Annotated in this window: 34 protein-coding genes and 3 tRNA genes (1 of these 37 cut by a window edge); 24 read left to right on the top strand and 13 right to left on the bottom strand. The window is 60.1% G+C overall.

Annotation, left to right across the window (positions count from 1 at the left end):
• Nucleotides 1-47: 47 nt before the first annotated feature.
• Entirely contained in the window at nt 48-1,565 is a 1,518-nt protein-coding gene (locus DWX58_RS07695) for an aromatic amino acid ammonia-lyase (protein WP_118642554.1), read from the bottom strand.
• A 368-nt stretch (nt 1,566-1,933) separates the two neighbouring features.
• On the opposite strand from DWX58_RS07695, the gene DWX58_RS07690 reads away from it, so the two are divergent.
• Nucleotides 1,934-3,454: an aromatic amino acid ammonia-lyase gene (locus tag DWX58_RS07690; protein WP_118642552.1), complete on the top strand. Its 1,521-nt coding sequence runs from the start codon at nt 1,934-1,936 to the stop codon at nt 3,452-3,454.
• Between the two features lie 29 nt (nt 3,455-3,483).
• Here DWX58_RS07690 and DWX58_RS07685 read toward each other — a convergent pair whose 3' ends face one another.
• Nucleotides 3,484-4,080, bottom strand: a complete 597-nt coding sequence (locus tag DWX58_RS07685) for a nucleotidyltransferase family protein (RefSeq protein WP_118642550.1) — start codon at nt 4,078-4,080, stop codon at nt 3,484-3,486.
• A gap of 35 nt (nt 4,081-4,115) precedes the next feature.
• On the bottom strand, nt 4,116-4,505 hold the full coding sequence (locus DWX58_RS07680; protein ID WP_118642548.1) for a LysR family transcriptional regulator: 390 nt from the start codon (nt 4,503-4,505) through the stop codon (nt 4,116-4,118).
• 255 nt (nt 4,506-4,760) lie between these two features.
• On the opposite strand from DWX58_RS07680, the gene leuS reads away from it, so the two are divergent.
• The 5 genes from leuS to DWX58_RS07655 all read left to right on the top strand — a co-directional run bounded on the left by leuS (nt 4,761) and on the right by DWX58_RS07655 (nt 9,059).
• Nucleotides 4,761-7,190: a leucine--tRNA ligase gene (gene leuS, locus DWX58_RS07675; protein WP_118642546.1), complete on the top strand. Its 2,430-nt coding sequence runs from the start codon at nt 4,761-4,763 to the stop codon at nt 7,188-7,190.
• A 136-nt stretch (nt 7,191-7,326) separates the two neighbouring features.
• Complete coding sequence (rpsU, locus tag DWX58_RS07670) at nt 7,327-7,509, top strand: 30S ribosomal protein S21 (protein WP_023348912.1); 183 nt, start codon at nt 7,327-7,329, stop codon at nt 7,507-7,509.
• A gap of 145 nt (nt 7,510-7,654) precedes the next feature.
• A tRNA-Ala gene (locus tag DWX58_RS07665) sits at nt 7,655-7,730 on the top strand.
• Between the two features lie 71 nt (nt 7,731-7,801).
• Nucleotides 7,802-8,845 carry a low specificity L-threonine aldolase gene (locus tag DWX58_RS07660; protein ID WP_118642544.1) on the top strand — a complete coding sequence of 348 codons (1,044 nt, stop codon included), beginning with the start codon at nt 7,802-7,804 and terminating at the stop codon, nt 8,843-8,845.
• Between the two features lie 138 nt (nt 8,846-8,983).
• A tRNA-Ala gene (locus DWX58_RS07655) sits at nt 8,984-9,059 on the top strand.
• Nucleotides 9,060-9,183: 124 nt separating this feature from the next.
• Here DWX58_RS07655 and DWX58_RS07650 read toward each other — a convergent pair.
• The gene (locus tag DWX58_RS07650) at nt 9,184-10,554 is read right to left on the bottom strand and encodes a D-alanyl-D-alanine carboxypeptidase family protein (RefSeq protein ID WP_158579234.1); all 1,371 of its coding nucleotides are present in this window, start codon (nt 10,552-10,554) and stop codon (nt 9,184-9,186) included.
• 118 nt (nt 10,555-10,672) lie between these two features.
• Between DWX58_RS07650 and DWX58_RS07645 the strand changes: the two genes are divergently transcribed.
• The 9 genes from DWX58_RS07645 to DWX58_RS07605 all read left to right on the top strand — a co-directional run bounded on the left by DWX58_RS07645 (nt 10,673) and on the right by DWX58_RS07605 (nt 21,100).
• Nucleotides 10,673-11,098 carry a ComEA family DNA-binding protein gene (locus DWX58_RS07645; RefSeq protein WP_118642540.1) on the top strand — a complete coding sequence of 142 codons (426 nt, stop codon included), beginning with the start codon at nt 10,673-10,675 and terminating at the stop codon, nt 11,096-11,098.
• Between the two features lie 10 nt (nt 11,099-11,108).
• Nucleotides 11,109-11,810, top strand: a complete 702-nt coding sequence (locus DWX58_RS07640; protein WP_118642538.1) for a response regulator transcription factor — start codon at nt 11,109-11,111, stop codon at nt 11,808-11,810.
• 32 nt (nt 11,811-11,842) lie between these two features.
• Complete coding sequence (locus DWX58_RS07635) at nt 11,843-13,336, top strand: HAMP domain-containing sensor histidine kinase (RefSeq protein ID WP_243093314.1); 1,494 nt, start codon at nt 11,843-11,845, stop codon at nt 13,334-13,336.
• Entirely contained in the window at nt 13,333-13,839 is a 507-nt protein-coding gene (locus tag DWX58_RS07630; RefSeq protein WP_118642535.1) for a GerMN domain-containing protein, read from the top strand. Before DWX58_RS07635 ends, DWX58_RS07630 begins: the two co-directional genes overlap by 4 nt.
• Before the next feature lie 58 nt (nt 13,840-13,897).
• Nucleotides 13,898-15,181 (top strand): O-acetylhomoserine aminocarboxypropyltransferase/cysteine synthase family protein, encoded by a 1,284-nt coding sequence (locus DWX58_RS07625; protein ID WP_118642533.1) that lies wholly within the window; start codon nt 13,898-13,900, stop codon nt 15,179-15,181.
• Nucleotides 15,182-15,232: 51 nt separating this feature from the next.
• Nucleotides 15,233-15,613: a DUF3783 domain-containing protein gene (locus tag DWX58_RS07620; protein WP_118642531.1), complete on the top strand. Its 381-nt coding sequence runs from the start codon at nt 15,233-15,235 to the stop codon at nt 15,611-15,613.
• 99 nt (nt 15,614-15,712) lie between these two features.
• Nucleotides 15,713-15,799: transfer RNA gene (locus DWX58_RS07615), tRNA-Leu, on the top strand.
• Between the two features lie 449 nt (nt 15,800-16,248).
• The gene (locus tag DWX58_RS07610; protein ID WP_158579233.1) at nt 16,249-19,344 is read left to right on the top strand and encodes an S-layer homology domain-containing protein; all 3,096 of its coding nucleotides are present in this window, start codon (nt 16,249-16,251) and stop codon (nt 19,342-19,344) included.
• Nucleotides 19,345-19,486: 142 nt separating this feature from the next.
• Nucleotides 19,487-21,100 carry a sigma-70 family RNA polymerase sigma factor gene (locus tag DWX58_RS07605; protein ID WP_118642527.1) on the top strand — a complete coding sequence of 538 codons (1,614 nt, stop codon included), beginning with the start codon at nt 19,487-19,489 and terminating at the stop codon, nt 21,098-21,100.
• 75 nt (nt 21,101-21,175) lie between these two features.
• Here the strand turns inward: DWX58_RS07605 and DWX58_RS07600 are convergent, their stop codons facing one another.
• Nucleotides 21,176-23,056 carry a cation-translocating P-type ATPase gene (locus DWX58_RS07600; RefSeq protein ID WP_118642525.1) on the bottom strand — a complete coding sequence of 627 codons (1,881 nt, stop codon included), beginning with the start codon at nt 23,054-23,056 and terminating at the stop codon, nt 21,176-21,178.
• Nucleotides 23,057-23,178: 122 nt separating this feature from the next.
• Entirely contained in the window at nt 23,179-23,454 is a 276-nt protein-coding gene (locus DWX58_RS07595; RefSeq protein WP_118642523.1) for a metal-sensing transcriptional repressor, read from the bottom strand.
• Nucleotides 23,455-23,639: 185 nt separating this feature from the next.
• On the opposite strand from DWX58_RS07595, the gene DWX58_RS07590 reads away from it, so the two are divergent.
• The 3 genes from DWX58_RS07590 to DWX58_RS15375 all read left to right on the top strand — a co-directional run bounded on the left by DWX58_RS07590 (nt 23,640) and on the right by DWX58_RS15375 (nt 26,251).
• Nucleotides 23,640-23,852, top strand: coding sequence for a FeoA family protein (locus DWX58_RS07590; RefSeq protein WP_118642521.1), 213 nt, complete (start codon nt 23,640-23,642; stop codon nt 23,850-23,852).
• 126 nt (nt 23,853-23,978) lie between these two features.
• Nucleotides 23,979-26,021, top strand: a complete 2,043-nt coding sequence (locus DWX58_RS07585; protein WP_118642519.1) for a ferrous iron transporter B — start codon at nt 23,979-23,981, stop codon at nt 26,019-26,021.
• 29 nt (nt 26,022-26,050) lie between these two features.
• Nucleotides 26,051-26,251: a FeoB-associated Cys-rich membrane protein gene (locus DWX58_RS15375; RefSeq protein WP_199648726.1), complete on the top strand. Its 201-nt coding sequence runs from the start codon at nt 26,051-26,053 to the stop codon at nt 26,249-26,251.
• Between the two features lie 253 nt (nt 26,252-26,504).
• Here the strand turns inward: DWX58_RS15375 and ftsH are convergent, their stop codons facing one another.
• Nucleotides 26,505-28,697 (bottom strand): ATP-dependent zinc metalloprotease FtsH, encoded by a 2,193-nt coding sequence (ftsH, locus tag DWX58_RS07575; RefSeq protein ID WP_243093311.1) that lies wholly within the window; start codon nt 28,695-28,697, stop codon nt 26,505-26,507.
• 220 nt (nt 28,698-28,917) lie between these two features.
• On the opposite strand from ftsH, the gene rlmB reads away from it, so the two are divergent.
• A complete protein-coding gene (gene rlmB, locus DWX58_RS07570; protein WP_118642515.1) occupies nt 28,918-29,706 on the top strand; it encodes a 23S rRNA (guanosine(2251)-2'-O)-methyltransferase RlmB in 789 nt (262 codons plus the stop codon).
• Nucleotides 29,707-29,743: 37 nt separating this feature from the next.
• Nucleotides 29,744-32,011, top strand: a complete 2,268-nt coding sequence (locus DWX58_RS07565) for a hypothetical protein (RefSeq protein WP_243093309.1) — start codon at nt 29,744-29,746, stop codon at nt 32,009-32,011.
• A 42-nt stretch (nt 32,012-32,053) separates the two neighbouring features.
• Here the strand turns inward: DWX58_RS07565 and DWX58_RS07560 are convergent, their stop codons facing one another.
• The gene (locus tag DWX58_RS07560) at nt 32,054-32,338 is read right to left on the bottom strand and encodes a DUF1294 domain-containing protein (RefSeq protein WP_199648724.1); all 285 of its coding nucleotides are present in this window, start codon (nt 32,336-32,338) and stop codon (nt 32,054-32,056) included.
• Nucleotides 32,339-32,348: 10 nt separating this feature from the next.
• Nucleotides 32,349-33,338, bottom strand: coding sequence for an NAD(P)-dependent oxidoreductase (locus DWX58_RS07555; protein WP_158579232.1), 990 nt, complete (start codon nt 33,336-33,338; stop codon nt 32,349-32,351).
• A 246-nt stretch (nt 33,339-33,584) separates the two neighbouring features.
• Between DWX58_RS07555 and DWX58_RS07550 the strand changes: the two genes are divergently transcribed.
• Both DWX58_RS07550 and clpB read left to right on the top strand, forming a co-directional pair.
• Complete coding sequence (locus tag DWX58_RS07550; RefSeq protein ID WP_118642511.1) at nt 33,585-34,016, top strand: Hsp20/alpha crystallin family protein; 432 nt, start codon at nt 33,585-33,587, stop codon at nt 34,014-34,016.
• Nucleotides 34,017-34,189: 173 nt separating this feature from the next.
• Nucleotides 34,190-36,820: an ATP-dependent chaperone ClpB gene (gene clpB, locus DWX58_RS07545; protein WP_118642509.1), complete on the top strand. Its 2,631-nt coding sequence runs from the start codon at nt 34,190-34,192 to the stop codon at nt 36,818-36,820.
• Nucleotides 36,821-36,908: 88 nt separating this feature from the next.
• On the opposite strand, the gene DWX58_RS07540 is transcribed toward clpB, so the two are convergent.
• From DWX58_RS07540 to DWX58_RS07530, 3 genes are all read right to left on the bottom strand, one after another.
• Nucleotides 36,909-37,778 (bottom strand): C39 family peptidase, encoded by an 870-nt coding sequence (locus tag DWX58_RS07540; RefSeq protein WP_118642507.1) that lies wholly within the window; start codon nt 37,776-37,778, stop codon nt 36,909-36,911.
• 122 nt (nt 37,779-37,900) lie between these two features.
• The gene (locus tag DWX58_RS07535; protein ID WP_118642614.1) at nt 37,901-39,286 is read right to left on the bottom strand and encodes a TrpB-like pyridoxal phosphate-dependent enzyme; all 1,386 of its coding nucleotides are present in this window, start codon (nt 39,284-39,286) and stop codon (nt 37,901-37,903) included.
• A gap of 385 nt (nt 39,287-39,671) precedes the next feature.
• The gene (locus DWX58_RS07530; protein WP_118642505.1) at nt 39,672-40,556 is read right to left on the bottom strand and encodes an EamA family transporter; all 885 of its coding nucleotides are present in this window, start codon (nt 40,554-40,556) and stop codon (nt 39,672-39,674) included.
• A 268-nt stretch (nt 40,557-40,824) separates the two neighbouring features.
• Here DWX58_RS07530 and sfsA point away from each other — a divergent pair, with 268 nt between their 5' ends.
• Together sfsA and DWX58_RS07520 are read left to right on the top strand one after the other, a co-directional pair.
• A complete protein-coding gene (gene sfsA, locus DWX58_RS07525) occupies nt 40,825-41,517 on the top strand; it encodes a DNA/RNA nuclease SfsA (protein WP_118642503.1) in 693 nt (230 codons plus the stop codon).
• A gap of 82 nt (nt 41,518-41,599) precedes the next feature.
• Nucleotides 41,600-41,995, top strand: coding sequence for a helix-turn-helix transcriptional regulator (locus DWX58_RS07520; protein ID WP_118642501.1), 396 nt, complete (start codon nt 41,600-41,602; stop codon nt 41,993-41,995).
• Nucleotides 41,996-42,269: 274 nt separating this feature from the next.
• Here the strand turns inward: DWX58_RS07520 and DWX58_RS07515 are convergent, their stop codons facing one another.
• Nucleotides 42,270-42,859, bottom strand: partial view of a hypothetical protein gene (locus tag DWX58_RS07515; protein WP_118642499.1) — the 3' portion only. Its footprint extends 37 nt past the window's final position; 590 of the gene's 627 nt are visible here — the last part of the coding sequence; its start codon lies off the right edge, out of view — the gene reads right to left on this strand; its stop codon occupies nt 42,270-42,272.

Below are 42,859 nucleotides of genomic sequence, written 5' to 3'. Positions count from 1 at the left end.
GTGCCTTTGGCACAGCCGCTTCTTTTTTATTGGTTCAAAAATGAAATTCAGCGGTCCGCTTCTTCCAGGGCCTTGAGCAGCTCGCCGCTGCGGATGCACTGGTAGGCGGCCTCGATGTCCAGACTCAGATTGCGGTCCTTGTCCAGATAGGGGATGACCTGGCGGAACTTGGCCTTCACCGGACCGGTGACCTTACCCAGAGCGATGTCACCCCGCATATCGGTGGCCTGGGCGGCGTGCATGGCTTCCATGCCCAGCATGTACCGGAGGTTGTCCACGATCTGGAGGGTACGCATAGCAGCCAGAGGCAGGCCGGAGGCGTGGTCCTCGATGCCGCCGGCAATGGGCACCATATCCAGGGTGGTCACGTTGGCCAGCCAGCGGTTCTCTGCGTGGAGGGAGGCAAAGGTCTTCTGCATGGTGGAGTAGGCGATGGTCTTCACCTCGTGGGGAGTGAGGAAGCGGGGCAGGCCAGTGAACACTGGGGCCACGATCTTGATGAGGCGGTTGGTGATGGCCTGGGACATGTGGCACAGGGCGGCGGCCAGCATATCCACACCCAGGGCTAGGGTGGTGGTCTCAAAGTTGGGGCTCACCGAGGTGTTGTTCTCCTCCACAAGGATGCAGGGGTTATCGTCGGTGCGGTTGATCTGCAGCTCCAGATACTGCTTCACGAACTCCAGCGCATCCACCACCGAGCCGTTGATGGCGGCGCCGCAGCGGTAGCACAGGGGGTCCTGCAGGGCGCGCTTGGGATCGGGCTGCTCCAGGTAGCTGCCCTGGAGGTAGCGGCGGCAGTCAGCGGCGCAGCGCATCTGACCGGGCAGGCCGCGCTTTGCGTTGACCGCCTCACCCAGGGGCTGCAGTCCGCCGTTGAGGCCCTCCAGCCCCATGCAGTAGATGACGTTGGACAGCTTGATGATCTCCTCGGTCTCCTTCACCAGCATGACCACCAGAGACTCGCCCTGGGCATTGGAGGAGGCGATGGACAGGCCGTCCTTGGGGCCCAGAATGGCGGGCTCTATACCCTCGGCCCGCAGAGCCTCGATGGAGGGGACGATCTTGCCGTGGTACTCCACTTCGCCCTCACCGATGATAGTCTGGCCGATGAGGGGCAGGGTGCTCACGTCACCCTCGCCCACGGCGCCCCGGCGGAGGACACGGGGATGGATGCCCCGGTTCAAAAACTCCTGGTACATCTCCAGAATGTTCAGGGAGATACCGGTGCAGCCGCACAGGGCGGTGTTCAGGCGGATGCACAGCATGGCCCGGACCTCCTCTACGCTGCAGTAAGGGGCGATGCCAAGAGAGTGGCTGTTAATAAGGTTGCGGTTGTACTGCTCGAAGAAGTCCTGGCTGAACTCCCGGTCTTTGTTCCAGCCCACGCCGTGGTTCAGGCCGTAAACGGGCTGGCCGGTGGCAGCCAGATCAAAGAGCACCTGACGGGCAGCCTTCACCCGGGGAATGACATCGGGATCAATCTGGACCTTGCGGCCGCGATAGACCACGTCATTGAGATCTTCCAAAGTCAAATTCGAGCCGTTGAGAATCAGCGTATCACTCATGTAAATTCCTCCATCGTTTCCGCGTTAGCAGATTGAATGCCGGGTACTTATGGACGCACCCAGCATAGTTTAATTCATTATACAACAAAAGCGTCGAAAAGTCACCTGATTTTTCACGATTTCAGGAAAAACCAGCACCAAAGGATTTGGAAGGGCCAAAGGGAGAAAAAAGGAAGGAACCGAAGAGAAACAGGGGGGAGAAGGAGAAAAAACGATGATTTTTGAAAAATCAAAGAAAAAGACTGGATGTTTCCACAAAAAAGGATTAGTATAAAGGCAATAGCGTGGGCGGAGTGTTCGGCATTCGTGGCCCACGTACACAGGACTGCGGAAGGAATTTCTCAGGCAGTTTGAAGGAGGAGAACGGAATGGTTATCACACTGGGTGCTCCGTTGAATCTGGAGCAGTTTATTCAGATTGCCCGTTTTGGGGCAGAGGTGGCATTTTCCCCCGATTATTGCAGCCGAGTCAGCCGTGCCCGTGAGCTCATTGAAAAGGCCATCAGCGAGGACCGGGTGATGTACGGCGTCACCACCGGCTTTGGCTCTCTGAGCACGCGGGTTATCAACAAGGAGGAGGCTCAGCAGCTGCAGCGGAACATTGTCCTTTCCCACTCCATCTCCGTGGGCGAGCCCTATACCAAAGAGCAGGCCCGGGCCACCATGCTCATGGTGCTCCAGAATGTGGGCCAGGGACACAGCGGTGTGCGCCTGGAGGTGCTGGAGCTGCTGCGGGAGATGCTTAACCGGGACGTGACCCCCTGGATGCCCCGGGAGGGCTCGGTGGGTTACCTGTCTCCCGAGGCTCACATGGCCCTGGTGCTCATCGGCGAGGGACAGGCCTACTATCAGGGCGAGCTGATGCCCGGCAAGGCCGCCCTGGAGAAGGCGGGCCTGGAACCCATACCTCTGGCCGCCAAGGAGGGCCTGGCCCTGGTCTCCGGCACCACCTCGGTGACGGCTCTGGCCAGTCTGGCCCTGTACGACATGATCAACGCGGCCAAGGCCGCTGACGTCATTGGCTCCGTTTCCCTGGAGGTGCTGAAGGGCGTCATGCGGGCCTTTGACCCCCGGGTCATGTCGGTGCGGCCCCACAAGGAGCAGGACGGCAGCGCGGACAACGTGCGCCGGATTCTGGCCGGTTCGGAGGTGCTGAAGCACTACGAGGGCACCCGCCTTCAGGACGCCCTGTCCCTGCGGTGCATCCCCCAGCTCCACGGCGCCTCCAAGAAGGCCTTCTACGACGCCAAGGGCACCATTGAGATCGAGATGAACTCCTGTTGCGACAACCCCATTATCTGGGACATGGGGGACGATGCGGACGTGATTTCCGCCTGCAACTGTGACTCCTCCTATGTGGGCCTGGCCATGGACAGCGCCTCCATTGCCTGCACCATGCTGGCCAAGATGTCCGAGCGGCGCAACAACCGCATCATCGACGAGGCCTTCTCCGGTTACCCCGCCTTCCTCATCAGCAACCCCGGCCTCAACTCCGGCCTGATGATTCCCCAGTATGGCCAGGCGGGCCTCCTCAACGACATGCGGATTTTGTCCACTCCAGCGGTCATCGACAACACTCCCACCTGCTGCAACCAGGAGGACTATGTGGCCATGGGCTATAATGCCTCCAAGAAGGCCATTCAGGTGGTGGAGAAGCTGGAGTACATCCTGGCCATCGAGCTGCTTTCCGGCTTCCAGGCCCAGCAGTTCCTGGACGAGAAGCTCTCCCGCAGCCCGGCCACGGCCAAGCTGCTCCGGGAGATTGGGGAGCACGTGCCTGTCATGAAGGAGGACATGTTCCTCCATCCCCACATCGAGTACCTGCGCGATCTCATCCACTCCGGCGAGCTTGTGAAGCTGGTGGAGGGCGTGGTGGGTCCTCTGAACTAAAAAACAATAAAAGAAGAAGGACGTGCCCCTCAGGGGGCACGTCCTTCTTTTTTGAATAGGTAATGTTCGATGTGGTTGAGCTCCTCCGGGGTGTCGGTGTCCCACAGCTCAGCCTCCTCCTCCGCCTCCACGAAACGGAAGGTGGGGTTGAGATGGCGCACCGCGGCAATGCCGCCCTGTTCCCCGGTGAGCGAGGCCAGATTGGGGTAATAGCGACTGGGGAAGAGGACCGGGCTGCAGGGCCGCCCCTGAAAGGACAGACGGACCACTGCCTCCGGCTGGGAACGAAAGGTCTCCAGCAGCCGCTCCATACTCCGGCGGGAGCACAGGGGCTGATCCCCCATGACAAACATACAGCCGTCTGTCCTCGCCATGGCGCCGATTCCCAGCCGGATGCTGTCGCTCTGGGGCCCCCCCTCGTAGCAGAGACAGGGAGTGTCCGCCTCCCGGCAAAGCTGCACCACCTCCGGGGAGCTGGCCACCACCACAAGGGAGGAGAGCTGTTCCCGGGGCAGACTGCCCAGCACCCGGGACAGCACCGGCCGCCCGGCCAGGGGATAAATCAGTTTGTTGCCGCCGAACCGGACGCCCCGTCCGGCCGCCAGCACCACACAGCCAAGTTTCATAAATGACCTCCTGATGGGGGAAGGGTGCCGTGCCCTCAGGCCTGATGGGGCAGATCCTCCCGGGCCGACTGGGATTCCTGCGGAGGGGCAAAATCCCCCATGTACTGCCGATACAGGTCGTGGGCGGCCTGATCGCAGGCGGTTCGATAGGCCTCGTAGCGTTTCAGCAGCTCCTGCCCCTCCGGGGTGAGGGTGCTCCCGCCGCCGCCCCGGCCGCCGATGGTGCGCTGGGTCAGAGGCATGTGGAGGGCCTCCTCCACATGCTTGACCATGTGGAAGGCTTTGGTATAAGCCATGCCCATGCGCTGGGCGGAGGCTCGGAGGCTTCCCAGCTCCTGCACGCCTGAGAGAAGCTGATAGGGGCCCTCGCCGAACAGGCGCTCCCCGTCGTCGGTACAGAGGGTGACTTTCAGTTTGACTTTCATGGTCGGTCCGCTTCCTTTCGTCAGGCAGCCGCCCGGGGCGGAGCCGTTATTGGAATGGGAACATAACGATACTATCACAAAAACAGTCTGCCCGTCAAGAAAGGGAGGGGAAAGGCGAATTTTCCGGTCCGGCCCTTGCAATCGGGACTATATTCTTGTATAATATTACGGAATCGTTTTGCGAGAATGGCTGCAAACGCGGCCATGTGAGATAAGCCGAGGTTCGGCGGAACAATACGAGAAGGCGTGATAACTGTGAAGTACGATTTCACCGCGATTGAAAAGAAGTGGCAGACCCGCTGGAAGGACGAGAAGACCTTCGCCTGCAAGACCGGGGACACCAGCAAGCCCAAGTTCTACGGCCTGGTGGAGTTCCCCTATCCCTCGGGCAACGGCCTGCATGTGGGCCACGCCCGGCCCTACACCGCCATGGACGTGGTGGCCCGCAAGAAGCGGATGGACGGCTATAACGTCATGTTCCCCATTGGGTTTGATGCCTTCGGCCTGCCCACGGAGAACTTTGCCATCAAGAACCACATTCACCCCGCCAAGGTGACCCACGACAACATTGCCAACTTTACCAAGCAGCTGCACATGCTGGGCTACTCCTTCGACTGGGACCGGGTGGTCAACACCACCGACCCCAGCTACTATAAGTGGACCCAGTGGATCTTCCTGCAGCTCTATAAGCACGGCCTGGCCTATAAGACCACCATGCCCGTGAACTGGTGTACCTCCTGCAAGTGCGTGCTGGCCAACGAGGAGGTTGTGGAGGGCGTGTGCGAGCGCTGCGGCTCCCCCGTCATCCGCAAGGAGAAGAGCCAGTGGATGCTGAAGATCACCGCTTACGCCCAGCGCCTCATTGACGACCTGGACGGCCTGGACTTCATCGAGCGGGTGAAGATCCAGCAGAAGAACTGGATCGGCCGCTCCACCGGTGCCGAGGTCACCTTCAAGGCCACCACCGGGGAGGACATCGTGGTCTACACCACCCGTCCCGACACCCTCTTCGGCGCCACCTATATGGTCCTCTCTCCCGAGCATGAGTTTATCCGCAAGTGGCTGGAGACCGGCCTGCTGAAGAATGCCGACGAGGTGAAGGCTTACCAGAAGGAGGCCGCCTCCAAGTCCGACCTGGAGCGTACCGAGCTCAACAAGGAGAAGACCGGCGTCCAGCTGGACGGCGTGAAGGGCATCAACCCCGTCAACGGCAAGGAGATCCCCATCTTCATCTCCGACTACGTCCTGGCCACCTACGGCACCGGCGCCATCATGGCCGTTCCTGCCCACGATGACCGCGACTGGGAGTTTGCCAAGAAGTTCGGCTGTGAGATCATCGAGGTGGTCTCCGGCGGCGAGGACGTGCAGAAGGCTGCCTTCACCGCCAAGGACGAGACCGGCATTCTGGTCAACTCCGACTTCCTCAACGGCCTCACCGTCAAGGACGCCATTCCCGTCATCACCAAGTGGCTGGAGGAGAAGGGCATCGGCCACGCCCAGGTGAACTACAAGCTGCGCGACTGGGTGTTCTCCCGTCAGCGCTACTGGGGCGAGCCCATCCCCATGATCTACTGCGAGAAGTGCGGCTGGCAGCCCCTGCCCGAGGACCAGCTGCCCCTGCTGCTGCCCGAGGTGGATTCCTACGAGCCCACCGACGACGGCGAGTCTCCCATCTCCAAGATGACCGACTGGGTGAATACCACCTGCCCCTGCTGCGGCGGCCCCGCCAAGCGGGAGACCGACACCATGCCCCAGTGGGCCGGGTCTAGCTGGTATTTCCTGCGGTATATGGATCCCCACAACGATAAGGCTCTGGCCAGCAAAGAGGCGCTGGAGTACTGGTCTCCCGTGGACTGGTACAACGGCGGTATGGAGCACACCACCCTCCACCTACTGTATAGCCGCTTCTGGCACAAGTTCCTCTATGACATCGGCGTGGTGCCCACCAAGGAGCCCTATAAGAAGCGTACCTCCCACGGCATGATCCTGGGCGAGGGCGGCGAGAAGATGTCCAAGAGCCGCGGCAACGTGGTGAATCCCAACGACATCATCGACCAGTACGGCGCCGACACCATGCGCACCTATATCATGTTCATCGGCGACTTCGAGAAGGCCGCCGCCTGGTCTGCCAACGCGGTGAAGGGCTGTAAGCGCTTCCTGGACCGCGTGTGGAACCTGGCCACTGAGCAGGAGCATGTGGGCGACGAGTACTCCAAGGCCAACGAGGCGGCCGTCCACAAGGCCATCAAGAAGGTGTCCGAGGATATCGAGGCCATGAAGTTCAACACCGCCATCGCTGCTCTGATGGCCCTGGTCAACGACTTCTACGCCAACGGAGCCAGCCGGGGCGATATGAAGGCCCTGCTGCTGATGCTCTCTCCCTTCGCCCCCCACATGTGTGAGGAGCTGTGGGAGATGGCGGGCTACGGCGGACAGGTGTGCCTGCAGCCCTGGCCCGAGTACGACGAGAGCAAGACCATGGCCGCTTCCGTCCAGATGGCCGTCCAGGTCAGCGGCAAGGTGAAGGCCAACATCGTGGTGCCCGTGGATGCCTCTGACGAGGAGATCGTGGCTGCCGCCCTGGCCGAGCCCAAGATCCAGAAGCTGGCCGACGGCATGACCCTGGTGAAGTCCATCGTGGTCAAAGGGAAATTGGTGAGCCTCATTTTCAAGCCCCAGGCCTGAGCAAGGTTTACAGCGCGTTCACAATTCCCCCTTGACAGGGGGAGCTGTAACGAATATAATACTACTGTTAAAGCCATACAAATGGCCCTTACGTGGACGGGGGACGCCCCGCCGCGCCGGAGGGAGGGAAATATAAATGTCGGAAGTCCGTGTGAGAGAAAACGAGTCTCTGGAGAGCGCCCTGAAGCGCTTCAAGCGCAGCTGTGCCAAGTCTGGCGTGCTGGCCGAGGTTCGTAAGCGTGAGCACTACGAGAGCCCCAGCGTCAAGCGCCGCAAGAAGTCTGAGGCCGCCCGCAAGAATCGTAAGAAGTTTTACTAAGACTTAAAAAAGCACCGCAGCTCAGGCTGCGGTGCTTTTTTACAGAAACCGAAAAAAATTTAAATTTGGCATTGACAAATAAAAAGGTTTCTGGTATCATATCCCTTGCGCTGAACGAGACAAGCGGTCTGGTTCAGAACAATATGGGGGTATAGCTCAGCTGGGAGAGCGCTTGAATGGCATTCAAGAGGTCAGCGGTTCGATCCCGCTTATCTCCACCAATCGTCGCAAGTCTGAACGACTTGCGACGATTTTTTATATCGGAGATAAGAGGGAATGGAGGAAACGAGCCATGATCCGATTTTACTGCGACTATGCCGAAGGGGCCCATCCCGCAATTCTGGAGAAGCTGGCCCAGACCAACCTGGAACAGACCGAGGGCTACGGAGAGGACCATTTCTGCCAGGAGGCCCGGGCGCACATTCAGACGCTGTGTGAGGCACCTCAGGCGGACGTTCACTTCCTGGTGGGAGGAACCCAGGCCAATCTGACGGTTATTGCGGCGACCCTGCGGCCCCACGAGGGCGTAATTGCTACCGATACCGCCCACATCAGCAGCCATGAGACGGGCTCCATTGAAGCCACAGGGCACAAGGTGCTGACGGTACCCAATGAGGACGGAAAGCTTACCGCCGCGCAGGTAGAGGCGTATTGGGCGGCCCATCAGGCCGACGAGACCAAGGAGCATACCGTCAAGCCGGGTATGGTGTACATCTCCAATCCCACGGAGCTGGGAACCCTCTATACCTTGGAAGAACTGGAGGCCCTTTCTGCGGTGTGCCGCAGCCATGGCCTGCCGCTGTATCTGGACGGTGCCCGCCTGGGCTATGGCCTGGCGGCAGAGGACAATACCCTGACGCTGCCCGACCTGGCCCGCCTGTGCGACGTATTTTACATCGGAGGCACCAAGCAGGGCGCGCTGTTCGGCGAGGCTGTGGTCATTCTCCAGCCCCGTCTGAAGGAGGATTTCCGCTACCTCATCAAGCAGCGGGGCGGCATGCTGGCCAAGGGACGGCTGCTGGGAATTCAGTTTTTGACCCTGTTTGAAGACGGACTGTACCTGCGCCTGGCCCGCCACGCCGATGAGCTGGCGGATCTGCTGCGGGAGGGCCTGGAGAAGGCGGGCTGCCCGCTTCTGGTGCACAGCCGTACCAATCTGATTTTCCCCGTCCTTCCGGATAAGGCCATTGAGAAGCTGAAGGAGAAGTACAGCTTTTCTCATTACCAGCGGGTGGATGAGAACCACTGTGCGGTGCGTTTCTGCACCAGCTGGGCCACCAAGCGGGAGCATGTGGAGGCCCTTGTGGCCGATCTTCAGCGGGAAGTAAAGGAATAAGCTTCTGCTGCGGCCGGGCGGTTTGTCCGGCCGCAGCAGAAAATTTTACAAAAAAGAAATTTTTTCTTGACAAAGAGAGAATACATGCTATAATAATCTACGGTCTTGCGGTGCTGCCGCAAGGAGAACAGAATACTTGGGGGTATAGCTCAGCTGGGAGAGCGCTTGAATGGCATTCAAGAGGTCAGCGGTTCGATCCCGCTTATCTCCACCAAAAGTCCTGAAATCAATTGATTTCAGGACTTTTTCATAGCATAATGAAACTTTTGTAAAAATGAGGGGCGGAGAATCATCAGTTCTCCGCCCCTCCTGTTATTTGATTTGGGATATGTATGTCATTATCTTCGGGTGCCGCGGTAGTTGCCCCGCCGGTGGGCGCCTGTACCGGCACGGTAGCGGCGGCGCTTGCGGAAGACCAGAAGTTTCAGCAGAATAAAGGCGGCCAGCAGGAAGATAACCACCAGGACCAGCTTGACGGTGGAGGACTGGAAGAACTCAATAAACTGCTGCTTTTTGTACAGAAGCTCGGAGCGTTCCACCGAGGTGACCGCCACCAGATCCAGCTCACCGTAGGTCTCGCCCTCATAGGAGAGCTTCATGATGCCCAGTACATCCCCAGCCTTCACAGGGGCCTCCACGGTATCGGAGAAGAGGGTGATTTCGCTTTCAATGAGCTCGGTGTCCAGGTCCTTGGGCAAGGTGCGGGTGATGGAGCCCTGGGGCTTGACCAGCACCGAGTCGGCCTGGCGGGACAGGGTGACGGCAACTTCAGCCACCGGCTCATCGCCGCGGGTGATGGTCACCCGCTGGAAGTTGCTGAAGCCCCATTTCAGCAGGTTGGAGCTGGAAATCAGCTGGCCCTGCCGCAAATCGGCGTAGCCCTCCACCTGCACGGGACCGGAGCCCAGCACCACAGAGATGAGCAGGGTGTCCCCGTCCTCTGCGGCGGCCACCAGACAGCGGCCGGCCTCGTCGGTGTTGCCCGTCTTGCCGCCGATGCACTTATCATAGACGTAGCCGCTGTAGGTCCAGTTGGAGATCAGACCGTTGGTGTTGTAGTACATCCGCTCCTCGGACATGTTGGTGGCGGGAACGGTGTGAACGGCGGTGCCGATGATGGTGCGGAACAGGTCATACTGGAGGGCGGCATTCATAATGAGAGCCAGGTCATAGGCGGTGGAGTAGTGCTCCTCGCTGTGGACGCCGGAGGTATTGGTGAAGTGGGTGCCCTGACAGCCCAGCTCACCGGCCTTGCGGTTCATGTGCTCCACAAAGGCCTCAATGGTGCCGTCCACGGCCACGGCCAACACATTGGCGGCGTCCGCGGCGGAGGGGACCAGCAAGCAGTAGAGGAGCTCTTTTACCGACATCTCCTCGCCCAGCTTGAGGTTGGCAACCACGTAGCTGGCTCCGGAGGGAATGCCCTGCATCCGGGTCTCACCGGCGGTGACCATGGTGTCCGCCGTGAGCTGGCCGCTCTCAATGGCGTCCAGCACCAGCAGGGCGGTCATTACTTTGGTGGTGCTGGCGGGATAGGCCTTTTCGTAGGCCCCTTTGTCGTACAGAACCTCGCCGTAGTTGGCATCCAGCAAAACTGCATTGGTGCAGTAGAGCTCCGGTTCATCCAAAGCGGCGGCGGGAATGGGAACAAACAGGGACAGGACAAGGGGGACAAGAAGCAGCCAGGCAAAAAAACGATTTTTTTTCATAGGAAATTCTCCACATGTATGATATACTAATTGCGTATGTGCAGATAACCTGCCGGAAGGATTACTTTTTATTATAACAAAGGCAAACCGGCTGCGCAAGAGCAGAAGGGGGAGAACCATGGCTGGAATATCACGGTATGAGCAGGTGGCGCTGGGGCTGACGGCGGCCTTTGTGCTGTTCACCGGCGGATGGTTTCTGGCCCGGCAGAGTGAGGCCCAGCCCTATCAGGTGACCACGGCTCAGACGATTTCTCCGGAGCAGGAGAAGGAGGATTCCTCAGCTCTGCCGCCGGAGTCTTCGGAGGAGCGCCCGGACAGCCTTCTGGAGGGCGAGGTCATTGACATCAATACCGCCGGCCTGGAGGATTTGCAGCGCCTGCCCGGTATTGGGGAGAAGCGTGCCCAGGCCATTGCGGACTACCGGGAGGAGCACGGCCCCTTCCGGTCGGTGGACGAGCTGGATAACGTAGACGGAATTGGGGAGGGCATCCTCTCAGGCCTTCGGGACTATGTGACCGTGGGCACACAGGTGCCGGAAGAATAAGGAGCAGTACATGGCAAAAATTTTAGTAGTGGATGACGAGCAGGTGCTGGTCAAAGGCATCAAATTTAATCTGGAGCACGAGGGCTACCAGGTGGAAGTGGGCTACGACGGGGAGCAGGCGGTGGAGCTGGCCCGGGAGGGTAGCTTCGATCTCATTATCCTGGACCTGATGATGCCCAAAATCGACGGGCTGCAGGCCTGTATGCGGATTCGGGAGTTTTCCAACGTGCCCATTATCATGCTCACTGCCCGCAGCGAGGACACGGACAAGATCATCGGCTTTGAGTACGGAGCGGATGATTACATTACAAAGCCCTTCAACATCCTGGAGGTCAAGGCCCGTATTCGAGCCCTGCTGCGCCGCTCCGGAGCGACGGAGCAGAAGCAGTCGGAGAATGTGCTGACGGCGGGCCACATCAAGCTGGACACCGGAGAGCGCTCGGCCTGGAAGTCGGGCAGGAGTGTGGACCTGACGGCCAAGGAATTTGACCTGATGGAGCTTCTGATGCGCAATCCCGGGCGGGTGTTCAGCCGGGAGAACCTGCTCAATGTGGTGTGGGGCTATGAGTACATTGGGGACTACCGCACGGTGGACGTCCATGTGCGCCGCCTGCGGGAGAAGCTGGAGATGGACCCTGCCAACCCTGAGTATATCCGAACCAAATGGGGCGTGGGCTACTACCTGGCCAACCGCAGCGGGGGCCAGAACTGAGCTTGCAGGCCGGGAAAGGAGGCGCTGGAACCTTGGAAGAGGGACAGCGGAAAAAGCATAAAATCCCCTTTTTTTCCTCGCTGCAGGTGAAGTATGCCCTGAGCTACCTGGTCATTTTCGCGGTAGTGCTGGTGCTGCTGAACACCTACCCGGTCATTGCCTCCCAGGACCTGCTGTTCCGTTCCAAGCGGGACTCGCTGAAAAGCCAGGCGGCGGTGATGGCTTCGGCCCTCATGGAGCTGGAGACCCTCACCTCAGACCAGGTGGTGCGGGTAATGAACATGCTGGACAACTCCGGCCTGACCCGGATTCTGGTGACCGATCCTGCCGGCTTCATCCTCTATGACAGTCTCACGGACAGCGGAACGCAGGACCAGGAGGAGCAGGAAGAGCCGGAGCAGCAGGAGCCGGTGTACCGCTACGCCCTCTACCAGGAGATTGTGCTGGCGCTGCGGGGCAAGGATGTGTTTTGTTCCCAGTTTGTGAACAATACCTTTGTGTCCACGGTAGCCTGGCCCATTGTGTACCGGGGGATGACCATTGGAGCCATCTACATTCTGGAGCAGGACGAGGCCCAGGGCGCTCTGCTGGTGGGTCTGCAGCAGAATCTGCGGTACATTTCTCTAGTGATTGCCGCCACCACCCTGGTGCTCAGCGCCTTCTTTTCCAAGATGCTCACCGCCCGCATTGCAGCCCTGCTGCGGGCCATCCGCATTGTGGGAGAGGGAGAGTACGGCCACCGGCTGCAGCCCGTGGGCCGGGATGAGATGGCCCAGCTGGCAGAGGAATTTAACCAGCTCACCGACCGCCTCCAGACCACGGAGGAGGTGCGAAGGCGCTTTGTCTCCGACGCCAGCCACGAGCTGAAGACCCCCCTGGCCTCCATCCGGCTGCTCACCGATTCCATTTTGCAGAATGACCACATGGACCAGGAGACCGTCCGGGATTTTGTCAGCGACATCGGGGACGAGGCAGAGCGCCTGACCCGTATCACAGAACATCTGCTGGCCCTGACCCGGCTGGACAGTCTGCCGGCCAAAAAGACGGTGCCGGTGGATGTGTCCAAGGTGGCACAGCGGGCGGCTGGTCGCCTGGGACCGGTGGCGGATGCGGCGGGCGTGACCATTGAATCCAGCTTGAAGCCGGGCTGCGTGATTTTGTGCACCGAGGATGAACTCTATCAGATTTGTTTTAATCTGCTGGAGAACGCGGTAAAGTATAACTTTGTCGGGGGACATGTGTACCTCTCGGTCTATCCGGAGCGGGATCAGGTGCTGCTGGAGGTGGAGGACACGGGAATCGGCATTCCCGAGGAGGATCTGCCCAAGGTCTTCAACCGCTTCTACCGGGTGGATAAGGCCCGCTCCCGCGCTGCGGGGGGAACCGGGCTGGGACTGTCCATTGTCCGGGACACGGTGCGCCGCCACGGAGGCTGGGTCACGGCCCGGCCCAGAAATCCGGAGGGCAGCGTGTTCACCGTTGGGTTCCCGCTGTACGTCCCCGAGACAGAGGAGGAAGCAACATGAGGCGATGGCTGATGCTGCTGCTGGCGCTGGCTCTGCTGGCCGCCGGGGCGGGCTGTGCCCGGGAGTCGGGCGGCAAGTGGGAGGAGGGGGACTATCTCCTCTATTTCCCCGTGGACAGCCGCCAGGAGGTCTATGGCTCCGCGCTGGATACCCAGCCCTATGAAGGGGAGGCGGAGCCCAGTGTGGAGAGCCTGATGGAGGCTCTGCTGCAGGGTCCGACCCGGGACACGCTGATTTCCCCCTTCCCCCGAAATGTGTCCCTGATTGCGTGGGAATGGAAGGAGGACGGGGTCCTCTGCATTACCTTGTCCGAGCAGTACAGCGGTTTGGCGGATATTTCCCTGACCCTGGCCGACTACTGCATCGTCCTCACCCTCAGCCAGCTGCCGGGGGTGGAGGGAGTGGAGATTCAGTCCGCCGGCTATTCCGTCAATTACCGCAGCCACCAGCTTCTGCGCCCGGAGGAGGCGGAGCTGGTCCTGCCCCAGGCAACGGGGACTTGACAAACGGCCTCTGATTTTGTACCCTTAACTACAACCTACACAGAAAGAAGGTTTATCCATGAGCAACTATTCCATTGATACCAAGTGCGTCCAGGGCGGCTACACCCCCGGCAACGGGGAGCCCCGGCAGATCCCCATCATCCAGTCCACCACCTTCAAGTACGCCACCAGCGAGGATATGGGCAAGCTGTTTGATCTGGAAGCCAGCGGATATTTCTATACCCGCCTGCAGAACCCCACCAACGACATGGTGGCGGCCAAGATCTGTGACATGGAGGGCGGTACTGCCGCCATGCTCACCTCCTCCGGCCAGGCGGCTAATTTTTATGCCATCTTCAACATCGCCAACTGCGGTGACCATGTGGTAGCTTCCTCCACCATCTACGGCGGCACCTACAACCTCTTCCATGTCACCATGCGGAAGATGGGCATCGACTTCACCTTCGTGGAACCCGACTGCTCCGATGAGGAACTGGAGGCGGCCTTCAAGCCCAACACCAAGGCCGTGTTCGGCGAGACCATTGCCAACCCCGCCCTCACCGTGCTGGATATCGAGCGCTTTGCTAAGGCGGCCCACGACCACGGCGTGCCCCTGATCATTGACAACACCTTTGCCACCCCCGTGAACTGCCGTCCCTTCGAGTGGGGCTGCGACATTGTCACCCACTCCACCACCAAGTATATGGATGGCCACGGCGCCGGTGTGGGCGGCTGCATTGTGGACAGCGGCAAGTTTGACTGGATGGCCCACGCCGACAAGTTCCCCGGCCTTACCACTCCCGACGAGAGCTATCACGGCATCACCTATGCCGAGAAGTTCGGCCAGGGCGGCGCGTTTATCACCAAGTGTACCGCTCAGCTCATGCGGGACTTCGGTTCCATCCAGTCCCCCCAGAACGCCTTCCTGCTGAACCTGGGCCTAGAGAGCCTCCACGTGCGTATGCCCAAGCACTGTGAGAACGGTCTGGCGGTGGCCAAGTATCTGAAGAACCACCCCAAGATCTCCTTTGTCACCTATCCCGGCCTGGAGGGCGACAAATACTATGAGCTGGCCCAGAAGTATATGCCCAACGGTACCTGCGGCGTGGTTTCCTTCGGCTTCAAGGGCGGCCGGACCGCGGCGGAGACCTTCATGAAGCATCTGAAGCTGGCTGCCATCGAGACCCACGTGGCCGACGCCCGTACCTGCTGCCTGCACCCCGCCTCTGCCACCCATCGGCAGATGAACGACCAGGAGCTGGTGGCCGCCGGCATTACCCCCGATCTGGTGCGCTTCTCCTGCGGAATCGAGAACGCTGCCGATCTGATTGCTGATATCGAGCAGGCCCTGGAACAGGTGTAACAAACAACGTCGGGGCGGAGCACCTCCGCCCCGACGGAAAGGAAGAGGAAGATGAGATCAGGAACCATTTTGATGTATAATTGCTCCGGTCCGGAGTTCTCCAAGCTGCGGCAGATTTTTGCCATGCTGCGTCTGCGCATGCGCCCGGTGGAGCCGGAGCGGTACCATGTGCCCCTGGGGGAGCTGGCAGAGGGCAAGGGTGAGAACGGCGAGCCCGCCGAGGCCATCCCTGAGGCTATGCTGGTCTTCTGCGGCCTGGGACAGGCACTGTTGAACCAGGTTCTGGAGGTCATTCGGGTGGCCAAGCTACCCCCCATTCCTCTGAAGGCCGTGCTTACTGAGTCCAATCGGGAGTGGGACACGGTGCAGCTCTATGAGGAGCTGAAGAAGGAGCGGGAGGCCATCGCAGCCGGAGAGCAGGCTCAGCACTGAGCCTGCCCATGAAGAAATGTGGGAAAGATGGAAAAATCCCGTTGACAAAACTGCCTGTGGACAGTATAATAGTCTAGCGGTTTGAAAAAACCGCTGTTTGCGGCTGTGCTGGAATTGGTAGACTGGCAAGCTTGAGGTGCTTGTGTCCGGACGGGCGTACGGGTTCGACTCCCGTCAGCCGCACCAAAACAAAAGGTCATCCGAAAGGATGACCTTTTGTTTTGCTTTTTTTAACCCTGTGCGAAACGGTTTTCCCAGAGGTGGGGACGCTTGTACGGTACAAAGGCAGTACCCCGCCATGCGGGGCTCTAGCTCCTGCTGATATCCATACTATGTTAAGCAAACAAGCGCCGCGGACAATGCAAGGTCCACGGCGATTGTTTTGTTTTCGAGGGTTTACTCAGCCCATAAATGGCTTTATCGTTTTGGCATATGCGTTTGCAGCACAGAGACAGGGAGCGAAGCAGATCCGGGCACAGGCGACCGAAACGGGTTGAATGCCTAAGACCCGTGCAGAAGCAGCGACAGACCGCTGAAAAATTTTTAAAAAATTCTTCCACCATTTAAAACCGGACTGCAGCCTCATGTTACTGATTAGCAGAGGACAAAGAAAACCGGAACAAGGAGGAAGAATTATGAAACGAAACCGGTTCAAAAAAGGAGTATCTCTGGCCCTGGCCGCGGTATTGAGCGTGGGCATGCTCTGCCTGCCCGTGGGGGCCACGGAGGCAGGGGACATTCCATGTCCCGGCTGCGGCAGCCGCAGTATGACAGAGGAGATTAAAAAGCCCACCTGCACCCAGTCCGGCGGGTGTTTCTGGACCTGTCAGGACTGCGGAATGCGCTGCCTGATGGCAGGGACTCCCTACTGGAATTCCCTCAATCAGCCGGCCCTGGGCCACAACTATGTGGACGGCATCTGCACCCGCTGTGGGGAGGAGGATCCCAATGGACAGCAGCCGGGTCAGGTTCCCGACCAGGGCGGCACAGGGAACGGAAATGTGGATGGGGGAGAGGGAAGCGGCACACAGGTCTGCGCGCATGTGTGGCGCTATGAGACCACCACGGCCACCTGCACCCAGCAGGGGCAGTACACCCGCACCTGTTCCCTCTGCGGCAATCAGGAGGTGCTGCGCACCGACCCGGCCAAGGGACATCAGTATAAAGTGACCGAGACCATCCCCGCCACCACCCAGCAGGAGGGCAAAGAAATTTACACCTGCTCCCTCTGCGGGGACCGCTATACGAAAAAGCTGGACAAATTGCCGCCCCAGGAGACCGGCTCCGGTGATGGGGAGCAGACGGAATGTACCCAGCACCAGTGGCGCTACGAAACGGTACCGGCCACCTGCACGCAGACCGGAGAGAAGGTGCGCATCTGTACTGCCTGCGGGGAACGGGAGGTCGTCCAGACTCTGCCCAAGAGCAGCCACAGCTGGTACTATGATACTGTCCCTGCCACCTGTATCCGGGAGGGGGAGAGCAACCGCACCTGTAAGGTCTGCGGGACCAAAGAGGTGATCAAAACCCTGCCCAAAACCAGCCATCGCTGGAAGAGCGGGGCACTGTCAGCCACCTGCACCCAGGAGGGGCAGAGCTTCCGCACCTGCACCCTGTGCGGGGAGAAGGAAGTGCTGAGCACCTTCCCCAAGCTGGGGCATCAATATACCGACACCATTACCCGGCCGGCCACCGCCCAGCGGGAAGGCCTGCGCACCTACACCTGCAGCCGCTGCGGGGACAGCTACACAGAGGCCATTCCCAAGCTGGCAGGCACCCAGGAGTCCCCCATTCAGAAGGACCCCAGCGCCAAGGCCACGGCCTCGGACAACCTGGGCGACAACGCCTACACCTATTACTTCGCCAACCCCATGAAATCCTACCTCTACCAGCGGAGTGACGGTGGCTTCACCCGGGTGGAAGCTGTGGACGGTTCGGTGGTGGTGGAGGCCTATGACAAGAACTTCCAGCTGCTCACCTCCTCCACCGTTTCCATGGAACTGCCCCTGTTCGGCGGATTTTTTGCCGGCGAGAGCTATAACTTCCTGGCCTTCGGCCAGGATAACCCCACAGAATCGGACAGCAAAGAGGTCATCCGGGTGGTAAAGTACTCCAAGGACTGGGAGCGCCTGGGCCAGGCCAGCCTGAAGGGCGCCAACACCTACGAAGCCTTCGAGGCCGGCTCCCTCCGCTGTGCGGAATACAATGGGATGCTCTACGTCCATACCTGTCACACCATGTATGCCTCCTCCCGGGATGGCCTGCATCATCAGGCAAACCTCATCTTCAGCGTCCGCCAGTCGGACATGAGCATTACCGACAGCCAGTACCGGGTGAGCGCCGTCTATGAAGGGTATGTGAGCCATTCCTTCAACCAGTTTGTGCTGGTGGATCAGCAGGGACGGCTGGTGACCGTCAACCACGGCGATGCCATCCCCAGAGGCGCCATCCTGCTCCGGTATGACCTGCCGGCGGGGGAGGACAAATTTGTAAACTTCAAAGTCAGCTCCGTTGAGACCATGAAATTTGCCCCCAGCAGTACCTCCTACAACTATACCGGAGCCTGGCTGGGCGGCTTGGAGGCCTCTGGGAGCAGCTATCTTCTGGCCCTTTCCACAGTTTCCCAGAAGACTGATGTGGACCTCTATAAGGTACACAATGTGGCCCTGGCGGTGACTGGGCAGAACATTGATCACTCCTACTCCACCCAGACCGGGCTTACGGAGCTTCGCACGCTGACCAATTACACCGAGGGCGGCAGCGAGAGTGCAGGCGTGCCCCAGATGGTAAAACTTTCTGACAACCGGTTTTTGGTGCTGTGGGACATTCAGAAAAAGGACAGCTACGGCAATTACCGCAGCAGCGGAACCATCGGCTATGCCTTTGTGGACGGAAAGGGAAATCTGTCGGGGCAGGTACGCACCGCCCAGGCCAGCCTGTCCGACTGCCAGCCCATTCTGGCGGGCAGTCAGGTGGTGTGGTATGTGACCAACCAGTCTCTGCCCACCTTCTACGCCATGGATGTGAATTCCGGTGCGCTGAAAAGCTGGGGAAACAGCAGCGGCACGGAACAGCCCGAACAGCCTGAGAACCCGGAACAACCGGAGAATCCGGAGCAGCCCGTAAACCCGGAACAGCCGGGGACCGTCTCCTACCCCGATGTGCGCAGCAGCTACTGGGGCTATTCCTACATTATGAAGGCCAGCCGGCGCGGGCTGGTGGCTGGCTGTCCCGACGGCACTTTCCAGCCGGATGCCAGTGTCACCGCTGCCCAGTTCTGTACCATGTTGACCCGGGGCTTCTATTCCAACGCTCTGGAGAGCTATGTTCCCGAAACCTCCTTCTGGTGGGAGAGCTTTGTGGAGACAGCCAACCAGGCAGGTGTGCTTGACAACACCACCCTCCTGGACGCTGCCACAGCGGATGGAAGCTATGGCGGACAGGCGGAGGTCCCTCTCACCCGCTATGACATGGCGCAGATGATGTACAATCTGGTCCGGGAGAAGGGCTTCGAGCTGCCGGAGGAGACGAAGCTGGAGGCCGCCCGGGCGGCCATCCGGGACTGGAACGAGATTCCGGAGGAATATCAGCAGGCCGTGGCAACCTGTTATGCCTGGAATCTGCTCAGCGGCGGGGACGGCGGACGGTTTGACGGCGCCAGCAGAATGACCCGCGCCCAGGCCTGTGTGGTACTCAGCGGCCTGTTGGATCGAGTGGACCAAATGCCATAATGTGAATCATACCGGCCATTGACGCAGGCAGGGCATGGGGCTATGATAAGGACGAATGTCTTGACAGGCCCCGTGCCCTGCACGGGCGCGTTTGGGGCAGGATTGGAAGGAAAGGTACAGCAACGACGAAGAGGAGAGCTGCATGGTGGAAAAAGGAGAAGTGACCAAGCTTTTGCCGGGTTGTCTGGCGGGAGACCGGACAAGCCAGGAGCAGTTGGTCCTGTTGGCCCAGAAACGGGTTTATTACCACTGCAAGAAAATGCTGAAGCAGGAGGACGCCCTGGACGCGACCCAGGAGATTCTGATCTCCATGCTTACCAATTTGGGGAGCCTGCGGGAGCCGGCGGCCTTCTGGGGCTGGCTCAGCGGGATCACAGCCAATTACTGCCGCAACGTGCTGCGGCGGAGAGGGCGGGAGGTGGCCATCCCGGAGGACGAGGAGGGGAACAGCCTGCTGGACCAGTTCGAAACCCAGGACGAGCAGCTGGTCCCGGAGAAAGCACTGGATAACGACGAGACCAGGCGCATGGTGGTGGAGCTGGTGGACAATCTGCCTGAGGCCCAGCGGCTGTGCGTACTGATGTACTATTACGACGAGATGAGCGTGCGGGACATTGCCGCGGTGCTGGAGACCTCGGAGGGCACCATCAAGAGCCGGCTGAACTACGCCCGCAAGGCCATCAAGGAAGGCGTAGAGCGCTATGCGGCCCAGGGCATCAAGCTCTACTCCTTCTCGCCCCTGCCCTTCCTGCTGTATTTTCTTCAGAAGGACGCGGAAACCGGCGGGATCAGTCAGAGTGCGGTTCAGGGCCTGGCCCAGGCGGTGCTCACCGGTGCCGGGTCCGCTGCGGTGGGGGCCGCGGCCAGCGGCGCTGCCGGAGGAGCCGCCGCAGAAGGAGCGGCTGCCATGACCGGGTCAGCGGCTGCCGAGGGCGCAGCGGCTGCCACAGGGGCCGCCGGAAGCACGGCTGCGGGTGGTGCAGCGGGCACATCCGCCGCGGGAGCAGCCAAGGCCGCCGCAGGACTTGGGAAGCTCTCTGCACTGGTAGCCCATAAGGGAGCTGCCGCCCTGGCGGGCCTGGTTCTGACGGGAGCGGTGGCGGGAGGTGTACTGCTGCATGAGCCGCCCGAGCCCGAGCCGGAACCCGAACCGGAGTCCCAGCCAGAGCCAGAACCCGAGCCTGAACCGGAACCGGAGCCGGAGGATCCCAGAACGCCCCAGCAGGGCATTGCCATCTGGCCCAGAGAGACCAGTACCTGGCCCGGGAGCTACCTGCTGAGCGTCAGCAATCTGGCAGATGGGACAGGTGTGCCCCAAAATGAGGTGACCTGGACCACGGAGACACCGGACCTGGTGTCGATCGACAGCGAAGGAAAGGCGACACTCAAAGGTTACGGAACTGCGGTGCTGTCAGCTTCCTGGAACGGATATACGGCTAAGAGCACCATACATATCATGGACTCCAAGGGGGTCATTCTGCTTACCACAGTGGGGAGAGCGGCCTATGTAGACAGCAGTGGAAGCACCTCTCTGCAAAAAGACAGTGCGGACAAATATGGGGAGGGCTACACGGTGGAGTGGAGCGTGGACAACCCCATTCTGACCCTGGAGCCTCAGGTGGATGAGGACGGGACTCACTGGGTCCGCTTTTACACGAAGGACTATGGTGTGGCCACCATTACCTGTACGGTCACATGGCCGGATGGCACGGTGCGCCGGAATTATTGCAATGTCTACGTCTGCTTCACCGAGTAAAGGGAAGTCCGTAGGAAGAGACAAAACGCCCGGCAGCTCACAACGAGCTGCCGGGCGCGTTTTATCAGGCCGTATTTATTTCCGGGCGTGCCAGGTGAGAAGAAATGCGGAGTTGAGAATGACCAGTACCGAGCCGGCGTTGTGGACCAGAGCGCCGGTGACCGGGTTGAGTACCTTGGTGATGGCCAGAAGAATGGCCAGGAAGTTCAGAGTCATGGAGAAGGTAAGGTTGAGCTTGATGGTGGCCATCATCCGGCGGGACAGGGCCAGCAGGTGGGGGAGCTCCTGAATCTCGTCGTCCACCAGGGCAATGTCGGCGGCCTCCACCGCCACGTCGCTGCCCACGCCGCCCATGGCGATGCCCACGTCCGCCTTTTTCAGGGCGGGGGCGTCGTTGATGCCGTCCCCGATCATGCACACCCGATGCCCGTCGGACTGCAAAGTACCAATGTGCCGGAGCTTATCCTCCGGCAGGCAGTTGGCGTGGACCTCCTGGATGTGAAGCTGTCCGGCGATGGAGCGGGCCACATTCTCGTGGTCGCCAGTGAGCAGCACGGGCTGTACCCCCAGAGTGAGCAGGCGGTCCACCATGACCGCGCTGTCCGGACGCAGGGTGTCGGCCAGCACCGCACAGCCGGCCGGACTGCCGTCCACCGCCAGCCAGGTGACGGTGTGGCCCTGGTCCAGGAAGTCCTGTACCGCCGCCCGGTGTTCTTCCTCCAGAGCAACGCCATTCTGAGCCAGCAGCTTCTCGTTGCCCGCCAGGACCGCTCGGCCGTCCACCCGGGCGGACACTCCCTGGCCGGGGATCATCTGGAACTGCTCTGCTGGGGGAAGGGGGGCTGGACTGCTCTGTCGGCGGCAGCGGAGAATGGCCTTGCCAAGGGGATGCTCAGAGAGCTGCTCCGCGGCGGCAGCCAGAGTGTAAAGCTCCTCCTCCGGCCAGCCGGAGAAGGGGAGCACAGCGATTACCTGGGGCGTACCCCGGGTCAGCGTGCCGGTCTTGTCAAAGGTGACCTTGGAGACTGAGGCCAGCCGCTCCAGCGCGTCTCCCTCCCGCACCAGAAAGCCGTGCTTGGTGGCGTTGCCGATGGCGGCCATAATGGCGGTGGGGGTGGCCAGCACCAGAGCGCAGGGGCAGAACACCACCAGAATGGTCACCGCCCGGATGCTCTCCCCGGTGACCAGCCAGGTCAGCACCGCCGCAGTCAGGGCAATGACCACAATCCAGGTGGCCCAGCGGTCGGCCAGCCCAACAATTTTGGCCTTGCCCGCGTCGGCGGACTGCACCAGACGGATCATGCGCTGGATGGAGCTGTCCTCGCCCACCTTCACGGCCTCCATCTCAAAGGCGCCGAACTGATTGACGGTGCCGCTGGACACCAGGTCGCCGGGCCCCTTGTCCACCGGCATGGACTCTCCCGTCATCACCGCCTGGTTGATGGAGGTTTCGCCGGAGCGAATGACGCCGTCCACCGGCACCGTCTCTCCGGGCAGCACCCGGAGGCAGTCACCAATCTGCACCTGCTGGGCGGGGACCACCGTCTCGCCCTTGGGGGTCAGGATTCGGGCGGTCTGGGGGGTGAGGCGGACCAGCTTTTCAATACCCGCCCGAGCCCGGGCCACGGTGAGATCCTCCAGCAGCGCGCCCAGCTGCATGATGAAGGCCACCTCTCCGGCGGCAAAGTCCTCCCCGATGTACACCGAGGCAATGAGAGCCAGGGACACCAGTACATCCGCCTTGATGTCAAAGGCGGTGACCAGACCGATGAAGGCCTCCAGGAGGATAGGGGCTCCGCACAGAACGATGGCTACCCAGGCCGGATCGAAGGGGAGGGGGAGCAGGCCTGAAATGCTGGCGGCCAAAGCCAGTCCCGACAGGACCAGAAACAGGATATCCCGCTTCATGCCGCCCCACTCCAGAAGCCTTTCCAGAGGCTGTACCCAACGTTTCATCAGGACCCTTCTTTCACAATGGAAAATCTGAGGTCATTATACCCATAGGGGTATGGGTTGTCAAGGAAAAACAAAGGCGGGACGGCAAAAACCGTCCCGCCCATTCAGAATCCGAATCAGATCTATTGCATGTTGGCAAACCGCTCCACGGCCTTGGTAAAGCGCTTGATAGTCTGCTCCGCGTCCCCCTGTTCCAGGGCGTCCCGGATGCAGTGCTGAATGTGTCCCTCCAGCACCACCTGGCCCGCCTTGTTCAGGGCGGATTTGGCCGCATTGATCTGGGCGAGAATATCCTCACAGGGGACGTCCTCGTCCACCATGCGGTCAATGGCCTGGACCTGACCGATGATCTTTTTCAATCTGCGGTGCAGATTGTCCGCGTCCATACACTGTTTCATTTCCGGCACCTCCAAACCAGGGACTTCCCGATTATTGTACGGGCGGCCGCCCCTGTTTGTCAAGTCAAAGGGGGCAGAGGGAAAAAGACGGCCCAAAGACTGGAAAAAGGGTTGACAAGAGGGGGCTGGTGTGCTATATTGTGAGCGAGTTAGAGATAGCTAACCAATAAAGGCAGGTGTTAAACTTGAATCTGACCCAGGCACAGGAGGGAACGGAGTACATCATTCGCCAGATCGAGACGGAGGATGAGGAGCTGGACGCGTTCTTATTCTCTCTGGGCTGTTACAGTGGGGAGCCCATCACCGTCATTGCCCACAAGAAGGGCGGCTGTGTGGTCTCCATCAAGGACGGACGGTATAATATCGATCGCCAGCTGGCATCCGCCATCCAGATCTGACCGGGTCGGAGGGCGGAGCGCCGCTGTCTTTTTTTGAAGCGTGATTAGCGATTGCTAACTTGCGGGTGTGTGGATCGCTGACATATGATTTTATTTTGAATCTGGAGAAAAGAGGAGGAATCAGTTATGAGAATTGCGCTGACGGGCAATCCCAACAGCGGAAAAACCACCATGTATAACGCCCTCACCGGACGCAGCGAGAAGGTGGGCAACTGGGCGGGGGTCACGGTGGAAAAGAAGCAGAGCCCCATCAAGAAGACCTATTGGTCGGGCAGCGAGGAGCTGATCGCCGTGGATCTGCCCGGCGCCTACTCCATGTCCCCCTTCACCTCGGAGGAGAGCATCACCAGCAGCTATGTCAAGCACGAGAACCCCGACGCCATCATCAACATTGTGGACGCCACCAACCTGAGCCGCAGCCTGTTTTTCACCACCCAGCTGCTGGAGCTGGGCATTCCCGTGGTGGTGGCCCTTAATAAGAGCGACCTCAATGAGAAGAAGGGGACCACCATTGATGTGGACGCCCTGTCCAGAAAGCTGGGCTGCCCGGTGATCGCCACCGTCTCCACCTCCGGTGACGGCAAGGGACTGGCCGAGGTGGTCCGGGCGGCGGCCGCCCAGAAGGGGAAGGGGCAGCAGGCCCCCTATACGGAAGGCACTATTGACCTCACCGACAAAAAGCAGGTGGAGGAGGCCGACCGCCGCCGCTTTGCCTTTGTCAATGAGATGGTCTCCCAGGTGGAGAAGCGCAAGGTGCTCAGCCGGGAGAAGAACTCCGACGATACCATTGACGCTGTCCTGACCAACAAGTTCCTGGGCATTCCCATCTTCGCGGTGGTGATGTTCCTGGTGTTCCAAATTTCCCAGGTGTGGGTGGGTCCCTGGATCGCAGAGGGATATGAATTTGCCAATGGCACCACCATTCCGGGCCTGGTAACACTGATCGACAGCCTCAAAGTCTATGTATCTGAACTGCTCTCCGATGCCAACCCCCTGCTAACTGCTCTGCTGGCAGAGGGCATCATCGGCGGCGTGGGCGCCGTAGTGGGCTTCCTGCCTCTGGTCATGGTGATGTACTTCCTCATCGCCCTGCTGGAGGACTGCGGCTACATGGCCCGTGTGGCTGTGGTGCTGGACCCCATCTTCAAGAAGGTGGGCCTGTCCGGTAAGTCGGTCATTCCCTTTGTCATCGGCACCGGCTGCGCCATCCCCGGCGTTATGGCCAGCCGCACCATCCGCAACGAGCGGGAGCGCCGGGCCACTGCCATGCTCACCCCCTTCATGCCCTGCGGCGCCAAGATTCCCGTCATCGCCCTCTTTGCCGGAGCCTTCTTTGACGATGCCGGCTGGGTGAGCTTCACCATGTACTTCACCGGCATCGTGCTCATCTTCCTGGGCGCCCTGCTGGTCAACAAGATTGCGGGCTATAAGAATCGCAAGTCCTTCTTTATCATTGAGCTGCCCGAATATAAGGTGCCCTCACTGCTTTTTGCTTTCAAGGCTATGTGCAGCCGGGGCTGGGCCTACATCGTGAAGGCCGCCACTATTATCCTGCTGTGCAACACCGCCGTGCAGGTGATGCAGACCTTCAACTGGAGCTTCCAGGTGGCCGAGACGGCCGACAGCTCCATCCTGGCCTCCATCGCCGGACCCTTCGCCTACCTGCTGGTGCCCATTGTGGGTGTCCTCAGTTGGCAGCTGGCCGCCGCCGCCATCACCGGCTTTATCGCCAAGGAGAACGTGGTGGGCACCCTGGCCGTGTGCTTTGTGGGCCTGGAGAACTTCATTGACACCGATACGCTGGAAATGATGGAAGGAGCCGGAGCTGAGGTGGCGGGCTTCATCGCCATCACCAAGGTGGCCGCCCTGGCCTACCTCATGTTTAACCTCTACACCCCGCCCTGCTTTGCCGCCATCGGCGCCATGAATTCCGAGATGAAGAGCGCCAAGTGGCTCTGGGCCGGCATCGGCCTGCAGCTGGGCACCGGTTATACCGTGGGCTTCCTGGTTTACCAGATCGGTACCTTTGTCACCACCGGCAGCCTGGGTGCCGCCTTTGTCCCCGGCCTTGTGGCGGTGTGCGCCTTTGCCGCCGTGCTGGTGTACCTGGTGAAGCGGACGGACCGGACGCTGGCGGCGGAATACGCCCTGAGCGGCGCGGCGAAGTAACACCCGCTTTTTGAAAGGAGATTATGGTTATGACGGATATTATCCTTGCAGCGGCCATTGGAGCCATGGTGCTGGCAGCCGCTTGGTACATCATCAAGGCCAAGCGCAGCGGGGCCAAGTGCATTGGCTGTCCGGCAGGCGGATGCTGTTCCCATAAGCAGGGCGAGCCGTCCTCCTGCTCCGGCAGCTGCGGCGGACATACCTGCAGCTGTCATTCCCAGGATAGATAAGCGATCAAAAAGAAAGACCCGGCCCGGATGCCATGTGGTATCCGGGCCGGGTGCTTTTATGGGAACGAGAGTGGATGGGACTGTCGGGGAGGGAGCGCACCTGCCGGGAAAGAGGAGGAACAGAGGGGAAGGGCAGAAGCAACCACAGGCGAGAGGGGGATGTGCCTCTTCCTGATCACACCATAGACCATAGGAAAAGACAGCCTGGAGCGGTTGCTCCAGGCTGTCTCTGTGCTTACTTATGGCAGTTGGCTTATTTGTTGTCCTCCTGCTCCTCCTGAGCGGGAGCAGAATTGGTCTCCGCGGAAGCATCCTGAGCAGGAGTGAAATCGGAGGGCTGGTCAGGAGTCTCAGACTCCTGCGTGCTCGCCTCAGCGGTCTCCTCCTCCTGGGACGGAGTGTCCTCCTCCAGAGCAGGGGCCTTGATCTCCTCGCTGATCATGTGGATGTGCCGGGCGGGGGGCTCAATGTGATCGGGCTGGGAGGGGCGGAAAGCGGGCTGCTCCTGCTTGCGGGTGGAGGCGTAGGCATCCTCTACCAGAGCGGGGTCCCGGCCCTCGATGATAGCCACCATCTCGCCGCCGGTAATGGTTTCCTTCTCCAGCAGGTAGGCAACCACCTTGTGCATGTCCTCCAGGTTCTCCTGGATGACCTTCACCGCGTCCTCATAGCATACGTCCAGAATGGCCTTCACGGCCTTGTCCATCACAGCGGCGGTGTCCTGAGCACAGTCCAGACCATAGCCGCCGTCCAGATACTGGTTGCGGACAGAGCCCAGAGCCATCATGCCGAACTCCTCGCTCATACCGAACATGGCCACCATGTTCCGGGCCACGTTGGTGGCCTCCTGGATGTCCTGGGAGGCGCCGTTGGTCATGGTGTTCAGCACCACCTGCTCGGCGGCGCGGCCGCCCATGGAGACGGCGATCTTGGCCATCAGCTCTTCCTTGGTGCGCAGGTTGGTCTTGTCCTCCTCGGGCATCAGCAGGGTGTAGCCCAGAGAGCCCTCGGTGTGGGGAACGATGGTAATCTTCTGTACCGGCTCGGCGTTCTTCTGCTTGTAGGCTACCATGGCGTGACCAACCTCATGATAGGCCACCAGCTTCTTCTCAAACTCCGTGAGAACAGAGTTCTTCTTCTCACTGCCGGCGATGACGAACTCGAAGGAGGCCAGAAGGTCCTCCTGGGTGACCAGCTTGCGCCCGTGGCGGACGGCCCGCAGGGCGGCCTCGTTCACCAGGTTGGCCAGGTCGGCACCCACGGTGCCGGCGGTGGCCAGAGCGATCTTCTTCAGGTCCACGTCCTCCGCCAGCTTGATCTTCCGGGTATGAACCTGGAGGGTGGCCAGACGGCCGGCCAGGTTGGGACGGTCAATGGTGATGCGCCGGTCGAAGCGGCCGGGACGGAGCAGAGCCTTGTCCAGAACCTCCGGGCGGTTAGTGGCGCCCAGAACGATGACGCCCTTGCCGGGGTCAAAGCCGTCCAGCTCAGCCAACAGCTGGTTCAAAGTCTGCTCCCGCTCGTCGTTGCCGCCCATGCGGTTGTCGCGGGACTTGCCGATGGTGTCGATCTCGTCGATGAAGATGATACAGGGGGCCATCTTGCTGGCCTCCTTGAAGAGGTCGCGGACACGGCTGGCGCCCACGCCCACAAACATCTCCACGAAGTCCGAGCCGCTGATGGAGAAGAAGGGCACGCCCGCCTCTCCGGCCACGGCCTTGGCCAGCAGGGTCTTACCGGTGCCCGGAGGGCCCACCAGCAGAGCGCCCTTGGGGAGCTTCGCGCCGATTTCCGTGTACTTTTGGGGATTATGCAGGATGTCAATGACCTCCTGCAGGGATTCCTTGGCCTCGTCCTGTCCAGCCACGTCCCGGAAGGTGACGCCGGTGGACTTTTCCACATAGACCTTGGCGTTGGACTTGCCCACATTGCCGATGCCGCCGATGCCGCTCTTTCCGCCGATGCCGCGGTAGAGGAAGAGCATAGCGCCCACCATGATCACCACAGGCAGCAGGTAGGAGAGCACCAGGGACAGAATGTAGGAGGAGCTGTCCACCGGGTCGTCGTAGTACTCGGTGTTGTGCTGGTCCATCAAATCGTAGATGGCCACATCCGGCACCGAAGTGGGGATGGTGACGTAGACCACCTCCTGATTGCCCTGGGGCAGCCAGGAGAAGGCGCTGTTGGTTGTTTTGTCCTCCTCGGGCAGCTCTACCGTGACGCCCTCCCGGAGCGTGATGGTGTATTTACCCGATTGCATGTGGACCCGTTCCACCTTGTCCTCTTCCACCCACTGCTTGAAGGTGGAGTAATCCACCTGCACCTCGTTGGCGCTGGCGTAGGAGGCCGAGCAGCTGCGGAACAGCAGCGTCAGCACCAGCGCCCACAAAATGAGGGTAATGAGGCCGAAGGTGTTTTTCTTGTTGTTTCCCTTGTCTGGTTTCAAAGGAGAATACCTCCGTGTTTCCCTATAATTTTCCTGATCAAACAGGATGGACTGGAGTTTATGATAGCACATTCCTTTTTTAAAAACAAGGAAGAGGGGTGTAAACTTTCTGTGAAAGAAGAAAAAACCCTGTCGGGCAATTTGCCACTTCCACCGGGCGGGTAAATATGATATACTGAACAGTACCTGTCGAATGGAATTGAACTGGGAGGATGCAGGCATGAACAACAGACCGCCCCTGCGCCGCTCCGCGCCGGTGGAGACGGAGAACGACGGAATCATCGAGGGCCGCAACGCGGTGATTGAAGCGCTGCGTGCCGGCGTGGCCATTGATAAAATTTTTCTGCTGAAGGGCGAGCATGACGCCGCTCTGGGGCACATTGCGTCCACGGCCCGGGAGAAGGGCATTGTGGTGGTGGACGCTGACCGGCGCAAGCTGGACAACATGAGCCGTACCCACTCTCACCAGGGTGTCATTGCCCAGGCGGCCGTGCGGGAGTACGCCAGTGTAGAGGATATCCTGAACATCGCCCGGGAGAAGGGGGAGCCCCCTCTCATCGTGGTGTGTGACGAGCTCAGCGATCCCCACAATCTGGGCGCGGTGATCCGCACCGCCGACGCCGCCGGTGCCCACGGGGTGATCATCCCCAAGCGCCGCTCCGCCGGACTGACCGCCGTGGTGGCCAAGACCTCCGCGGGGGCAGTGGCCCATGTGCCCGTGGCCCGGGTGCCCAACCTGCCCACCCTGCTGAAGGAGCTGAAGGAAGAGGGAATCTGGGTCTTCGGCACCGCCGCCCAGGGGACCACCTCCCTCTATAAGGCCGATTTGAAGGGCCCCGCCGCCATTGTCATCGGCAGTGAGGGAGAGGGCATGGGCCGTCTGGTGACGGAGAACTGTGACTTTACCGTCTCCATCCCCATGTTTGGCAAGATCAACTCTCTGAACGCCTCGGCTGCGGCAGCTGTGCTGCTTTACGAGGCCGTGCGCCAGCGCATGGGCGAGGGCTGAACTTTTTCACTTAAAACACAGACCGAGGAACGGATCCATGGGCGACCGCGATAAGAAACAACTGAACAACGACGACCTGCAGCAGGTCAAATCGCTCATCGGGGAAGCCGACGGGGATGGATTTTCTCTGGACGACATTCTGGCGGAGTTTGGAACGGGCCGCCCTGCGGGAAGAAGGGCTGTACCGGTGCAGACCGGGAAGGAGGAGGTGGACCTCCCCTGGCCCACGCCTCCCCGCCGACCCCACACCTCCAACCAGGCAAAGGTCGTCTCCTTCCCTGGGAAAATGGTCCGGCAGGAGTCGGATGAGGAGGACGAGCCGGAGGATGAGGAGCAGCCTCACAGCTTGATGCCCGAGGAGGACGCCGAGGAAGAACCGGACGAGGAGCAGGAGGACGAGGCCTCTGACGAGGAGGATTCCGAGGAAGAGGAAAACGAAGTCATCCAGTTCCCGGAAGAGGAGAGCGTCCTGGGCTCCTTTTTGAAGGGCGTGACCCGGAAGGCGGACGATTACGCCGACCGGATGTTTGAGGAGGACGAGCGCACCGACCCGGAGGAGGTGCGCCGCCTGGAGCGGCTGATTCCTGGTACTGACCAGGAGGAGGAGCCGGAGGAGGATGTGCGGCGATTCCGCCGCCCGCCCAAGGTGGAGCCGCCTCCGCCGGACACGCCGCCTCAGGAGCTGGCCCGAACCTACGGAAAGGGCCTGAAGGGTCTTCGCACCCGCGCGCTCCTGGTGTTTCTCCTGGCTGTGGCCGCCCTGGTCCAGCTGGTCATTCCCGCCGCCGGATTTGTCTGGTTGCCTCCGCTGGACGGGGTGCAGGTACAGGGCTGGATTGCCGTGGGCCTGCTGGGCGCGGGCGCGCTCCTGTCACTGGATGTGCTGGGGACCGGCATTGGCCGGGCCTTCCGGGGCAAGGTGGAAATGGACACCCTGGCTGCCCTGGCCTGTCTCTTTACCCTGGCGGATGGAATCCTTCTGGCTCTGGAGCCGAGAGAGGAATTGCGCCTCCCCTATACGGTGGTGGTGCTGGCAGATCTCTTCCTGCTGCTCCACGGTCGGTATCATAAGCGCTGCGCCCAGCGGCTGTCCTGCCGGGTGGCGGCGGCCTCTTCCAGCCCCTACCGGGTGACTCAGGATGAGGGAAAGTGGAACGGCCGGGACGCCTATACCAAGTGGTCGGGCACGGCAGAGGGCTTCGGCAGTCAGATTCAGATGGACGACGGAGCCCAGCGGATTTTCCACCGGGTCTGCCCGCTGCTGCTGCTGGGCGACCTGGTACTGGCCATGCTGGCCACGGTGGGTACGGGACACACAGAAAATCTGGCCTGGGGCCTGTCGGCGCTGTTCAGCGCCTCCGCCGCCTTTGGCAGCGGTCTGGCCTACGGCCGGTCCTTCCACAAGCTGGCCCGCCGCCTGAGCCAGAGCGGTGCGGCTCTGGCCGGGTGGCCGGGAGTGGCCGGGTCCCGCCGGGGCGGGCGGGTGCTCATTACCGATACCGACCTGTTCCCCCCGGGCTATGTGGAGTTTAATGGCTATAAGGTCATGGGAAATTTCCCCATGGAGCGGGTGATGGCCTATACGGCCACCCTCCTGCGGGATGCGGGCAGCGGCCTGGCCCGGCTGTTCCATGAGCAGCTGCGGGCCATGGGCGGACTGCTGCGCAACGCCGAGCGCCTGTGCTGCTACGAGGGCGGTGGTCTGTCCGCCAACATCCGGGGGGACCAGGTGCTGGTGGGCTCGGCAGCCTTCATGAACCTGATGGAAATTCCTCTGCCCCCGGGCCTGAACGTAAAAAGTGCCGTGTTCTGCGCCATCAACGGAGAGCTGGCGGGCATTTTCGCCCTGAATTATACCCTGCCCGATACGGTTTTCCCCTCGGTGGAGGAGCTGATGGGAGAGAAAATCGGGCTGGTGCTGGCTACCCGGGACTTTAACCTCATTCCCGCCATGCTTCAGCAGCGGTTCAAGCTGGCGGCGGACAAGATGGACTTCCCGCCGGTGGAGCGCCGCCGGGAGCTGTCCGACCCGGAGCAATCCCACGGGGACACCCTCACCGCCCTTTTGTGCCGGGAGGGTATCTTCCCCTTTGCCGAGGCCGTTACCGCGGCACGCCGCCTCCGCCGGGCCGCCCGGGTGGGTGCAGTGCTGTGCTGTATGAGTGCGGTTCTGGGCATGGCCCTGGCGGCCTATCTGGTGTCCGCTGTGGCCTACGGTTCCCTTTCCCCGTTGAACCTGCTCATTTATTCTGTGGCCTGGCTGATGCCCGTCTGGTTCTCCTCCGGATGGGTGCACCGGTTCTGAACATGAAAAATCCCCTGCTGTCTGTGGACAGCAGGGGATTTTTTATTGAAGTCGGAAGGCCAGAAATCCGGCCAGCAGCAGCTGGAGAACCAGCAAAATGGGAAAGCCGAAGCGGAAATACCAGTGACGGGTTTTGTGGTGGAAGAGATGCATCCCCACCGTGCCGCCCAGAGCTCCCCCCAACAGGGCGGCCAGAAACAGCGTCTTTTCCGGGATGCGCCAGGCGCCTCGCCGGGCCTTCCATTTGTCCAGCCCCATGAGGATGAAGGCAATGAGATTGAGGGCAGCCAGCCAGACGAGGGCGGCTTTTATGAGAAAGGCGGGCATAGAAACTCCTTTACAGTCCGTTGACGATGAAGTTGGGGCGCTTGCCCTCCAGCACCAGGCGCAGGCTGTTCCACATGTTGGCGTGGGCCCGGCGGAAGGAGCCGCCGGTGATGCCGCCCAGGTGGGGGGAGTAGATGGCCCGGTCCTGCACCTCAGGAGGCAGATCCACCAGAGGGTGGTCGGCGGGGGTGGGCTCGGGCGCCAGAGTGTCCACGGCGATGCCGCCCAGACGTCCCTCCATGAGGGCCTGACGAACTGCCTGGTTGTCCAGCAGGTCGCCCCGGGCGGTATTTACCAGAATGGCGGTGGGCTTCATTTTGGAGAGGAGGTCCGCATTGACCATCTCACGGGTCTCATCGGTCACCGCGCAGTGGAGGGAGAGAATGTCACACCGGGCGGCCAGCTCCTCCAGGGGCAGGTAGGTGACGCCGAAGTCCTGTTCCACCTCTTCAGAGCGGCGGTGAGGGGCGTAGTAATAGATGGGGCAGCCGAAGGGCTGGAGGCGGCGGGCGGTGGCCTGGGCGATGTCGCCAAAACCCACAAGACCCACGGTGCACAGACCCAGCTCCGGAGAGTCGGAGGCCATTACGTCCTCCTTCATGGTAATTTGTTGTCCGGCTTTGACGGCGTTGTGGCCGGTAATGCCGTGGCGCAGAGCCATGAGCATGAGCATGACCGTGTGCTCGGCCACGGAGGCGGCGTTGCAGCCCTTGTTGTTGCACACAAAAATACCACGTTCCCGGGCGGCCTCCAGATCAATGCGGTTAAAGGCTACGCCCTCGGAGTGGATGAGCTTCAGCTGGGGCAGCAGCTCCATCATGGCCCGGTCCACCGGGGTGATGGCGTCCACAAACAGGGCCTGAGCGTCGGGGTGCCGGGCGGCGGCCTCGTGCAGAGGCTGGTCAATGGGGCAGAACACCGGCTCCACGGGCAGCTGGGCCACAAAATCCGGCTGATAGGCCTGGTAACGGGCCTGAGAACCAAAAATAAGTACCTTCAAACAAATCCCTCCCGGAATAGAATCGACAAAATCAAGTATAACATTCTTTTATTCCTCCGGCAAGAAGAGGGGGAGATGGAAAAAGCGAAATTAGCACTCTATATTCGAGAGTGCTAGAATTTACAATTTGGACATAAAGTTTGCGAGAATTGTTCATAATCCGGAGCTATACTAAAGCCAAAGTTAAGAAGGGCCCAGGGAACGGCGAGGTGTCGCAGAAACCCGGCCCGAAAGGAGTTTTGAGTTATGTATAGTTTGCTTCCCTTTGGACGTTACACCAATAATAGTTTGAACAGCCTGTTTGATGATTTTGAGCGCAGCTTCTTCCCCGTGGACCGCAGCCAGATGCCCGCCTTCCGTACCGATATCAAGGACGAGGGCGACCACTTCCTGCTGGAGGCCGACCTGCCTGGTTTCCAGAAGGAGGACATTGACCTGCACCTGCAGGATGGCCTGCTGACCATCACCGCCAAGCACGATGAGACCACGGAGAACAAGGACGAGAACGGCAAGTATGTCTGCCGGGAGCGCCGTGTGGGCAGCTTCACCCGTTCCTTCAATGTCTCCGGCATTCAGGAAGACGCCATCAGCGCCAGCTATGAAAACGGCGTGCTGAAGCTGACTCTGCCCAAGCAGGGTGAGCCCGAGCCCCAGAGCCGGAAGATCGCCATCCAGTAAGGGTGGATATGCGGAAAAGGCAGGCCTGCGGGCCTGCCTTTTCTTTAAAAAAATTTGCCTGCCCCCCTTGTCAAATAGGAGGAAATAGGCTATCATAATTTTAGCACTTAGATAATGCGAGTGCTAAAACTTAATACAAAAAATGGAAACCCAAAAAAGGAGGTTTCTTTCATATGAATATGAATCAGTTTACTCAAAAATCCCTCTCTGCCATCCAGGGGGCCAGGGACCTGGCCCAGGAGTACGGGCAGCAGCAGATTGAGCAGCAGCACCTGCTGCTGGCGCTGGTGTCCGACCAGGAGGGCTTTATTCCCCAGCTGCTCACTGCCATGGGAATGACGGTGCCCAGCTTCGAGGCGGCCATCAAGGCGGAAGTGGAAAAGCTGCCCAAGGTGTCCGGCGGCAGCCGGGAGGCGGACAAAATCTATGTGGCCCAGGACGTGGACAAGGCCCTCAAGAGTGCCGAGCAGGCGGCAGAGTCCATGAAGGACGAGTATATCTCGGTGGAGCACATCTTCCTGGGCCTGCTGGACAGCGCCAACCGGGAGCTGAGCCAGCTCTACCGTACCTATAATGTTACCAAGGAGCGGGTCATGCAGGCCCTGGCCTCCGTCCGGGGCAATCAGCGGGTCACCAGCGACAACCCGGAGGAGACCTATGACGCCCTGAAGAAGTACGGCTCCGACCTGGTGGAGCGGGCACGCCAGAACAAGCTGGACCCCGTCATCGGCCGGGACGATGAAATCCGGAACGTCATCCGCATCCTCTCCCGGAAGAGCAAGAATAACCCCGTCCTCATCGGCGAGCCTGGCGTCGGCAAAACCGCCATCGCCGAGGGCCTGGCCCAACGGATTGTAAAGGGCGACGTGCCCAGCTCCCTGAAGGACAAGACCATCTTTGCTCTGGATATGGGCTCCCTCATCGCCGGTGCCAAGTACCGGGGCGAATTTGAGGAGCGGCTGAAGGCTGTTCTGAACGAAGTAAAGAAGTCCGAGGGCAAGATCATCCTGTTCATCGATGAGCTTCACACCATTGTGGGTGCGGGCAAGACCGAGGGTGCCATGGACGCAGGCAACCTCTTAAAGCCCATGCTGGCTCGGGGCGAGCTGCACTGCATCGGTGCCACCACCCTCAACGAGTACCGGCAGTATATTGAAAAGGACGCCGCTCTGGAGCGCCGGTTCCAGCCCGTCATGGTGAACGAGCCCACGGTGGAGGACGCCATCGCCATCCTCCGTGGCCTGAAGGAGCGCTACGAGGTATATCACGGTGTGAAAATCACCGACGGCGCCATCATTGCTGCCGCCACCCTCTCCAACCGCTATATAACCGACCGCTTCCTGCCCGACAAGGCCATCGACCTGGTGGATGAGGCCTGTGCCATGATTCGAACGGAGATGGACTCCATGCCCACCGAGCTGGATGTCATCCAGCGGAAGATCATCCAGCATGAGATTGAGGAGGCTGCCCTGAAGAAGGAGACCGACAAGCTCTCCCAGGAGCATTTGGCGGAAATCCAGAAGGAGCTCTCCGACATGCGGGAGGAATTCAAGGCCAAGAAGGCCCAGTGGGACAACGAGAAGGGCGCCATCGGCAAGGTGCAGAAGCTCCGTGAGGACCTGGAAGCCGCCAATGCCGCCCTGGAGAAGGCCCAGCGGGAGTACGACCTCAACAAGGCTGCTGAGCTCCAGTATGGCCGCATCCCCGAGCTCAAGAAGGCCCTGGAGGCGGAGGAGCAGATTGCCAATGAGAGCCGTCAGCGTTCCCTGCTGCGGGACAAGGTCACCGAGGAGGAGATCGCCCGGATCATCGAGCGCTGGACCGGCATCCCCGTGGCTCGGCTCATGGAGGGCGAGCGGGAGAAGCTGCTGCACCTGGAGGACATTCTCCACAAGCGTGTGGTGGGCCAGGACGAGGCCGTGCGCCTGGTGTCCGAGGCCATCCTGAGAAGCCGCGCCGGCATCGCCGACCCCAACAAGCCCATTGGATCTTTCCTGTTCCTGGGCCCCACCGGTGTCGGTAAGACGGAGCTGGCCAAGACCCTGGCCGAGGCCCTCTTTGACAGCGAGAAGAACCTGGTGCGCATCGACATGACCGAGTACATGGAGAAATTCTCTGTGTCGCGGCTCATCGGTGCCCCTCCGGGATATGTGGGCTATGAGGAGGGCGGCCAGCTCACCGAGGCCGTGCGCCGTCACCCCTACTCCGTCATCCTCTTTGATGAGGTGGAGAAGGCACACCCCGACGTGTTCAACATCCTCCTGCAGGTGCTGGACGACGGCCGGATTACCGACAGCCAGGGCCGCACGGTGGACTTCAAGAATACCATCATCATCCTCACCTCCAACCTGGGCTCCCAGTTCCTGCTGGACGGCATCGATGAAAACGGTGAAATCAGTCAGGAGGCCCGGGACCAGGTGAACGAGCTCTTGAAGCGCTCCTTCCGCCCGGAGTTCCTGAACCGGCTGGATGAGATTGTCTTCTATAAGCCTCTCACGAAGGAGAACGTGACCCACATCATCGACCTGATGGTGGCCGAGCTCAACAAGCGTTTGGAGGACAAGCAGCTCACCGTCACCCTCACCCCTGCGGCCAAGGCGGAGATCATCAACGCGGCCTACGACCCCATCTACGGTGCCCGGCCTCTGCGCCGTTACCTCCAGCACACTGTGGAGACGCTGATCAGCAAGAAGATCATCGCCGACCAGGTGGAGGGCGGTCAGACCATCACCGTGGACTGCCGGGACGGCCAGCTGGTGGTGGACAGTCACGAGGTGCTCACCGGCGAGGTCATCGACCTGTAAGCCAACTGTGCTGCCATAAAAATCAATCCCCCGTGCTCTCTGTCAAAGCAGAGAACACGGGGGATTTTTTATCGATGGAGTGAGGGATTTACTCCACCGGGGAACAGGCCCACAGATTGCGGATCTGAGAGGCCAGGGTATCAAAATCCCACCGCTTTTCGCTGTTGGAGGGGCGGTTGGGGTCGTTGAGGCAGATTTGTCCGTCCTCCATTCCAGTGAGAAGAATGAAGTGGCCGCTGGTGGTGAAGTCGCCTGGACCCATGCTGCATATGACGGGGTGTCCCTTTTCCAGTTCCCGGGTCACGATTCCCTCGTCCAAGGGGAGCTCCTCCGCCTGCAAGCCATAGTGGTGGCAGCCCTCCCGCATGAGATCCCAGCTGGAGCCGGAACCATCTACGTACCAGCCAGCCTCCTGGGCGTACCGGGCCACCACCCAGGGAGTAATGGTGTTGTCTCCCGTCAGGCCGCACACCGCCATGGACAGGACGGTGGGCCCGCAGCCGGTGAGGCCCATCAGGCCATCCCCATAGGTCTGGTAGCCCCAGCGCTCATCCCACTGCAGAAGCAGGGGGAACTCCCCCTTTTGTACCTCGCCTACCGTTTTTGCGGCGGGCTCGTCCTTTTTCTGGGGGTAGTCCAGCACAAAGTCCAGGGCCTCCGGGTTGCGGGCGGCCAGCTCTAAAAGCTTCTGAGGGTATCGGTTGGGATGGTCCAGCAGCGGCTGGGCCTCGGGCTGGCTGTCCGCCAGGGCCTCCAATTCATCGGTCAGGGTCTGGGGAAGCTGAGGCGCGGAATACAATCCTTCGTAGAGCCGGGGCAGGAAGAAGATAGCCAGCCCCAGCAGAACGCCGGCAGCAAACAGCTTGGGCAGAGGGCTTCGGCGTTTCCGCCGCCGCTGGGAGGAGCGGGAGCGCCTGGGGGCATTGGAACGGTTATCGGAATCCGGAGAGGAATACATACAATCACCATCTTAATAAAGCCATAGTGCGGCAGAGCATTTTCTCTGCCGCACTATGAATCATACACCCTGAGAATTAAAAAGGCTCGAAGAAAAGATTAAGAAATTTGAAAGATTGAACGTTAAATGTTCTTGTTCTGGGGAATCTTGGGCAGGGAATCAAAGCCCTTCTGAAGGTCCTCGTCGGTGGGGACATAGTCAGTCATGGAGCCGGAGAGATAGGACTCATAGGCGGTCATGTCGAAGTAGCCGGTTCCGGTGAGACCGAAGAGAATGGTCTTGGCCTCGCCGGTTTCCTTGCACTTCAGGGCCTCGTCGATGGCTCCCTTGATGGCATGGGCGGACTCGGGGGCAGGGAGGATGGTCTCCCGCTTGGCGAAGAGGACCGCGGCCTCAAAGACCTGGGACTGCTTGTAGCTCACCGCCTCCATGTATCCGTCGTGATAGAGCTTGGAGAGGATGGGGCTCATGCCGTGGTAGCGCAGGCCGCCGGCGTGGTTGGCGGAGGGGATGAAGCCGGAGCCCAGGGTGTACATCCGGGCCAGAGGGGTCACCTTGCCGGTGTCGCAGAAGTCGTAGGCGTACTTGCCCCGGGTAAAGGAGGGGCAGGAAGCGGGCTCCACCGCCACAATGCGGGGGTTCTTTACGCCCTGGAGCTTGTCGGCCATGAAGGGGGCAATGAGGCCGCCCAGGTTGGAGCCGCCGCCGGAGCAGCCCACCACTACATCGGGGTACTCGCCCAGCTGCTCCATAGCCAGCTTGCTCTCCAGACCGATGATGGACTGGTGGAGCAGCACCTGGTTGAGGACGCTGCCCAGCACATAGCGTTTCTTGCCGCCGCTCTGGACGGCGGCCTCCACCGCCTCGGAGATGGCGCAGCCCAGGCTGCCGGTGGTGCCCGGATTTTCGGCCAGAATTTTCCGCCCGGCTTCGGTGGTCATGGAGGGGGAGGGAGTGACACTGGCGTTAAAGACTCCCATCACCGCCTTGCGGAAGGGCTTCTGCTCATAGGAGCACTTGACCATGTAAACGTCGCAGGTGAGGCCGAAGTATGAGCAGGCCTCGCTGAGGGCGGTGCCCCACTGGCCGGCACCGGTCTCGGTGGTGACACCGGTGAGCCCCTGCATCTTGGCGTAGTAGGCCTGGGCCACAGCGGAATTGAGCTTGTGGGAGCCGGAGGTGTTATTGCCCTCAAACTTGTAGTAGATGCGGGCGGGGGTGCCCAGAGCCTTCTCCAGCTCATAGGCCCGGATGAGGGGGGAGGGGCGGTACATCTTGTAAACCTCCAGCACCTCCTCGGGAATGTCCACATGGGGGGTGGTGCCGTCCAGCTCCTGCTTTGCCAGCTCCTCGCAGAAGATGGGAGCCAAATCGCTTACCCCCAGGGGCTGAAGGGTGCCGGGGTGGATGAGAGGGTCGGGCTGCTCCGGCATGGCCGAGCGCAGGTTGAACCACTGGCGGGGCATCTGGTCTTCGGTCAAATACAGGCGGTGAGGGATTTTTTTCACAGTGCTCATGGTTCATTTCTCCTTTTCGTCTGGGGAGAAGGCAACAAAAAAGCCCTTCGTCCCCGAAATTTTCATTCTGGGACAAAGGACTGCAATCAGCCTCTGCGGTGCCACCCGGATTGACGTATGAAGATACGCCCGCTCACTTTCACAGGCCAAACAGCCCATGCTCCCCTGATAACGGGCGGAGTCCCCGTCGCGCTACTTGGTTTCCCGTTCGCTTAGCCCTCGAAAGTCCATTCACACCGGCGTCCCCTGCCGCAATTCCACCGCCTGCGGCTCTCTGTAAGGTTCCGACTCGCTGCTACTCCTCTTTCTCATCGGTTTTCTGATTTAATTTGGTGCTATTATAGCGAGATGAAGTTCGGGTGTCAAGCCCCAATTTTTAAGTTTCCTTTTTCAGGATCGGGCGGTTAAGCAGGAGGACGGCACCGAAAATGGCGGCCATGCCCAGCAGCTTGAAAAAAGTGATTTCCTCGTGAAAGAGTAAGATACCCAGCAGAGCGGCCACAAAAGGCTCAATGGTGGCCAGAATGGCGGCCTTACCCGCCTCCACATGCTGTAGGCCTGCGGTGTAGAGCAGATAGGGTAGAATACAGCAGAAAAGGCCGATGCCCAGACCGCCTGCCGCTGCCTTCCAGCTGACCAGCAGATGCAGATGACGGTAAAGCCCGGAGATGGGGACAGAAGCCACCGCGGCGAATAAAAACGTATAGAAGGTTACGGTGGAAGGGGTGTACTTTTCCAGAGCAAATTTTCCGAAAATGGAATAAAGAGCGTAGCCGAATCCGGAACCCAGACCCAGCAGAAGGGTAATCAGGGACACATGCTGCTGTCCCAAAGGAAACAGGCCGGTCACCAGGGCACACCCTGCGAAGGTGAGCAGAAGGACGCTGGCTTTTTGAGCGGTAAACCGTTCCCGAAGGAAGAGGGCGGACAGCAGGGCGACAAAGACGGGGGAGGTGTACAGAAGTACAGCGGCCACCGACATAGAGCTCTGGGAGATAGTAGTAAAATAGCACCAGTTAAAAAATACCAGGGAGCAGACTCCGGTGCCGAAAAAATAGTACCAGTGACGGGGGTGAATGAGCAAAGCCTTCCGGTCTGTGACAGCCAGGAACAGGCCGTACAGAATGGCGGATACGGCGCTGCGCACGGCGACACCTTCCATGGAGGACAGACCGGCGGCGGTGAGCAGCTTCAAAAAAACGCCGATTCCACCCCATAGGGCAGCGGCGAGGACAATGGACCAGGTAGCTTTTGCCTGCATGAGACTTGTCTCCCCCTTGCAGATGCACTATAATAATTTCTGCTGAATCAACCGCGATGCAGTTTGTTTGTGCGGCGGCAGCCGCCCGATTCCATAAAAACGGCTCAGAATGGTTGTTTTTATAAAATTCAGCTGTTGCTGCAATGCGTAGTTCCGTTGGTGCATTGAGTCTCCCAACGGGAAGTGCAAGACCAACTGACTTGGAAAGCCGTTTATCATAGAAGCTCGAACGATGCTATCATACCAGAAAAAGTGGGAGAAATACAAGATGCGCTATACGAATATTTCACCGGGCCGTTTTCTGGCCCGGCCCAACCGGTTTATTGCCCATGTGGAGGTGGAGGGCGGAACGGAGGTGTGCCATGTAAAGAATACCGGCCGCTGCCGGGAGCTGCTGGTGCCCGGGGCGCTGGTGTATCTGGAGGAGAGCACCAACCCCACGCGCAAGACCCGTTTTGATCTGGTGGCCGTGGAAAAAGAGACGGGGAACGGTCCCCTGCTCATCAACATGGATTCTCAGGCCCCCAACAAGGTGTTTGGAGAGTGGGCCTCCGCCGGGGGCTTCCGGCCGGAGCTTACCCTGCTGCGCCCGGAGACCACCTACGGCGCCTCACGCTTTGATTTCTATTGGGAGTCTTCCTCTGCCCGGGGCTTTGTGGAGGTGAAGGGGGTCACCCTGGAGGAGGAGGGCGTGGTCCGCTTCCCCGACGCCCCCACCCTGCGGGGGGTGAAGCATCTGGAAGAACTGGCGGCTGCCAAGGCGGCGGGCTATGAGGCGGCGGTGTGCTTCATCGTCCAGATGGAGGGGATGAAGTATCTGGAGCCCAACGACGCCACCCACCCCCAGTTCGGCGACGCTCTGCGCCGGGCAGCCAAGGCAGGCGTGGAGGTGCTGGCCATGGAGTGCGCCGTCACCCCGGAGGAGCTGCGGGTGGTTCATCCGCTCCCCGTGCGGCTTTGAGGCGGGGCAAGGAATCCTTGCTTGACTTTTTCCACGCAGCGCCCTATGTTGGAGACAGAAAAGGGACCGAGGAGGACAGGCGATGAACGACGTAGCCCGAAATTTGAAGCGCATCCGGGAGCGGAGGGGGATGAGCCAGGAGACCGTGGCTGCCCAGCTGCACACCACCCGGCAGACCATCTCCAACTGGGAACGGGGACAGACCAACCCCTCTATCGACGATTTGATGAAGCTGGCGGAGTTCTTTCAGGTGGGTGTGGACGAGCTCATCTACCCCGACAGTGAGAGCCGTTCCCGCTTCTGGGGCCCCAACCTGGGGGGTGCGGTGTTTGGGGTGCTCATGGGCTCAGTGGTCACCTATCTGGCCCTGCAGGCGCTCTTTGGCCGCTGGGAACCCCTGGAACTGGCGGTGGTAGTGCTGATTCTGGTGATGCTGGGCTGTACCCGGAAAATTGTGCTGGAGATCCGCCGGCGCTGAACGAATGAAAGAAAAAAGGCCCGCCGGGAACGAACTTGGTTCCCGGCGGGTCTTTTTGAGAAACTCCCAATTCCATCATGTGCTGCCGGTGTATCTTCCGTCCAACTCAGTGAATCACGATTGGGAAACTTCAGTTTGGTACCTTGGGCGTTATTCGTGTGGGGGGTGCAGCGACCGGCAACACGAACATGATCCCTCTGATTTGAATGGATTAAAACCCCTCTGTCTGCTCCGGTGAACAGGCAGAGGGGTTTGTCAAAATTTTATTGTTTTCTTACTTCAGAACAGCATCAAAGTGAGTGCAATCTTGTACCTGGTCGTTGTTGACAGAGATCGTAAACAGCCACCCTGCCATTGCACAGTCGCCTTCTTCGGGGTTATAAGTGCATTTGACGTAGACGGAGAGCGTGTCGTTCTCTTTCAAAACAGAATCTATCCCAAATCGAGGCGTGCAGCTGCCTGCCTCCACATAGACCAAAAGCAAGGTGTTTTCAGTAAAGAAATCATCCGTATAATCTGCGGTCACTTCCTCAAAAGAGGGTACTTCGTCCCAAGCTCCGTCCATAGTAAAGGTACCTGAAAATGTTGTTTTGAACTCCTTTAGTTCTTCTAATGTGTCGCACTTGTAGACGGGAATATGTCCAGCCGAACGAAGTTCAAATGTGTCCCTGTTAAGCGCCAATTCTCTGATTTTGGGGTCATCCGACCAGTTTGCCCAAGAAACAGAAGCATCAAAGTCGATTGCTTCTGTTATGTCAGTTTCGCCCATGGACGATTGGGCGCGATTCTGTTGCTGACCATCCTGCATATTGCTTTTGGGTGAATAATCGTTGTGTCCACCGCAGGCCACAAGAGAACATACCG

The sequence above is a fragment of the Pseudoflavonifractor sp. AF19-9AC genome, from assembly GCF_003478995.1.
Lineage (GTDB): Bacteria > Bacillota > Clostridia > Oscillospirales > Oscillospiraceae > Lawsonibacter.
Note: the sequence above shows the minus strand (reverse complement) of the source record. Positions and strands in the feature narration are given on the sequence as shown.

What these genes read in the sequence shown, in the direction of transcription:
- DWX58_RS07695 (WP_118642554.1), bottom strand. Translation starts at nt 1,565, where the DNA reads ATGAGTGATACGCTGATTCTCAACGGCTCGAATTTGACTTTGGAAGAT.
- DWX58_RS07690 (WP_118642552.1), top strand. Translation starts at nt 1,934, where the DNA reads ATGGTTATCACACTGGGTGCTCCGTTGAATCTGGAGCAGTTTATTCAG.
- DWX58_RS07685 (WP_118642550.1), bottom strand. Translation starts at nt 4,080, where the DNA reads ATGAAACTTGGCTGTGTGGTGCTGGCGGCCGGACGGGGCGTCCGGTTC.
- DWX58_RS07680 (WP_118642548.1), bottom strand. Translation starts at nt 4,505, where the DNA reads ATGAAAGTCAAACTGAAAGTCACCCTCTGTACCGACGACGGGGAGCGC.
- rpsU (WP_023348912.1), top strand. Translation starts at nt 7,327, where the DNA reads ATGTCGGAAGTCCGTGTGAGAGAAAACGAGTCTCTGGAGAGCGCCCTG.
- DWX58_RS07660 (WP_118642544.1), top strand. Translation starts at nt 7,802, where the DNA reads ATGATCCGATTTTACTGCGACTATGCCGAAGGGGCCCATCCCGCAATT.
- DWX58_RS07650 (WP_158579234.1), bottom strand. Translation starts at nt 10,554, where the DNA reads ATGAAAAAAAATCGTTTTTTTGCCTGGCTGCTTCTTGTCCCCCTTGTC.
- DWX58_RS07645 (WP_118642540.1), top strand. Translation starts at nt 10,673, where the DNA reads ATGGCTGGAATATCACGGTATGAGCAGGTGGCGCTGGGGCTGACGGCG.
- DWX58_RS07640 (WP_118642538.1), top strand. Translation starts at nt 11,109, where the DNA reads ATGGCAAAAATTTTAGTAGTGGATGACGAGCAGGTGCTGGTCAAAGGC.
- DWX58_RS07630 (WP_118642535.1), top strand. Translation starts at nt 13,333, where the DNA reads ATGAGGCGATGGCTGATGCTGCTGCTGGCGCTGGCTCTGCTGGCCGCC.
- DWX58_RS07625 (WP_118642533.1), top strand. Translation starts at nt 13,898, where the DNA reads ATGAGCAACTATTCCATTGATACCAAGTGCGTCCAGGGCGGCTACACC.
- DWX58_RS07620 (WP_118642531.1), top strand. Translation starts at nt 15,233, where the DNA reads ATGAGATCAGGAACCATTTTGATGTATAATTGCTCCGGTCCGGAGTTC.
- DWX58_RS07610 (WP_158579233.1), top strand. Translation starts at nt 16,249, where the DNA reads ATGAAACGAAACCGGTTCAAAAAAGGAGTATCTCTGGCCCTGGCCGCG.
- DWX58_RS07605 (WP_118642527.1), top strand. Translation starts at nt 19,487, where the DNA reads ATGGTGGAAAAAGGAGAAGTGACCAAGCTTTTGCCGGGTTGTCTGGCG.
- DWX58_RS07600 (WP_118642525.1), bottom strand. Translation starts at nt 23,056, where the DNA reads ATGAAACGTTGGGTACAGCCTCTGGAAAGGCTTCTGGAGTGGGGCGGC.
- DWX58_RS07595 (WP_118642523.1), bottom strand. Translation starts at nt 23,454, where the DNA reads ATGAAACAGTGTATGGACGCGGACAATCTGCACCGCAGATTGAAAAAG.
- DWX58_RS07585 (WP_118642519.1), top strand. Translation starts at nt 23,979, where the DNA reads ATGAGAATTGCGCTGACGGGCAATCCCAACAGCGGAAAAACCACCATG.
- DWX58_RS15375 (WP_199648726.1), top strand. Translation starts at nt 26,051, where the DNA reads ATGACGGATATTATCCTTGCAGCGGCCATTGGAGCCATGGTGCTGGCA.
- rlmB (WP_118642515.1), top strand. Translation starts at nt 28,918, where the DNA reads ATGAACAACAGACCGCCCCTGCGCCGCTCCGCGCCGGTGGAGACGGAG.
- DWX58_RS07565 (WP_243093309.1), top strand. Translation starts at nt 29,744, where the DNA reads ATGGGCGACCGCGATAAGAAACAACTGAACAACGACGACCTGCAGCAG.
- DWX58_RS07560 (WP_199648724.1), bottom strand. Translation starts at nt 32,338, where the DNA reads ATGCCCGCCTTTCTCATAAAAGCCGCCCTCGTCTGGCTGGCTGCCCTC.
- DWX58_RS07550 (WP_118642511.1), top strand. Translation starts at nt 33,585, where the DNA reads ATGTATAGTTTGCTTCCCTTTGGACGTTACACCAATAATAGTTTGAAC.
- clpB (WP_118642509.1), top strand. Translation starts at nt 34,190, where the DNA reads ATGAATATGAATCAGTTTACTCAAAAATCCCTCTCTGCCATCCAGGGG.
- DWX58_RS07540 (WP_118642507.1), bottom strand. Translation starts at nt 37,778, where the DNA reads ATGTATTCCTCTCCGGATTCCGATAACCGTTCCAATGCCCCCAGGCGC.
- DWX58_RS07530 (WP_118642505.1), bottom strand. Translation starts at nt 40,556, where the DNA reads ATGCAGGCAAAAGCTACCTGGTCCATTGTCCTCGCCGCTGCCCTATGG.
- sfsA (WP_118642503.1), top strand. Translation starts at nt 40,825, where the DNA reads ATGCGCTATACGAATATTTCACCGGGCCGTTTTCTGGCCCGGCCCAAC.
- DWX58_RS07520 (WP_118642501.1), top strand. Translation starts at nt 41,600, where the DNA reads ATGAACGACGTAGCCCGAAATTTGAAGCGCATCCGGGAGCGGAGGGGG.